We start from the raw sequence: 57671 nt of genomic DNA on the forward strand, positions 1-57671 counted from the left end.
CTCTTACTATAACTCAATTCGCATTCAAACAAAACTAAACAACCAGTCACCGGTTGAATTCCGACGACTGGCTGCTTAAACTTGTAAGGTGTTTTGATCCCTGTCCTACAAACGGGGGTCAGTCCCCCCTTCGCTTGCGGAGGTTTTTTTGTGGATTTACCTGAGAAACGCAAGCTGAAAGTGTCTATTTTGTGTGTTTTAAGTAGAGAATGGAAGATTATTACCTTTACATTCTCCCCTTCATACCAGATAATAAAAGGTAATACGTTTAAGGGAAAGATAGACGGTTTTCATCTTCAGAGTGAAGATTAAGGAAGGGAAATATGACTACGGGCATCGAGGAAATTTTAAGCAAAGCGAATAGCTATATGTCAAGCGAGGACGTTACTATGCTGGAGCGTGCCTATGATTTAGCACGCAAAGCTCACGAGGGCCAAGTGCGTAAATCTGGGGTGCCTTATATTATGCATCCGATTGCGGTTGCAGGCATTTTGACGGATATGCACATGGATGCAGTAACTGTTGCTGCCGGTTTTCTCCATGATGTTGTGGAAGATACCGATATTACGTTGGATGATTTACGTAAGGAATTCGGGTCAGAGGTAGCACATCTGGTAGACGGGGTCACAAAGCTAGAAAAAATTAAATACAAATCCAAAGAAGAGCAGTTAGCGGAAAATCATCGTAAAATGCTTGTAGCCATGGCACAAGATATTCGGGTCATTTTAATTAAATTGGCGGACCGATTGCATAATATGCGTACGTTACGCCATATGTCCGAGGAAAAACAACGTGAAATTTCGGATGAAACGCTAGAAATCTTTGCCCCACTGGCTCATCGTTTGGGGATTGCGTTTGTAAAGTGGGAGCTAGAGGATACAGCTCTACGCTATTTGAATCCGCAGCAATATTATCGGATTGTAAACCTCATGCAGAAGAAACGGACGGAGCGCGAGGAGTACATTTCAGAAGCAAAAGCAATGATTACTGATAAATTACATGAGTTGCATATTGAAGCGGAAATTGCTGGCAGACCTAAGCATATCTATAGCATCTATAAAAAGATGGTGTCACAAAATAAGCAGTTTAACGAAATCTACGACTTGCTGGCTTTACGTATCATTGTGAATGATATTCGTGATTGCTATGCTGTCCTTGGAATTGTGCACACGTTATGGAAGCCTATGCCAGGACGATTTAAAGATTATATTGCTATGCCAAAGGCTAACATGTATCAATCCCTGCATACCACTGTAATCGGGCCAAAGGGTGAACCGTTAGAAGTACAAATTCGTACATGGGATATGCATCGAACAGCAGAGATTGGTATCGCTGCTCACTGGGCCTATAAAGAAGGAAAAGGAGAAGTGCAGGGCTCCTTTGAAGAGAAAATTGGTAATCTCCGTGAGATTATTCAAGGTGGACAAGAAGAGACACCAAATGCCCAGGAATTCATGGAATCCCTCAAGCAGGATTTGTTTTCTGATACGGTATTTGTCTTTACGCCAAAAGGCGATGTGGTGGAGCTTCCAAAAGGCTCGGTTCCTTTGGACTTTGCATATCGCATACATTCGGCTGTCGGCAATCGAACCATTGGTGCTAAAGTGAACGGCAAGATCGTTCCGCTAGATTTTGCGTTGCGTACGGGTGACATTATGGAAATCTTGACTTCCAAGCATTCATATGGTCCAAGTCAAGATTGGCTCAAAATAGCAAAGTCTGCCCATGCCCGCAATAAGATCAAGCAATGGTTTAAGAAAGAAAAGCGCGAAGAAAATGTTGCTAAAGGGCTATCGATGATTGAAGCTGAGGTAAAAGCGCGCGGCTTTGATTTAAAAGAGACCATGACTGCCGAGAATTTAAAAGAAGCAGCAGCTAAGTTTAATTTCCAATCTGACGAAGATATGTTTTCTGCTGTCGGATATGGCGGGCTTACTTCAGCACAAGTAGCCAATCGATTGACGGAAAAAATACGTAGAGATCGAGAAGAACAGCAACAGCAACAACAGCAAACTATTCAGGAATTTAAATCTCATGCACCTACCCAGAAGCAGACGCGAAGCGACACAGGCATCCGCGTAGAAGGCGTAGACAATTTGTTGACTCGTATTTCTCGATGTTGTTCGCCGGTCCCAGGGGATGACATTATTGGTTTTATTACAAGGGGACGAGGGGTCTCCATTCATCGCAAGGATTGCCCGAATGTGACGGTAGAAGAGAGTGATCGACTCATACCTGTACAATGGGAAGGTGACCAGAAACAAAACTACAATGTAGATATAGAAATCACTGGCCATGATCGCACAGGCTTATTAAACGATGTGCTACATGTAGTTGGGGAAACGAAAACCAATATAGCGGCTGTGAGTGGAAAAGCGGACCGCAATCGGGTAGCTACGATCAACATGACAATCTGTATTAACAATATAGATCATTTGCATCGTGTGGTAGAACGGATCAAGCGTATCAAAGATATTTATTCCGTTCGTCGAATTCTAAATACCTAGCATATCTTTATTATTATGTGGCAGACAGTGGTTCCTTGGGGACACTGTCTTTTCTTTACATAACCATAAATGCTGGCATAAATTCAAAACAACAGAACCGGAGTGATAAGTAGTGCGAGTCGTTGTCCAAAAAGCAAAAGCATCTAGTGTATCCGTAAATGGTGAGGTAGTCGGTAAAATTGAGCGAGGGCTGGTTTTATTAGTCGGTATTACTCATGAGGATACGATAAAAGATGTAGAGTTTGTAGCAGATAAGGTAGCCAATTTACGGATTTTTGAAGACGAGGAGGGAAAGATGAATTACTCTGTTCAAGACACAAAGGGGCAAATTTTATCTATTTCCCAATTTACGTTATATGGAGATTGTCGAAAAGGTCGTCGCCCTAATTTCATGGCAGCCGCTCGCCCAGAAGCCGCTGAACCATTATATGAGCAGTTTAATGAGATGCTGCGGAGTAAAGGGCTTCATGTAGAAACAGGGCGGTTTGGCGCAATGATGGATGTGCAGATACATAATCATGGACCGGTGACATTAATTGTTGAAAGTTAATGTCAGGTGAAAAAAAGGGCTAGTTAATTTGCGTAAGCTCGATACCTAGAAAGAAAGCAGCTAGTCTATTTTTTGACTAGCTGCTTTTTGGTGTAAAAAACTAACTTGGATAAACCTGGAAGTAACGTAGTATGCCTCGGAACAACCCTTCCGCCGCATTTTGCTGATGCTGGTCGTCACGTAAGTTAGCTTCTTCCTGTGGATTGGTTATAAAACCGATTTCAGCAAGAATCGCTGGTTTTGGATTCTCGCGAATAACATGAAAATCACCAAATCTGGATGTTAAATCCTTATATTGAGTTGTCGCGATGATCTCTTTTTGAGTCATTTGGGCTAATTCCATCGATTTTCCTTTGTGATAGTAAAAAATGATGGTACCATTGGTAGCTGCGTTAGGATGTGTATTGTGATGGACACTTACAAACATATCCGCATTGTTTTGTACAGCAACCTGAACACGCTGATTCAACGTAAGAGTCGTATCATCGGCACGAGTCATAATGACACGTGCTCCAGAAGCTTCTAGGCGTTGTTTTAGCTTCAGAGCAACCTGTAGGTTAATCTCTTTTTCAAACGTCTTGTACGTCGTCCCTACAGCGCCACTATCTGTTCCGCCGTGTCCAGGATCAATTACAATCAATTTGCCTCCTGCTTCATTACCGGTTAAAGGAGGCAGATTGGCTATATCTGTTGATTCCTTTTGAACGACCCAGCTAGCGATGTAGGCTGTTGAGTTATCTTTTAGGCGAATTTGATACCAATCGCCCTCTGTTTTGATTACCGAATAGCTTTCTCCTGCCTGTACAGTACCTACCGGTTCATATTGGGTGCCAGGGCCAGAACGAATATTTGTGCCTTCGTTTATCACCTTGATTTTCATTTCTGATTGATTATTGCTTGGCACCGAGGGCTGAAGAGAGTTTTGGTTCCTATGTTCATTTGGATCAACTACTCCGAGTGTAGGAGGAGCTTCTGTTGATTTCGTAACTAACCAACTGGCAATCCAACCTGTTTTCCCATCCGGAGTTTTTACCTGAAACCAATTGTTGCTTTGAGACAGTACCGGTAGAACTACTCCGTTATTTACTTGGGTGAGAACTTGGCTTGTTGTATTAGCCTGACTTCGGATGTTTACATTATTTGCCGTTACCTTCACCGTAGAGCCTGATGTAGCTGTAGCAGGGTTTTGCTGTGTCGGAGGAGGTGTTGCTTGTCCGGTTTTAGGAGCTGCTGGATTAGCAATCCAAGCTGTTGTTCCGTTGTACAGGATTTGATCCCATCCATTTGACTCCGAATATTTACTTACCTGATCCCCTGCGCTTAACTGCCCGATAATCATGGCTGAGACATTAGGCTCTGCATACACGTTGGTTACTGCAGAGATTTTAATACTACTGGTAGATGGTGGCTGTACAGTTGGTTCTACAGGTGGCAATACAACAGCAGGTTGATTACTCTGACCCGGTGATGTTGCTCCTGATACGGGTGCTGATGTAGTAGGCGGCGTAGCATGTTTTACAAATTTAGCATTAATCCAGCCTGTTACCTTGTCAGACACCTGAATTTGTGCCCAGATGCCTTCCTTTTTAATCATTTTATAGCTTTTTGTCTTATCCATTACCTGAATGATTTGAGCATCAGTCTTTGGTGCAGTCCGAATGTTTAACATATCAACCGTGCTTTGTAAATAAATCACCTTTGGTGGTTGAGGAGCTGCTTTAATCTCCTGAAGGTATGTATTCAATCCCCAGCCTTGTTTGCCATTCGGTAATTTTACCTGTATCCATTTATCTTTTTTTGATATAACGGTTAGTTTTGTCGACTTAGGCACGGAACTTACGAGTTGATAGTTGGTTCCTGGACCAGAGCGAATGTTTAAATTATCGGCAGTTACCTGCACCTGGCTGGCTGCCCAGACCATTTGGAAGGGGGCGACCAAGCTAGTGAGACACGTTGCAAGTCCGATAATCATCTTCTTGCGAGAAAACACGTTTGTCCCATCCTTTCTGTTTTTCATAATTCCTACGAGCGGAATATCAAATTTTCCACAAAACAATAATCTTCTTCATAGACCTTGGATTTTCCTGCAATTTTCGACATTTTTTTCGAGATGCATGCAAATCTTCCCATGCGGAAACAATAGGGCAAGGAGGGATTAAGCATGCGCCAATCCAATAAAGAACGTTTCGCTCAAGAATTAAACCGTCGTATTTTTTCTGTCGATTTTCATGATTTCTTGCAAAAAGAAGCCATTTTAAACGATGTAGAAATGTCTCAGGAGTTTCATATCAGCATCCGCGAGGTACAAGAACTACGTCGGCGTGCTAAACAATAGCAAAGTAGCGAAAAGCTGTTAACGTGTGCAGGAATCAAGCTAGTTACGTTTGATAGGGGCGTAGCTTCATGTAGCGAAAATCAATGATCCAGTAGGGAATCTCATGTACTTCTTTTTCGCAATGATTGTGCCAAATCGTTCTGATGAAACGAACGGCTTTCTAAATCCGTCCATTTTTGAAGGGAACAGTTGGTGTCTTCTCTGAAATTGACCACCTTATGCTGGTAAGGTAAGATGAGAAGGATTGCGAAAGAAGCAGGTGAAGAACATGTTGCAAATAAAATGCGTGGGTCATCAGTTCGAACGTGAAATCGGCTTTATTGCCGCACTGTTCTATGAAGATCCCGCGATTCATTATGTACAAGATTGGGAGAATTGCTCCCATCAAGATATGAAGATAGAGCTGTGCTGTGAGTCACAAGCCGATGGCGTCCATGCTACTGGATATCTATTGTTTGCCGATCAAAAGCATACATTTGAGTATGATCGTCCCTATAAGGAGCTTTCCGAAAAAGGTATGCGCAAAACAGCTAAGCAAGCCATTAGCTATACGCTATTAACATTGCTGGAGCGTCATACTGGAATGGAGCAGGGATGGGGCATTTTGACCGGTATTCGACCGACTAAATTGCTTCACAAGATGCTACAATCTGGGTTGAGTCGCGAGGAGGCTCATCGCCAATTACGCGAAGACTATATGGTTCGCCCCCACAAACTACAGCTCTTACAAGAGATAGTGGATCGTCAGCTACATGTTGTTCCTGATTTATATAAAATAGATCGGGAAGTCTCTGTCTACATTGGAATCCCATTCTGCCCAACAAAATGTGCGTATTGTACGTTTCCAGCTTATGCGATTGGTGTGCATCGCCGGAATGTAAATCCATTTTTGGCAGGTTTACATGAAGAGATTCGCTTAATAGGTGATTGGTTGACCCGCCAAGACTTGGTAATCACCTCCATTTACTTTGGCGGAGGTACACCTACCAGTATTACTGCTGACGAGTTAGACGAGCTTTTTGTTACACTTTATAAGCATTTTCCTCATATGGATAAAGTGCGTGAACTAACAGTGGAAGCTGGAAGGCCTGATACCATCACTCCTGATAAAATTGAAATCATGAAAAAATGGAAGGTTGACCGTATCAGCATCAATCCGCAGTCGTTTACACAAGAAACCCTTCAAGCGATCGGTCGACACCATACAGTTGAAGAAACCGTGGATAAATATAAATTGGCCATGGAGATGGGTTTAACGAACATTAATATGGATTTGATCATAGGGCTGCCAAATGAAGGGATGCAGGAAATGAAGCATTCTCTTCAGGAGGTTGAAAAGCTAATGCCTACTTCTCTCACAGTCCATACACTTTCATTTAAACGTGCTTCGGAAATGACCCAAAATAAAGAGAGATATCAGGTGGCTAGCCGTGAAGAGATACTAAGCATGATGCAAGAGACTGAAGAGTGGGCCAAGAAACAAGGATATGTTCCATACTATCTGTATCGACAAAAAAACATTTTGGGCAATCTTGAAAATGTTGGCTATGCGCTACAAGGTCAAGACTCTATCTATAACATCGTTATGATGGAGGAAGTGCAAACGGTTCTTGGCTTAGGCTGTGGGGCTGTCTCCAAATTGATGCGGCCTGGTAGCGGTGTATTATCACGTTGGCCGAATCCGAAAGATCCGAAAACCTATAATGATACGTATAAGCAGTTAATTGAGAAAAAGGTGCAGGATTTAGATGCGCTTTACTCTGATAAATAATCGGGTGATTGTATAGTTGACGCTCACTCGCGATTTTGCTATGATCTGTAATATATTTTGATCTGATGACGGGACCAAGTAACCTTTAGACGGATAGCTAGAGAGGAAGCATCGTGGCTGAGAGTGCTTCTCTATTACGTTTAGGCGAATGACCTCCCTGAAGACCCCAGTGAAAGATAGCGTTGCTACGAGTAACTGTAAGGCGCGGCATCGGCGTTACGATGAAAATGAAGTGGGATATGATTACATATATATCCAAGCAGGGTGGCACCACGGGAGAAGAATACAATCTCTCGTCCCTGACATGTACGTAAGTTGGGCATGTCAAGGACGGGAGATTTTTTGTGTTTTCTAACAATTATTTTTCCTGACTTGCCCTGTACGGATTCTTTTTATATAGCACGTAAAAAACAAAAAAGGAGAGACTCACATGGCGAAAATCCAAATTCCACGTGGTACACAAGACATTATGCCTGGCACAGTGGAGCTTTGGCAGCACATTGAAGGAAAGATGCGAGATCTTTGCACACGCTACAATTACCAAGAGATCCGGACGCCCATTTTTGAGCAGACAGAACTGTTTAGACGAGGCGTAGGTGAGACTACGGATGTAGTGGAAAAAGAGATGTACAGCGTTGAATCCCGTGGAGAAGGGGATTTCACCTTACGTCCTGAAGGCACAGCAGGGGTTGTGCGCTCTTATGTGGAGAAAAAATTGTATGGTGTTCCCAATCAACCTACGAAACTGTATTACTTAGGGCCAATGTTCCGACATGAGCGTCCGCAGGCAGGTCGATTCCGCCAGTTCGTTCAATTTGGAGTGGAAGCAATCGGTTCGGCTGATCCTGCAATTGATGCCGAAGTAATTGCTGTGGCAATGCGAATCTATCAGGAATTAGGGCTTACAGGCTTGTCCGTAGAGTTAAACAGTGTAGGAACTCTGGAAGATCGCGCCCGTCACCGTGGAGCATTGCTTGAAGTATTAAATAGTGTACGAGACGAGCTTTGTGAAGATTGCCAATCACGTATTGATCGGAATCCTTTGCGAGTTTTGGATTGCAAAAATAAAAAATGTCAGACCCTTACAAAAGATGCACCTTCTATTTTAGATTATCTAAGTGATGAATCTAAAAAGCATTTTGAAGAGGTGCAGGCATATCTTACTGCAATCAACATTCCGTTCCACATTAACCCGCGTCTGGTGCGTGGTCTTGATTACTACACACTGACTGCTTTTGAAATTAAAATGGCAGAGATTGGTGCAGTTGAAACGTTATGCGGTGGCGGTCGTTATAATGGGTTGGTTGAACAAATTGGCGGCGAAGATATGCCGGGTATTGGTTTTGCGATGAGTATTGAACGCTTGTTAATGGCCTTAGAATCGCAAAATATTCAATTACCAATTGAAACAGGGCTAGATGCTTACATCGTTTTACAATCTGAAACAGCAAAAACGAAGGCATTCCAGTTGTTAGATTCTCTGCGTGCTAAGGGTGTTAAGGCAGAGATGGACTATTTAGGCCGTAAAATGAAGGCACAGTTAAAAGCAGCAGATCGTGTAGAAGCAAAGTATGCTGCTATCATTGGCGAATCAGAACTGGAAAAAGGCGTGGTCATGCTAAAAGAACTAGCGACCGGCGATCAGCAGGAAGTAAGTTTTGCAGAAGTAAGCGATTGGCTATTGGCTAAACGTTAAGGATATAGAAAAAAGAACGAAATATTGACCTATTGGAGGGACCAACGATGAAATTTGATGTACGCACTATCTATTGTGGCGAAGTAACCAAAGAACATGTAGGACAAGAGATAATTTTAAATGGTTGGGTTCAAAAGCGTCGTGACCTTGGTGGTGTTATCTTTATTGATCTGCGCGATCGCTCAGGAATTTGTCAAGTGGTGTTTAACCCAGAAGTAAATAAAGAAGCATGGGAAAAAGCAGATCGTGTGCGTAGCGAGTATGTCTTATCTGTAAAAGGTAAGCTGATCAATCGTGAACCGGAAGCAGTGAACCCGAAAATTAAAACTGGCGAATTCGAATTGCTAGCAACGGAGATTACCATTTTAAACGATGCGAAAACCCCTCCGTTCTTAATTGAAGATGAGATTGATGTAGATGAGCAGGTTCGCCTAAAATATCGCTATTTGGACCTTCGTCGTCCTGAAATGCAAAAAGCATTCTACTTACGTTCAAAAGCTACAAAAGCGTTCCGTGATTTCTTGGATCAAAAGGGCTTCTTAGATATTGAAACGCCAATGCTTACGAAGAGCACTCCAGAGGGAGCTCGTGATTACCTAGTTCCATCTCGTGTACACCCAGGTGAATTCTATGCGTTGCCACAATCTCCTCAGATTTTTAAACAATTATTGATGGTTTCCGGATTCGAGCGCTACTATCAAATTGTACGTTGTTTCCGTGATGAGGACTTGCGCGCTGACCGTCAGCCAGAATTTACTCAAATCGATATTGAAACATCCTTCTTGCCAATGGAACAGCTATTGCCAATGATGGAGGAAATGGTTCAACATGTATTTAAAGAAACAGTTGGTACAGATGTAGGGACATCATTCCCTCGCTTAACGTATGCAGAAGCGATGGATCGCTTTGGCTCTGACAAGCCAGATATTCGTTTTGGCATGGAGTTGACCAACGTATCCGATCTTGTGAAGGATAGCGGCTTTAAAGTATTTGCAAGCACAGTAGAGGCCGGTGGACAAGTAAAAGCGATTAATGCAAAAGGTTGCGGGCATTATTCACGTAAAGATGTTGATGATCTAGGCAAATTCGCTTCACGTTATGGAGCAAAAGGTTTAGCATGGATTGCATTTAAAGATGGCGAAGTAAAAGGGCCAATCGCTAAATTCTTCTCTGAAGAAGAAGTTACAGCAATTAAAGAGCGCTTGCTAGTAGAAGAAGGCGATCTATTGTTGTTCGTAGCTGATAAACCGAAAGTAGTAGCAGATTCTCTAGGTGCTCTACGCAGCAAGCTAGGTGCTGAACTAGGCTTGATTGACCACAGTAAGTTTGCTTTCCTATGGGTAGTAGATTTCCCATTGGTAGAGTGGGATGAGGAGGCTAAACGTTATGTAGCTCTGCACCATCCATTCACTCGTCCAAAAGACGAAGATTTGCATCTGTTTGAAACAGACCCAGGTGCAATTCGCGCACAAGCCTACGACTTAGTTCTAAATGGTTATGAATTGGGCGGCGGCTCCATGCGTATCTACAAACGTGACGTACAAGAGAAAATGTTTACTGCGCTTGGATTCAGTCCAGAAGAAGCAAGAGAGCAATTTGGCTTCTTAATGGATGCGTTTGAATATGGTACACCTCCACATGGTGGTATCGCACTAGGCTTAGACCGTTTGGTAATGTTGCTTGCTGGACGTACGAACTTACGCGAAGTAATTGCTTTCCCGAAAACGGCAAGCGCTAGTGACCTAATGGTTAACGCTCCAAGTCAAGTAGACGAAAGTCAATTGAAACAGTTGTTTATTGCAACTATTGAAGAAGAGAAAAAAGAAGAAGTAACAAACAAATAACAAACAAGTAAATTTACTTGGGCAAATGGGTCCAACCAAGGCAAGGAGTCTTTTGGTTGGACCTGTTTTTTGTTTGCTTTGTAGAATTCAATGTGCTAGCATATGTCTGATTCGACAACCACTTAGAGTCCTAGTGGAATAATAGGAATTGAATATCAGCCTATTGCTAGGTATAATCGGAATGTCACTATTTTTATGATTGTATAAAAAGTATAAATCTGAGAAGATTACTAGGTCATATATGGATGACATGAAACTGTAATTATAGATTAAATGCTACTTGCAAAATAGATGAATGTAGGAAAGGTTGTTAGTGAACATGTTACATCAATTCTCGCGTTGTGAACTGGCATTTGGTCCAGAGGGCTTGGAGAAAATGAGGAACAGTACCGTTGCCGTGCTTGGTGTCGGTGGAGTAGGGTCCTTCACAGTAGAAGCTTTAGCACGTACTGGCGTAGGAAAACTGATCCTAATTGATAAAGATGACGTTGACATCACAAACATTAATAGACAAATTCATGCTACTTTACACACGATTGGTCAACAAAAAACAGAGCTAATGAAAGAGCGTATCCACTCCATTAATCCAGAGTGCGAGGTACTGACGCTTCAGATGTTCTATGACGATGAAACAGCTCCTCGTCTATTCGAGCATAAGCTAGATTATATTGTTGATGCTATGGATACCGTGTCTGCAAAAATTCATGTTATCCTGGAAGCAAAAAAACGTAATATCCCAATCATCTCTAGTATGGGAGCAGCTAATAAGATGGACCCAACGCGTTTTGAAGTGGAGGACATCTCTAAAACCAGCTATGACCCTATTGCTAAGGTAATTCGTCGTGAGCTTAAAAAGGCACGCATTTATAAGGGTGTTAAAGTGGTATATTCTAAGGAAATCCCTGTAACAATTCGTACGGATGTACGGGAACAGATTGTTCAAAATCCGGATTCCCCTATTCGTAAAGTAAAACAACCGCCGGCAAGTAATGCATTTGTGCCATCTGTGGCAGGCTTGATTTTAGCTAGTGTGGTTGTTCAAGATATAGTTGGCTGGGTACCGAAAAAAGGGTAGCAAAAAAGAGTGCCCAGATGTAGTACGCCTTTTACAAATAAGTGATTCACAATGTTGAAATGGATAGCGCAGAGGCCTTCGGGCTTTTCTGCGCTACTTTCTTTACCCGAAGGAAAGCTTTCTTTTATGTCTTGAAGCAATTGTGATCTATAAGATAATGATTTGATTGATGGTAGTAAGCATCAGCTTGCCTTGTTACTTACCTTTTCGAAACTTGGCGTAGCTTGGTTTTCTAAGTAAAATGAACAGGATGATAGTTTAAGGTTATGGTAACAAAAGACAGATTATAGTTGCAAATCGTTTGAAGAAACCAGATTGGGGTTGAGAAGGATGGATTTATTTTCTTTCGCCCATGAACAGGAAGATTCCAAAGGGCGCACCAAGCCGCTTGCGGCACGAATGAGACCAAAAAATCTAGATGAAGTAGTTGGTCAACAACATATATTAGCTAAAGGATCACTGCTTCGAAGAGCTATTGAAGCAGATCAAATCTCTTCTTTAATTTTCTACGGACCCCCGGGCACAGGAAAAACAACCTTAGCAAAAGTCATAGCACGTACAACTAAATCGCACTTCAGTGAATTAAATGCGGTTACTGCAGGAGTAGCAGACATTCGCCGTATCGTAGAGGAAGCGAAGGATCGCTTAGTAATGAATAACCAGCGTACTACGTTATTTATTGATGAGATCCACCGTTTTAATAAATCTCAACAGGATGCGCTGTTGCCTTATGTAGAGGAGGGAACGGTCATTTTGATTGGAGCAACAACAGAAAATCCTTTTTTCGAAGTCAATGCAGCGTTGCTCTCTCGTTCACAAATTTTTTCCTTACAATCCCTAACAGATGAGGATTTGGGGCAAGTTATTGATAGAGCATTAACGGATGAGCTTGAAGGGCTTGGAGAATTACGGGTTAAAATGACACCAGAAGCCAAGGAACATCTTATGCACTATGCAGAAGGAGACGCTCGTCGCTTATTAAATGCATTGGAATTAGCAGCAACGACTACACCACTAAATGAAGCAGGAGAGATTGTCATTACGTTGGATGTGGCCGTAGAATCAATCCAGCGTAGAGCTGTCCGCTATGATAAAAGCGGAGATAATCATTATGATACCGTTTCCGCCTTTATTAAGTCTATTAGAGGGTCCGATCCAGATGGCGCATTGTACTGGTTAGCAAGGATGATTGATGCAGGGGAAGATCCGCGCTTTATAGCACGCCGCTTAATAATCTCTGCATCAGAGGATATCGGTAATGCTGATCCTAAAGCTTTATCCGTTGCTGTATCTTGCTTTCAGGCTCTTGAATTAATTGGTATGCCAGAGGGGCGCATTGTCTTAGGACAAGCCACTACCTATCTTGCAACTGCTCCGAAAAGTAATGCAGCTTACATGGGCATTAACCAAGCGCTTATGCATGTCCAAAAAGAGGGGCATAAGCCCGTACCTGTTCACTTACGGGATCGCCATTATAAAGGGGCTGCTAGGTTAGGGCACGGGGAAGGGTATCTATATCCGCATAATTATCCCGAAGGCTATGTGAAACAGCGCTATTTGCCTGAGGGTGTAGAAGAGAAATTTTATGAGCCTAAGCCGATAGGATATGAGGCAGAAATTCAAAAGCGTCAAGCATCTCGGAACTAACCCCTATTATTCCGATGCCTTTACATTCTTTTGGGAAAAGTTTATATTTATCGTAATAAAAAACAACTAGAGCGTACTGATCATTCTTTGTTTTAAGAAAAAGAAGAACTTCGACCCTCTGAGCAAGAGAAATCGAAGTAATAGCATGCGAGAAGGGTTTCTTACATAGTACATGACTATGGGCGTTAAAATACTACATTACATGTAGGAACGAATATTTTTCCAAAAAAATAATGATAAAGGAATCTGTCGGGAAAGTACAAAGCTTTAGTAAGGCAAAAGAAGGCCAATTCATTCTTATTGTTTTTACGTCCGTACATTTCCGCCCGGTTTATTCGGTAAATCTCCGTTCTCATTTGGTTGCTTGCTAATTTTGCTTGCACCAAATCTTGCTTTGTGAGCAATGGTTCCGGCTGGTACTTCATAAAGAACGTCAGATGGATGGTTTCGTCCACGTTCGGAACGCTTATTGGTTGCCATATAAGCTCACCTCCCTGACCATATTTTGACCGAAAGCAAGCAACTCATGTGCTACAAATTCAGGGAAGTTTGTCAGAGACGTACAGTGAAACATAGAGGAGAGTTGTTAACGTTGAAAATTTCGACTAAGGGACGCTACGGCTTAACGATTATGATGGAGCTAGCCACCCGCCATGGGGACGGCCCTATTTCATTGAAAAGCATTGCTCAGAGGCATGAATTATCTGAGCATTATTTAGAGCAATTAATCGCTCCCCTGCGAAATGCAGGGTTAGTAAAAAGCATCCGAGGGGCTTATGGTGGCTACGTGCTCTCAAAATCACCTGATGATATTACATCGGGAGATATTTTACGAGTGCTAGAAGGTCCAATTAGTCCTGTGGAGTTTGCGGAGGAAGAGGATCCGGCAAAACGTTATCTATGGTTGCGCATTCGAGATAGTATAACGTCTGTAATTGACTCCACTACATTGCGGGACCTCATCAATTATCAAGATGATGGACGCACTGATAATTATATGTTCTACATTTAGGTTGTTAGATTATAAAGTAGGGGATTAGAACATGAACTCACACATTTATTTGGATAATGCAGCAACGACTCCTGTTCATCCGCAAGTGATAACGGCCATGCAACCATATTTCTCTGAGGTATATGGAAATCCATCCAGTATTCATGGATTTGGCCGTGAAGCACGTAAAGCATTGGAAAAAGCACGGGAAACAATCGCAGACTTTCTCGGGGCTGATCCCAGTCAAATCATTTTTACTAGTGGCGGAACAGAAGCTGATAATATGGCATTGATCGGTGGAGCGCTTGCTAATGAACAAAAAGGTAAGCATATTATTACAACTCAGATCGAGCATCATGCGGTATTGCATGCTTGTGAGCATTTAGAGCGAATGGGATTTGAAGTAACGTATTTACCAGTGGATAAAACGGGAATGGTTAGCCTAGACGATGTTAAAAAAGCGATTCGTCCCGATACCATTTTGGTTTCTATTATGTATGGAAACAATGAGGTTGGGACAATTCAACCCATTCAAGAAATCGGGAGCTTTTTACAGGAGCAAGGAATTCTATTTCATTCAGATTGTGTACAAGCCTTTGGTTTATTGCGCATTAAAGCAAATGAGCTACCTGTCGATTTAATTTCGTTATCTGCCCATAAAATCAATGGACCAAAAGGTGTTGGTGCGTTGTGCATGGGACGTAAAACGACAATTACTCCGTATTTACACGGGGGAGCACAGGAACGTAAGCGACGGGCGGGGACTGAAAATCTTGCTGGTATTGTAGGGTTTGCTCAAGCGATCGAGCTAATGCGTTCCGACCGGGAAGAGCGTCGACAAAAATATTTAGATATGCGTGAAGCTATGCTACAGGTTTTTAGGGAAGCAGGTATTGCTTTTGAGCTAAATGGTCATGAGGAACAATTTTTGCCCCATATTTTAAATGTTAGTTTTTTAGGGGTAAATACGGAGACAATGCTGTTTAATCTAGATTTGGTTGGTATCGCAGCAGCAAGTGGTTCTGCGTGTACATCAGGCTCGTTGGAGATATCTCATGTGCTTACAGCTATGAATTTGCCCAAGGAGCGCTCAAATACAGCAATTCGCTTTAGTTTTGGCATGACCAATACAACAGAAGAAGTAATAACAGCAGCTCAAAAAATTGTACAGATCGTAAAGCGCTTAGTAAAATAAAGAATAAATATACGGTTTGTTATCAGCTTAATTAGTTGTGAAAGGTTTGGAACGCTTGTTCGAATCAAGTTGTCAAAACCCTTTTCAGCAAAGTACAATAAAGTAGCACACATCCACTATCACATCGGATAGTGGAATTTTTTTTACGATGAATTTTTACTTATAAAAAGCTTAATAAAGCAGTTCGAGCTAAGGCTTTGCTGGGCCCAGAAGTCTTCCAAAGCCAAGGCTTTATAGAAAAAAGGAGGCGTACTACCGTGCAACAACAGGCGCTCCCGTTGTTTCGTGAGACCTTTATCCGAGGACAAGTAAAACACGAAATTTTTTATAACGAAGAGAACTGGTATGCCATCATTCGTTTTAAAGTGGAAGAGACAACGGAACCGATTAAAGATAAAGAAGTCATTGTTGTAGGGCATTTTCCGCGTCCTCACGAGGATGAGACGTATACCTTTTATGGTGAGTGGAAAGATCATCCTAAATACGGAAAGCAGTATGTGGCTGAACGTTACGAGCGTGAAACACCAAAAACCAAATCGGGTGTTGAAAAGTATTTAGCAAGTGGACTTTTTAGTGGGATTGGTAAAAAGCTAGCAAAGCGGATCGTGGAACATTTAGGAGTCGATGCACTTACCATCATTGCTGAAAATCCTGACGATTTAGCCGCTATTCCAGGGATCTCTCCTAAACGCGCTAAGCAAATCTATGAATCCGTCCTAGAGCATCAATCTTTAGAACGTACCATGGTTTTCTTATACGAATTTGGAATTGGCGTTCATTTAGCTTTACGTATTTATCAAGCCTATAAGCATAATACCATGACTGTATTGACAGAAACTCCATATAAGCTCATTGAGGATGTGCAAGGCATCGGGTTTAAACGTGCAGACGAGATTGCCCTATCCACAGGAATTGCGGCCTCGTCCCAGGAACGAGTGATGGCAGCATGCCTGTATGTTTTACAAGAAGCTGGTTATAGTGAGGGGCATGTATATTTCCCCCATGAAGAATTAATCGCGCGGGCGATTTCGCTATTAACGGAATGCGGCGGACACGTTTTCGAGGCAGAGGATGTAAAGGGCGCGATTGAACAACTAGTAATGGATAACAAAGTACACTGGGAGGAAGAGCGTGTTTATCTTCCGTCCTTGTTTTTTGCAGAGATTGGTCTGGCCAAACGACTTCATTATTTTGCCTCAAGAGAAAATCCTGATAGCTATCCGGCATCTGAGTTTTACCAAGCGATCGGAAAAGTAGAGGAAGAATTGGGGATTAGCTATGCAACTAAACAGAGAGAAGCAGTAGAAAAAGCAATGGATTCGGGACTAATGCTACTGACTGGAGGACCTGGTACGGGTAAAACAACAGTCATTAGGGGAATTTGCCATGTTTTTGCAAATTTGCAGGGAATTAGTTTAGACATGAAGAAATATGACACACAAGATAATCCTTTTCCTATTTTACTGGTAGCCCCTACTGGTAGGGCAGCAAAGCGTATGTCTGAGACAACAGGATTGCCAGCGATGACGATTCATCGTCTTCTTGGTTGGAAAGGTGAGAGCTTTGAGCACGATCAAGATAACCCGGTTCGCGGCAAAATGATTATTATTGATGAAATGTCGATGGTAGACGTTTGGCTAGCCAATCAGTTATTCCGCTGTCTCCCGAAGGATATAAATGTTGTGATGGTAGGAGACCCTGATCAATTGCCTTCTGTAGGTCCAGGAAATGTTTTGTTTGATATGCTGGAGTCCAATGTGATTCCGGTTGTCCAATTGACGGAGATTTATCGGCAGGCAGAGGAATCCTCCATTATTCGATTAGCTCATGACATTCGGGCGGGAAAAGTACCACAAGATTTACTTGCTCCAACCCAGGATCGGAGATTTTTCACAACTTCGCCACAAAATGTTGTTGAAGTTGTGAAACAAATCTGCTCCAGTTCCGTAAATAAAGGATATACAGCAAAAGATATACAGGTTCTTGCCCCCGTGTACAAAGGGGTAGCTGGTGTTAATCATATCAATGAAGAGCTACAGCTTCTATTCAACCCGCCTTCGGATCAGAAGCGGGAGGTAACCTTTGGTGAAACGGTTTTTCGGGTAAAAGACAAGGTACTTCAATTGGTAAATAATGCGGACGAGCAGGTATTCAACGGAGACATGGGTGAAGTCGTTGCTATATTTCGTCCTACAGAAAATGAGGAAAATGAAGAGCAGCTAGTGGTGTCCTTTGAAGGACGAGAGGTTGTATATCGTCGATCACAGTATCACCAGCTTACTCTGGCTTATTGTTGCTCGGTGCACAAATCACAAGGCAGTGAATTTCCAATTGTTATTTTACCTTTAGTGCGTAACTATTATCGTATGTTACGCAGAAAATTAATTTACACGGGTGTAACACGTAGCAAGTCATTTTTGCTAATGTGTGGCGATCCAGATGCTTTTCGCATTGCGGTGCAAAATGATGAGGAAGGAATTCGTTATAGCTACTTGCAAGATCGGCTACGTTTGTACGGATAAAGGAAGGTTTGGTTTAGGTGGAACAGTTTTGGCAGGATATAAGGGCATCTCAACCGCAATACTAACATAACGGGAGGAGATGCCCATGAAGAGAGCATTGGACGTAGTAGGCTTGCCAGTTTTGGCCATGAACACCGGCGAAGAAATTGGGATTGTCCGAGATATCCTCTGTGATCTTCACTTGCAAGTCATTGGTCTGGTTTTGCAAGAAGCAGGCTGGTTCCAGCAGGGACGCTATATTCATTCCAACCATATCGGTACAATCGGGGACGATTTCATCACTGTAGAGGACAAGCACGTTGTGACCTCAATGCGCCATCTAGATACGAATCAAATGTTCTGCCTATTTACAGGTGAGCATGCACTAAAAGGAAAACAAGCTGTAACAGAGACCGGTGCTTGGCTAGGAAAAGTGGAAGATGTTTATTTTTCTGTTGACTGGGAAAGGATGGTAGGGTACGAGTTATCGGACGGTTGGATTGCCGATATTACCGAAGGACGCAAGCGAATTAATGCGGCATCGCCTGTATCAATCGGAAACGAACACCTTATTATCCCCATGCACACCGGATTTAAGGCGCATTAGCGTTTAGGAGGTTATTTTGCATGATGACGTGCCCCAATTGTTCATCAAAAGATATTGGTAAAATTGGAACGAATCAGTACTACTGCTGGAATTGTTATGTTGAGATGAGTATGTCTGGAGACCAGATTTCTTCTATTTATCAGGTAGAAGAAGACGGTTCATTAGAATCGTTAAATGACTTGTTCTTAGATGACCAAGAGCTAAGAGCGCAAGCGTAACACCTCAATCTTACCCCATGAGAATCTGAAGGAGGCTGCTAAATGAGACGCGGAATTTTTCGAACTTTGATCATGAGTGGGATCGTAGCTGCTATTGGATATTTGATGAGGTCTAAGCGGAGTCAAAAATTCTTTAGCGGATGGGGAAAAATGAAGTTTTCCCAGCGAGATATTCAGAGACTAGGTCGTTTTGTGAAGCGTTCGTTCGCACGTTAATCCTCTATTCAAACTGGAATGCATGCAATGTGTGGCAGTAGATTTTTACCCATAGAAAAAAGGAATGAAAAGCAACCTGTTTCCTTAGATGGAGCAGGTTGCTTTATTTTGGATTCAAATAACAGCATTCCCGCATTTTTCCTCTCTATTTCGCACATCCTACCAAAAGGAGTTTTTAGCGAGGATATGGGGGATATGCCATGGACCAACTGACAAAACAGCCAACACCGCAACAAAAACGCTATCGTTTTTATCATATCGCTGTGTCAATTATCTTATTGCTCATTATAGCTAATCTTTTTGTGTTGCTGCGCCCTGCATTGAAGCCTCTGTATTTTTTGATTGAAGAGGTAACTCTTCCATTTTTTGCGGGGCTTATTATAGCTTATTTGCTGCATCCTGTCGTTGCGAGTTTAGAAAAAAGGAAGGTACCGCGCTTAGCGGCTCTTCTTTTAATTTATCTGGGGTTCGTACTGCTAGTAGTCATTACTGTGATGAATGCAATTCCGGTTTTTACGAAACAAATGATAGAACTATCAGACGATCTGCCCCGTTTAACGAGCTGGTATGAGACATGGATACAGGAGTGGGAGGCACATAAATATTTCTTGCCGGATAGTATCCAGCATGGTGTCGATCGGGCTATCATTCAATCGCAGGAAAAAATGTCGCGGGATATCTCTTTGTTTGTGGATGGCGCTAAAAAAACGCTGGGAAAGGTGCTGGGATATGCGGTTGTTCCCTTTATCGCATTTTATCTATTAAAAGATATGAAAGAAATTCATCGGAATCTGATCTTATGGGTCCCGCGGAGGTTCCGTCAACAAACCCAAGTAGCCTTACGAGATATTAACGATTCACTGGGAAAATATATTCATGGACAAATGGTTGTGTCTCTCATAGTAGGAGTGCTGGTTTTTATTGGATACTGGGCAATTAAGATGCCCTATCCATTTGTCTTAGCTTGCTTTGTGGCTTTAACCAACATCATTCCCTTTATTGGTCCCTTGATTGGTGCTGTGCCTGCGTTGCTGATTGCCCTTACGATTTCTACTAAACAAGCCTTATTTGTTATAGGAATAAACTTAGTCATACAAATCATTGAAGGGAATATCATTTCGCCCAATATTGTGGGAAAAACACTTCATCTTCATCCGCTCACGATTATTTTTGCTTTGCTTGCAGGGGAAGCGATCGCGGGAGTGGTCGGGATGATCTTGGCTGTACCCGTACTCGCTGTACTAAAAGTGATCATTCAACGCGTTATTTTGATTCGAACTCAAAGTTGACATGACTTAGAAAAAAACACTATAATGACGTTGAAACGTTATTCACTAAAACCAATTATAAAGCGACTAGATCGTTGATGGAACGAGTAGGTTGCACCCTTTTCCAAGAGAGGACGCTCCCTGGCTGAAAGAGCATCCAAAAGAAGGACAACCGAAGGCTACTCCGAAGACCGGAAAAAACCGGCGGCAGGACCCCGTTATGGTCATGAAAGCGACAGATTCTCTCATAAGAAAAGCGCTGTTTCAGTGTTGGAGAATGAGAGTTCTGTAAGCAGGGTGGTACCGCGAGACAATAGCTCTCGTCCCTGAGGGGATGAGGGCTTTTTTTATTTGTCTTCTAAAGGTAAGCAAATGTATACAAAGACGATGGTGGACCGAATGAAAAAGAAGTTGGTCATTCCCTCGTGTTGAAAAATAAAGGAGGAAAACAGCATGAAGAAGTTGACAGGTAATCAGGTTCGTCAAATGTATTTAGATTTCTTTGTGAGCAAAGGACATCGAATTGAACCAAGTGCATCTTTAGTACCGGTGGATGACCCATCTTTGTTGTGGATTAACAGTGGGGTAGCTACGTTAAAGAAATATTTTGATGGACGAATTATCCCTGAGAATCCACGCATTACGAATGCCCAAAAATCCATTCGTACAAATGACATTGAAAACGTAGGACGTACAGCGCGTCATCATACCTTCTTTGAGATGCTGGGTAACTTCTCTATCGGGGACTATTTTAAAGTGGAATCCATTCATTGGGCATGGGAGTTCTTGACAAGTCCTGAATGGATTGGTTTTGACCCAGAAAAATTGTCGGTTACCATACATCCTGAAGATGATGAAGCATTTGAAATTTGGAATAAGGAAATTGGCATACCAGAAGAGAGAATTATTCGTTTAGAGGGTAACTTCTGGGATATCGGAGAAGGTCCGAGCGGTCCGAACACAGAGATTTTCTATGATCGCGGTGAAGCATTTGGGAATGACCCAAGCGATCCAGAATTATATCCTGGTGGGGAGAATGAACGTTATTTAGAAGTATGGAATCTAGTATTCTCCCAATTTAACCATAATCCTGATGGTACGTATACTCCATTGCCTAAGAAAAATATTGATACAGGTATGGGCTTGGAGCGTATGGTTTCTATTATCCAAAATGTTGATAACAACTATGAAACAGACCTGTTATTCCCGTTAATTGAACAGACGAGCCAAATTTCAGGTGTAGCTTACAAAACCAATGATGAGCTAGATGTAGCACTAAAAGTAATTGCAGATCACGTGCGTACAGTTACGTTTGCTATTGGAGATGGGGCTTTGCCTTCGAATGAAGGCCGCGGTTACGTGCTTCGTCGCTTGCTTCGCCGTGCTGTTCGCATGGGTAAAATGCTTGGAATTCAGAAGCCATTCTTGTACACATTGACCAAAACAGTTGGCGATATGATGGGAGAATTTTACCCAGAAGTGGTTCAAAAGCGTGACTTTATCGAACGTGTAATTCGTGCTGAGGAAGAACGCTTCCATGAAACATTGGAGGAAGGCTTGTCCATTTTAGAGGGTATGGTAACAGCTACAAAGGCTTCTGGTGGAAACCAGCTAAGCGGTCAGGATACCTTTAAATTGTACGACACATACGGCTTCCCGGTTGACTTGACAGAGGATTTCGCAATGGAGCATGGTCTTTCTGTTGACCGCGATGGCTTCGAACAGGCAATGGAAGAGCAACGTGAACGCGCTCGTGCAGCTCGTCAGGATGTAGACAGCATGCAGACGCAGGGCGGGGCATTGTCGGAATTAACAGTAGCAAGTGAATTTATCGGGTATACAACATTGTCTACTGACGCTAAAGTTGAGGCAATTATTATCGACAATCAGCTTGTAAAAGAAGCACAAGAGGGTGTTACCTGCCAAGTGGTACTTGATCGTACACCTTTCTACGCAGAGAGCGGCGGGCAGATTAATGATGAGGGAACTTTGACAGCAGATACGGTTAAAGCACGCGTGATTGACGTACAAAAAGGGCCTCATGGTCAAAACGTTCATCAGGTACTAATTGAAGCCGGTACGTTACATGTAGGAGATCAGATTGCGGCTGAGGTAGACCAACAAGGACGCAACGCTACGATTAAAAACCATACAGCAACGCATTTGTTGCACCAAGCTCTAAAAGATGTTCTAGGAACACATGTCAATCAAGCAGGTTCTTTGGTATCTCCTGAGCGACTTCGCTTTGACTTTACACATATCAGCTCCATTACAGCGGAAGAGCTGGAGCGTATCGAACAAATCGTGAATGAGCAAATTTGGAGTAACTTAGCTGTAAGCATTTCGAACATGAAGATTGCTGAGGCCAAAGAATTGGGTGCGATGGCGCTCTTTGGCGAAAAGTATGGAGACATTGTGCGCGTAGTTAATGTTGAGGGCTTCAGCATTGAGCTGTGCGGTGGTTGCCATGTAGGAAATACAGCAGAGATCGGTCTCTTTAAAATTTTAAGCGAGAGCGGCATTGGGGCTGGCACACGACGTATTGAAGCAGTGACAGGTCGCGGTGCTTATCAATATTTAAATCAACAGCTAACCACACTAAAAGAAGTGGCACAAGCAGTTAAGTCACCACAGTTGCATGAAACTCCTGCTCGCGTAGAAGGCGTGTTAGCTCAATTGAAGGAATCGCAGCGCGAAGCTGAGTCACTACGTACAAAATTGGGCAATATTGAAGCAGGAACTCTCACAGAGCAGGTACAAGAAATTAAGGGCGTAAAGCTTTTGGCTACTCAAGTATCTGCAACGGATATGGACAACCTTCGCGGTATGGTCGATGAGCTTAAAAATAAACTAGGCTCTGCTGTAATTGTCCTTGGTTCGGTTGAAGGAGATAAGGTAAACATTGTAGCTGGTGTGACCAAAGACCTGATGAGTCAAGGATTCCATGCTGGTAAAATCGTCAAGGAAGTTGCTACACGTTGCGGCGGTGGCGGTGGCGGTCGCCCTGATATGGCACAAGCGGGTGGTAAGGAACCTGCTAAGTTAGGCGAAGCACTTTCTATTGTTGCAAGTGTAGTTGAAGGACAGGCGGTTGCAAACCAATAGGTAAAACGTCTACAATATAAAGTAACAAGGTGAACTGGATTCATTCGCTTTGCGGGTGAATCCTTTGCCTTTCCGATAAACACGAAAAGTGAGTTACTCATTATATACTTATAATAGGCTCATTTTTAAATAAAGCGAGGTGTTAGGCTATGTCTATGGACAATACCATGAAGTTTAGCGCTCCAAAGGAAGCAAGTGAAGCTGAAGTACGTGCCACTTTGGAAGAAGTATACAGCGCTCTACAAGAAAAAGGCTATAATCCGATTACACAGATTGTAGGATACCTATTATCAGGAGATCCTGCATTTATTCCTCGCCATAACAATGCTCGCAGTTTGATTGGTAAAATTGAACGCGACAAGCTAATTGAAGAAATGGTGAAAGCTTACTTGTCACCAAAAGGTTCATAACATCATAGGAGATAATTATGCGAATACTTGGATTGGATGTGGGTGAAAAGACCATAGGCGTCGCAATAAGCGATGAGCTAGGTTGGACCGCTCAAGGAATCGAAACGATTAGACGCTCGTCCAAAGAAAATGATTTTGGGCGTATCGAAGAATGGATTGCGACGTACCAAGTACAAGCATTTGTGGTCGGTCTGCCGAAGAATATGAATGGTACGATTGGCCCTAAGGGTGAATACTGTCAAGCTTTTGCTGAGCAACTGAAGGAGCGGACAGGGTTGCCCGTTCATCTCTGGGATGAGCGATTGACGACGATGGCAGCGGAGAAAATGTTAATATCAGCTGATGTGAGTCGCCAAAAGCGCAAGAAAGTGATTGATAAAATGGCAGCCGTACTCATCCTTCAGGGGTATTTGGATGCTAATTCGAGGTGAAAACAATGAGTGAAGACATGCAAAATGACTATGAAGTAGGCGACGTGATCGCATTGGTGGAGGAAGGAGAAGACGATTCAGCTACCCGTGATTTCCGCATTATGTACATCCTAGAAGTGGAAGACCGTAATTATTTAGTTTTAGTTCCGGTTGATCAGGAAGATGACGAGGAATATGAAGTTCATTTCTTGCGCTATGATGGAAGCGATATTCTTGAGCCGATTGAAGATGATGCTGAATGGGATGCTGTAGAAGCTACCTTTGAAACATTGATCGACGAATTGGAAAGCGAAGAGAACTAGGATTTGATCACGTAGTAAAAACTAGCATGGGTCCACTGGAGAAAAGGACGTCACAGGGATGATGACTTTTCTTCAGTAGCTCATGCTTTTTTTAATCAAAGACGAAAGAGGGAGCTTATGGCGACAAAAATGGTAAGTACGATAATTGCACACGAAGATCAATGTTTACTGATTCGAGAAGATAGGGAAGAGCTTGGAAACGTATGGAACATCCCATCAGGAATTGTACAAGCAGGGGAAAAAATTATGGATGCTGCTGTGAAAAGAGTAGCTGAGAAAACGGGTCTACAAGTAGAGTTAACCAGCCTTTCAGGTATTTATCAATTTGTTGATGAAACGAAAGACTCAGTGGTGTGCAATGTTTTTACAGCGACGGTGAACGAAGGCACCATTCAGATAGATGGAACAAAAATTAGGGAAGCAAAATGGTTTCGTTTCACAGAGATTGAGCAGTTGGATGATGATTCTCTTTATCAGGCTCATTTGCTGAGAAGAGTTTTTGCAGATATAAAAAATACGGGTAAAAATTGATAGATAAACGGTAAGACTCTATCAAAACGTGCAAGATATTTGATCTTTTTGTATAATGAATGGCGATGTAATGTGAGGAGGAGTGTGTGAGCTTGGCAAAAGGTAGTGAAGAGAGACAGGAATTATTGAGGAATCAATCCCGATCGCGGAAAAAACGAAGCGGTGGGTTTATCGTAAAAGGATTGCTTTGGTTTACATTGCTTGTCCTTGTTGTGGGCGGAGTGGGAACCTATTATGTATATCAACAGCTACAACCAAATCCAATCACAGCTACAGCCGAAATAGATATCCCTTCAGGTTCTAGTGTTAAGCAGATAGCTGCCTTGCTAGAGCAGAATGGCATTATTAAAAATGCCACTCTATTCTCGTATTATGTGCGCTATCAGGGAGTAGCTGGTGATCTAAAAGCAGGAACCTATCAGTTTGATCAGCAGGTAACCATCGATCAATTGATTAAAATGCTGAGCGAAGGAACTCAAGCAGAAGTGGCGCGCTTTACCATACCAGAGGGGTGGAATGTAGGCCAGATTGCAGATGCGCTTGCTAAAAAAGGACTAATTGAGAAAGATATTTTTATACAGGAAATAAATGAAGGTGATTTTCCAGAATTTCCATTTGTCTCGTCTATTCCGAAGAAAGAAGGGCGAAAATATCGGCTAGAGGGATATTTGTTCCCAGAAACCTATGAGGTTCGTAAGGGAGCAACTGAGCATGAGATTATCGCCAAAATGCTGGGGCAGTTCGAAAAAGAATGGAAGCCAGAATGGAACGAACAAATACAGAAGCACAAGTTAACAATGGATGAAGCAGTTAATTTGGCGGCGATTGTCGAGCGTGAAGTGGTAGTAGACGATGAAAGACCAATTGTAGCCGGAATTTTTTATAATCGCATACGTGATGGCTGGAAATTACAATCATGCGCCACTGTACAATTTGTTTTAGGCAAGCAACGTGACCGCATTACATTTGATGATTTAAAGATAGCAAGTCCATATAACACGTATCTTCATGAGGGCCTGCCACCTGGGCCCATTGCGAGTCCTGGTAGAGCGTCGCTTGAGTCAGTCGTAAATCCGCAAAAAAACGAATACTTCTTCTTTGTGACGAAAAAGGACGGGACACAGGAGCATTATTTCTCTAAAACATTTGCAGAGCATGCTTCCAAAAATGCGAAAAGTCAAGGAAGCTGGTAACAAAACGATAGTGGCTGTTTTGGCGAAATGTGTTATAATAGAACGGTTGTGAATTAGTTTATGACAGATTCTATACCAAAATGTATATTATCTGGTTGAAAGAGAACGGGGGACCTTCCACATGATTACGAACCCTGCTATAGATCATTATTTACAAAATCTCATTCCACAGCGCTCCCCGCTATTAACGCGACTAGAGCAGGAGGCACATGAAGAGAATATCCCTATCATTCAATTGACCGGGGCTCAATTCTTACGTACCTTACTGTTAATCAAAAGACCCAAAAGCATCTTGGAAGTAGGTACAGCCATTGGTTATTCAACAATCTGGCTGGCTGAGGCTGCTCCTACGGCAAAAATAGTAACAATGGAACTTGATGAAGAGAGAATCACCCGCGCGCGCGCTTCCTTTAAGGAAGCTGGCCTAGAAGATCGAATTGAACTAATTGAGGGCGACGCGACAAAGGGTTTGTCTGGGTCATATGAGTTTGATTGTCTGTTTATTGATGCTGCTAAAGGGCAATACCTCACCTTTTTACAATTATACCTTCCTCTGTTAAAAGAAGGAGGATTAGTAATTACGGACAATGTTTTATACCGTGGTCTTGTTACCGATCCGCAAGCGGCGGGAAAACGGCAAAAGAAAATGGTTGAGAAGATTGATGGATTTAATAAGCATCTCATGGGACACCCCCAACTAGAAACGTCAATTGTACCTATAGGGGATGGGATCGCGGTTAGTGTAAAGCAGACGAGAGGAGAGGGCAATGCGTGAAAAAGCCTGAACTATTGGTTACGGTAAAAAAATTAGCTGATGTCCTGCCGCTAATTGAGGCCGGTGCGGATGCTCTAAGCATTGGAGAAGCACGCTACGGACTACGCAATGCAGGAGACTTTACCGTTGAAGAAATAGACGAAGCGATTCGCTTGGCACATAGCAAGGGTGCTAAGGTGTACATCAATATAAATTCGTTATTACACAATGAAGAATTAGATGGATTAGACGATTATCTCATACATTTGGAAACAGTAGGAGCAGATGCGGTGGTGTTCGGTGACCCTGCTGTGATAGTTGCTGCTAAACAAGTGGCTCCGAAGCTAAAGCTACATTGGAGCATGGAAATGTTATCCACAAGCTACGATACCATTAATTATTGGGCAGAAAAAGGGGCAAGCCGTGCTGTATTGGCACGTGAATTAACCATAGATGAGACGATCGAAAATCAGCAGGAAGCAAAATGTGAAATTCAAGCACAAGTACATGGACCAACCTGCATTTTCCAATCCAAACGTGATCTTGTTTCGGCTTATTTTGGTCATCAAGGACGCGATATGGAGCAGGAAGGTACCAGCATGGATCGCGGGATGTATGTGAAGGAAGAAAAACGCCGCAATATTAGCTATCCTGTGTATGAAGATGCCCATGGGACTCATATTATCAGTGCAGAAGATATTTGTATGGTTGATGGTCTTGAGGACTTTGTGAATGGTGAATTGGACAGTTTGAAAATTGAAGGATTGCTGCATACATCTGAGTATGTAATCGCAGTGACGAAGCTATATCGTGAAGCATTAGATTTGTGCGTATCTGATGTAGAACAATATCGTGATAAAGCGGCTGAGTTTCTGCAAAAAATGGAAGCTCTGCAACCAAAAAATCGACCTTTAAACACTGGATTTTATTATAAACCACCGATTCCTTACCATGCTTAAATGGGAAAGAAGACTTGCGTAAATTGAACTTGAGAGGTGAATCATCTTGAGCACGATTATAACTCCAAACCAAGCCGGATTGAAACCGGTGATTGCTAAGCCTGAGCTACTGGCTCCAGCAGGTAACCTAGAAAAATTACAATTTGCGATTCGCTATGGAGCAGACGCCGTATATATCGGTGGTCAAGTATACAGCTTGCGTGCGAATGCTGATAACTTCTCCTATGATGAAATGCGTGAAGGGGTTAAATTTGCCCATGCTCACGGAGCTAAAGTATTTGTAGCGACCAATATTATTGCCCACAACGAAGATTTAGGCGGTATGGCCGAGTATTACCAGGAACTGCAAAATATTGGGATTGATGCGGTTATCGTAGCAGACCCTGCTTTGATTCAGGCATGTAAGAAGGCGGCTCCTAAAATTGAAGTTCATTTGAGCACTCAGGCCTCCACAACGAACTGGCGCTCTGTTCAATTTTGGAAAGATGAAGGAATTTCCCGTGTCGTGCTAGCACGTGAAGTTTCCATGAAAGAAATTTATGATATAAAATCTCATGTTGATGTAGAAATCGAAGCGTTTATTCACGGCGCGATGTGTATTGCTTATTCCGGTCGATGCGTATTGTCTAATCATATGGCGATGCGTGACTCTAACCGAGGCGGCTGCGCACAATCCTGTCGTTGGAAATATGATCTATTCGAAGACGGATTTAACTTTGAAGAGGCAGAGAAAAACGGTGCCAAGACATTGTTTGCTGAAGGAGACGAGCAATATACGATGTCTCCGAAGGATTTAAGCATGCTACCATATATTGCTGATATGATTGAAGCCGGTGTTGATTCCTTAAAAGTGGAAGGCCGAATGAAGTCTATCCATTATGTAGCGACCGTTTCTCGTGCATATCGCATGGCAATTGACTCTTACTTTGAAAATCCGAAAGACTTCAAGATCAAACAAGAGTGGATCGACGAAGTGTATAAGGCTGCGCCGCGTACGCTGTCTACTGGATTCTTTTACGGAAGCCCAAGTACACAAGAACAAATCTTTGGTGAACCAGATCATCCGATCCCTTACGATTTTGCGGGATTGGTTATGGATTACGATCCGGCTACAAGCATTGCAACTGTTCAAGTGCGCAACCACTTTAAAGTGGGCTCGAAGGTAGAATTCTTTGGACCAGATACATTCTTTGCACAACAGGTAGAACAAATTTGGCACCATGTCACCGATGAAGCATTAGATGCAGCACGTCATCCAATGTCATTGGTCAAAATGAAGGTTAACCAACCGGTGAAGCCTTATGACATGATGAGGAAGGAGCTATAGAATGGGTCGCCCCGTACTGATTGGGGTAGCCGGGGGAAGCGGGTCCGGTAAAACCACCGTTGCAAGAGAGTTATACCGCCAGTTTAAAGACGAAAGCGTCTTGATGATTGAGCAGGATTCTTATTACAAGGATCAAAGCTATATGACAATGGATGAGCGTGTAAAAACAAATTACGACCATCCGTTTGCTTTTGATAATGACCTGTTGCTAACACACCTCCATGAGCTACTCAACTATCGAGCAATCGAAAAACCGCAATATGATTTTAAGGAGCATACCAGAGCGGCAACGACAGTCCATGTCCAGCCAGCCGATGTTATTATCCTTGAAGGTATGTTAATCTTAGAAGACCAACGTATTCGCGATATGATGGATATTAAGGTATTTGTTGATACAGATGCCGATGTTCGCATCGTGAGGCGTATTCAGCGCGATATTGAGGAGCGCGGACGTAGTTTAGACAGTGTTGTCCAACAATATTTAAATGTTGTTCGTCCTATGCATTTGCAATTTATCGAACCTACTAAGCGCTATGCAAATATCATTATTCCAGAGGGTGGCTATAACAAGGTAGCACTTGATCTGCTCTCCACAAAGATTCACAACATCCTGCATGATAAGAACCAATGTTTTTTTGAATAAGCATAGCTATTACATGAATGGAGAAAGACTCATGCCATCTTATATGGTGTGAGTCTTTTTGGTTTGAAAAAGTGCCTAGAGGGAGATACTGGTGAGAAAAAAGAGAGGAGGTTAGTTATAGAAAATGGATCTGCAAGTGCTAAATAAACGCAGAAGCTTTCTCATCCTATTAATCATTAGTTTGTTGTTCGGGGGCTTATTGCTTAGGCTTTGGTGGATTCAGGTAGCAGCAACTAATTCGTTTTCCCCTCATAAAATTGATTTGGTTAAAGCGGCGGTTAGGCAAAGACAGCAAGCTATTACATTAAACAGTGGTCGAGGCGAAATCACAGATCGTCATGGAGAACCGCTTACAGGCGTAGAAAAGAATGCGCTCATTATTTTTCCGTTGGCTCGTGGAAATGCGGAGGTAAATGAGAAGATTAGAAAGGTAGCAGAGATTGTGCAAAGCAGGGAGTCTGAAATCATGAAAATGATTCAGAAAGGAAAAAATCCGGCTCCTTTGCGTGACTTCGCTGGAAATATGATTGAGTTAAATGAAAAACAGATGAAGCAAATTAATGATTTAAAAATTCCAGGCATTTTATCCGTAGCAATGACGGAACGCTATGCTCCAAACGGTATCGCTAAACAGGTGATCGGGTATGTAAGTCAAAATCCTGAGCGTTTTGCACAATTATATCCAGATGATTTGCAGAATGGAAAAATGATGCCAGATACCCCAATTGGTTCTTCAGGACTGGAGAGAACGTTCGATCGATTTTTACAAGGAATGCAGCCTTCCATCCTCTCTTATTATGTAGATGGTCAAGGAAATCCATTGAGTGGATTGGATACCAGATTTTCGATAGAGGATAATGCCTTTTACCCGTTGACAGTTAAAACAACAATGGATCGCCAAATCCAGGCATTTATGGAACAAGCAATGGATATGGCAGGAATAGAAGTTGGGGCGATCGTAGTGCTCGATGTGAAAAATAGTGATATCCTGGCAATGGCTTCTCGTCCCAAGTTTGATCCAACAAAGGTGAATGTGGAAGAAGGAAATTGGAAAAACCAAGCATTGATTCAGATTTCTCCAGGGTCGGTTTATAAAACAGTCGTAGCTGCTGCTGCACTAGAAGATGGGGTTGTATCCCCTAGTGAAACCTTTACCTGTGAAGGCAGCTATGGAAAATACGGATTCTCCTGCTGGAAAAAAGAAGGTCACGGACACTTAACGATGCTGGAGGCCTTTGCAGAGTCATGTAATATTACTTTTGCAGAAATCGCCAAGCGTTTAGGCGGAGAACGGCTCCTGAAGCAAGCAGAGAAAATGGGACTTACCAAGCAGGTTGGCTGGCAGATTGATCAGTTATATAAAATGGAGAACTTTACACAGCTAGATGGTGAAGAAAGTGGACAAGTGTTTGCTAAAGAGGTTTCACCAAATGATGAGGGTGTTCTCATTCAGACAGCAATTGGTCAGCGAGATGTACAAATATCTCCTTTGCAAGCAGCAAATATGATGGCGATGATTGCCAGAGGCGGTACAGCAAAAGAAGCTCGCCTTGTCTCGGATATTGAATATCGAAATGGAAGTCGTTTTTATGAGTTTTCACAGAAGGATGTAACTGGAGTAGGAGTGGATAAGGTTACTTCTCAAAAGCTCTCGCGTTTTCTACAGGAGGTTGTCCGGCAAGGTACGGGCAGCTCCTTGAAAGACCTGCCGTTATCTGTTGCTGGTAAAAGCGGAACCGCACAGGTCTTATATAAAGGAGAGCCTAAGGTGCATCAGTGGTTTGCTGGATTTGCTCCTGCTAATAGTCCTCGATACGCTATTGCAGTGGTAGCGAAAAACCAGCAGATATCTGGGGCGAATAAAGCGACTCAAGCATTTAAATTAGCTATTGAGCGGCTTGCGACGTTTGAACTTCGATCTTAGAAAAAGAACGAATCCCTTTTTCTAGGAAGTATCCACGAGCCATTAGCTGTTTCTGTCGGTTATATCCGACAATCAACATGATAGGTGAATTTGATCGATATTCATTTTGATTACTTTTTTGAACAAACGTATTTTTGTCGGTTCGACTGGGCGTAAGACGCGGCATAGTATGACTGTGCCAGTCACCAATGTACTGTATTTTACTATTTGGTCGTGTTTTACGCTTAATGATTCGGTGAAGATAATTATCATCAAATAAAATGGAATGCTGCATGCGTAGTGCATTAGGACCAGGTTCACTAGCAAATGTAATAATCCAACTATTGGCATCTTGTTTATAGCCTAAAAGAATCCCACCTGTTTCTAATTCTGGATAATGTCCAACCGCCCTTCGTATCTGTGACCATGCGGTTTCTGTAAGGTATAAGGTTGTCATTCCAAGACCTCCTTTCCAAAATGACGGAACTGCTAACTATCTTGCCAGTATATGTGAGAGGCTAGGAGGACGTGTATTGGTCAAGTGGTTATAACCAAAAATAAAAAAAGAAGAATAACAGGACAAAATACCCTGTTCTTTTGTGTAAAAAGCTATAATCTCGAATTTTTTACAAATAGTATGTAATTAGGCCTAAATTTTTTGATGTATATTGACGATATAGATAATGCATAGGTCTGTTCAAATCACTGAAAAATGTGGGGGGCGATACCATTTGAATCACAAAAGCCTTTCGTTTCGTGCGATAGCTTTCATCTCAGTCATCATTTTATTATTTGCCTCGGTTTCTATTGTTTTATCGTACGATCGTCAGAAACAGATGTTTATTCAAGTAATTTCAGCAATTTCAAAAACAGTCGATACCCAGCTTGAAACCTTATCTTCAGAAATAGATGCCGTGAAGCGTCTACTCACTGACGATTCAAGCACCTATTCGGGGTACACCAACGTGTTTATAAGTCTGTCCAATAAGTTGGATAATTCTTTAAAAGCGGAATATATAACAGATGGTTATCTATTTGCTCCAGACCTTATTGAAACAGATCAAAAGAGCCAGCTTAAGGTTATTTTAGCAAGTGATAAGCTTGTCGAGGCGGGAGTTAAGCCTAATACTGTGGTCGAGCTTAATCCGTCACAGCTTACCGCTTATCAAACAGCATTGGAAAAGGGAGAAAGTATTTCAAAACCCTTTTTTATGGAAAACAGAGAGATTTTAACGGTATTTACCACGATTAAGAACCGTTCTGATCAGGTCTCGGCTGTACTCGCTATTCACTTTGATTATGATTTGATGCAAAAAGATCTTTTGCAAAGCTTACAAATACCTGTATTAATAAGTTTATGCATGGGTGGTCTTTTACTTGGTGGCAGTATCTTTGCCATTCGTCATACGTTGAAGCGCATCAAAGATATATCTGACCTATCTTTACAGACTGCACAAGGAGATCTTACTGTTCGTGTGCCAGTTACTTCTAAGGATGAGATAGGGGTACTAGCAGAGAACTTTAATGCGATGTTATGTAGCATTGAAGAGGTGGTGAAGGGGATTGATCGAACAACAGCAAGTATGGTCGACTCTTCAGAAAATCTCTTTGTTCACGCGGAACAGACAACACAAGCCACGACACAAATTTCCGCCGATATTCAACAGGTAGCAGCCGGTTCGGAAACCCAGATGCAAGGGGCTATGGAAAGTGTACGTTCCATGGAAGAAATGGCTACAGGAATTCAGCGTATTGCCCAGTCTGCTTCTCAAGTAGCAGAAGTAGCTGTTGAAGCAACAAAAGAAGCCGAGCAAGGAAATATAGTGGTCCAAAATACGATTGAACAGATGAAAGCATTAAGTCAAACCGTGAATGAAGCTGTAATGGTTATTAATATCTTAAATGAGGTTTCTACTGAAATCGGACATATTACTGGAGCCATTACTACAATCTCTAATCAAACCAACTTACTTGCATTAAATGCAGCGATTGAAGCGGCACGTGCAGGTGATGAAGGAAAAGGCTTTGCTGTTGTAGCTAATGAAGTGCGTAAACTAGCTGAACAATCGAAAGAATCATCAGATCAAATCCGATTGCTGGTACAAGGCATTCAGGAGGGCACGCAACAAGCAATGGACTCCATGACAAGAGGAGAAAAAGAGGTAGTAGAAACGGTAGAAGCTGTCGAGCAGGCTGGACAGGCTTTTGAGAAAATTGTTTCGTCCATTCAAAATATTACCGGACAAATTGAAGAGGTGTCCGCTTCCTCCGAACAGATGTCAGCTAGTTCAGAGGAGGTCACGGCGACGATAGAGCAATTATCACAAATTGCTCAAGGTGCTACACAATATACACAAAACGTAGCCTCCTCCTCTCAGCAGCAGTTAGTTGCCATTGAAGAAGTTGCCGCTTCCGCAAGTGAAGTGAATCGAACGGCAAAAGCGTTACAGACTGCGGTTGAACATTTTACAGTGAGAAAAGAATAGTAAAATTCACAAGTACAGCCTGATACTTTTTTAATAAGGAAGATACCTACACAGGAACAGACTAGAGAATTGTAGGGAACGAATCATTGTAGGCAGATAGATACATGTAGGTTCGAAATCATGTGGAAAGACGGCAGGGAAGCAAGCATCCTGTCGTCTTTTTTAGAACGGATACGTCTATTCTCTTTGTTAGAAAAGAAGGTTTCATAAAGCACTTTGGAATTGGACAAAAATCAGGTATAATATAAAGTTTAGGGGCCTTTAGAGGGGCCAATGAAAGTAGCAGAGAAAAGTCAGGAGCGGAGTATAGTATGAGTCATCAGTCAGAACAATGGACTTCACGAATTGGATTTATTTTGGCAGCAGCCGGATCAGCAATTGGATTAGGCGCCATTTGGAAATTTCCATATGTAGCGGGAACCAGTGGGGGAGGAATCTTCTTTCTATTATTTCTATTCTTTACTCTACTGATTGGGTTGCCGCTGTTACTATGTGAATTTGTTATTGGCCGTAGTACAGGAAAGGAAGCGGTGTCTGCCTACCGAGAATTAGCTCCCGGAACGAAATGGTACTTCTTGGGTATCATGGGAGTCATCACGTGCTTTTTACTATTCTCCTTTTATAGTGTAGTAGGAGGCTGGATTTTACTATATTTGGGCATGGCAGTCACAGGAAATTTAAGCCATCCCAATATGAATTATGAGCAATTATTTGGGCAAGTCATTTCCGAGCCTTATCTAGCGTTATTTGCTCAATTTATTTTTATCGTGCTAACAATTATCATCATTTCGCGCGGCGTTCAAAATGGCATTGAAAAGGCCAATAAGTATATGTTTCCTGCTTTATTTATTTTGTTTATTGTGCTTATGGGACGAGCCTTAACGTTACCTGGCGCATGGGAAGGAATCGTTTTCTTCTTAAAGCCTGATGTGAGCAAAATCGAATCTTCCACGATTTTAGCTGCGATGGGACAATCATTTTTTGCACTAAGTCTTGGGGCATCTGCGATGGCTACTTATACATCCTATTTGGATAAATCAGTAAGCTTAACTCGATCAGCCGTTTCCATTGTAAGTCTAAATTTACTCATATCCTTGCTCGCAGGGTTAGCGATTTTTCCAGCCGTATTTGCACTTGGATTTACACCTACACAAGGACCGGGATTACTCTTTCACGTGTTACCCGCTGTATTTAGTCAGATACCATTTGGGGGACTCTTTTTAGCTTGTTTCCTGGCCCTTTTCTTTTTTGCCACGATTACATCTGCTTTCTCCCTTTTAGAGATAACGGTAGCTTCTCTGACGCGAAAAGATCCAAGCAAACGTAGACGCTATTCTTGGATAGCTGGAATGGGGGTATTTGTACTAGGAATACCATCCTGTTTGTCTTTTGGAATTTGGTCAGATAAACTTATTTTTGGCAAAAGTATTTTCGAAGCAGCAGATTATCTAGTTAGTAACCTGTTGCTACCATTAGGAGCCTTGCTTATTGCCCTGTTTGTTTCTACAAAAATGAAACGAGAGCTACTACAGGCCGAATTCGTACGCGGTTCCAAACTGGCAACAAGATTCTTTGGGATTTGGTTTCTACTAGTCAGATATGTGTTACCTGTTCTCATTATTCTTGTGTTCTTAAATACGTTGGGAATTGTTACGTTTTCCTAAAATCTAGATTACATTCGTATTAGCCAGCTAATTAGCTGGCTTTTTTTGATAGTAGCAAGCTTATATGTTCATTTTATTGATAGATAATACTATTTTAGGTTATTTATTTTATTTCGAGATTTAATTCGTTTTGTTCCTGTACAGGCACGTATAGGCAATTGCCTACATATGGATAGGGAGAGGAGCAGACTGAAGGGGAGGTGGCAGATTTGTCAAGTGTCTTCGTGGCGCTTTCGCTACTGTTTAAGGAATTGGTTATGTTTGTTGCGTATGTAAAAAACAATGCGTTTCCGCAACCGCTGCCCGAGGTAGAAGAAGAGAAATATCTTAAATTAATGGCAACGGGAGACCCCATCGCTCGAAATAAATTAATTGAGCATAATTTGCGATTGGTGGCGCACATCGTCAAAAAATTCGAAAACACCGGCGAGGACAGCGAGGATTTAATCTCTATTGGTACCATCGGACTGATTAAAGCCATTGAGAGTTACCAGGTGAATAAAGGAACGAAGCTTGCTACCTATGCAGCAAGATGTATTGAAAATGATATTCTAATGTCATTAGTCATGCGTTTCCTTTTTGATCAGGCTAAACGTGGTTGTGTGTGAATTGTGCTACTATTGTTGTCAAAAAAAGAAGCAACCGCGCTGAGCAAGATATCAGCTCCTACGGTTACTTCTTCTTCAAAGGTGGACTCTCCAGTGTGGGAGAGACTATGTATAGTTTGGAAAGCACCCACGGGTGTTTCGTGTATAAAGTAGCTATTGCAGTTTGGTGGCATGAAGCAATAATTAGGCCTTTTTAACAAATTGAGATTTTAATTTCATAGCCCCAAAACCATCAATTTTGCAATCAATATCATGATCCCCATCAACTAAGCGGATATTTTTTACTTTTGTACCAATTTTAATGACGGAAGAGCTTCCTGTTACTTTAAGGTCTTTGATTACTGTTACAGTATCCCCATCGTTTAAGACATTTCCATTTGCATCCTTAATAATTCTTTTATCCTCACTATGTTCAGCTTCTGCTGCTAAAGTCCACTCGTGAGCACATTCAGGGCAAATAAACAGACTTCCATCCTGATACGTGTATGCTGAATTACACTTTGGGCAATTTGGCAAATCTACCATTCTTTCATTTCCTCCATTCGTTTCATGCTAATGAATATATAAGAATAATTTTCAATTTCTGTTTTACAACTTCGAAAAAAGCAACCAACTCGAAATCCACAAAAATATAGGTAGTTTCTTATATCCTTATATACTGCCATAGTCTTCTCTTATTGACAACCTTTCCCTTTATGATCCTCATAAAAAAAGCAGGTAATACCTGATACAATATTGCTTGTTTTCCATGTGAATGGGATATAACTATTTTCCTATGTACATGTACCCCTGAGGCAAGATAAGAAAGGATACCGCCCGTTTATCAGGGGGACGGTATCGGAGTAAGATCTAACAGAAGAAGCGACGACGACAGCAGCAACGACGACGTCTTCTGAAACAGCAACGACGGCGTCTGCGGAAGCAACAAGACATGTACGCCACCTCCTTATCGTTTAATACTTTATAATAAGCAAAAATAGTGACAAATGATTGGACGAACCTTCAGGGAAATGCGTTTGTTTATTCGGATTAGCTATTTGGGAAAGTATAGGGTTACAAAAACAGTAGGTGCTGGAAAGTATGGACGGGCCGGTAAAAAGATAAGAGGCAGTAAGTCAAATCATCTGCCGCTCTCTATGATCAACTCAGCATCAGTCATGTGAAAATGATGGCTAGTCCAACTTTTTTTCCAAGCTATAAAAAACTTTATCCTGGTAGGTTCTCCCATCAAAATGTTTATAGCCATGAGAGGTCCAGAAACGTCACTTACTATACAACGAAACTGTTGGCTGATAAATAAAGAAGCTTTTTTCGAAAGCAGACAAGCACAACCCGCATAACCTTTATGGGGGGGATGCCTAGATGCATATCAAAGTGATCGAAGGTGATTCTACTAGCGAGATACGTCTATCCTGCTATGCTTATCTGGAAGAAAAGTACAGAAGGGAGAGGTTAGATGGTCGGGGTATATGCGAGGGTAAGCACCGAGGAGCAAGCCAGGAAGGGGTTCAGCCTGAAAGACCAGATAGCCGAATGCCGAAGAAAGGCCAAAACGGATAATGTTTTAGAATATGTGGATGAAGGAGTTTCAGGGGAATTTCTAGATCGGCCTGCATTAACAAAAATGCGTCAGGATGCTCAGAACGGACTTATCAAAAAGATCATATGTTTAGACCCGGATCGACTTTCGCGTAAACTGATGAATCAACTTATTATTACTGATGAGCTAGATAAGCGCGGTGTTGAATTGGTCTTTGTTAATGGCGAATATGCGAAGACTCCAGAGGGTAATCTGTTTTACAGTATGCGCGGTGCCATTGCCGAATTCGAGAAAGCAAAAATTACAGAACGTATGAGCAGAGGGCGCAGACAAAAAGCACGGCAGGGTAAAGTTCTGCGAGATTTTCAAGTCTACGGATACAACTTCGATAAAGAGCATGACCGAATGATTGTCAATGAAAACGAAGCGGAAATTGTGAGACTTATATTCGATTTATTTACAAAACCGAACAATCTCGTAAAGGGGATTAATGGAATTGCTCATTATCTTACAAAAAAAAATATACCGACAAAACGCGGAGCAAATGTCTGGCATCGTCAAGTAGTTCGACAGATCCTTCTAAATCGTGCATACATCGGTGAGTTTTATCAAAATCGTTGGAACACGGAGGGGATGCTAGGCAATAAGCATAGGGCTCCAGAGGAACGTATCCCAATGAGACAACGCCCGAAAGAGGAGTGGATACAAATACAGTGTCCAGCCATTATCAGGAAAGAAACGTATGAACACGCACAACAGTTAATGGAAGAGTCACGGCGTAGATGGGCGAAGGAGAGCAACCACAGATATCTTTTAAGTGGGCTGGTACGCTGTGGAAATTGCGAGAATACGATGACAGGTAGAAAATCAAGTAACTGGGGAAAGCCCATACTTGAATATACGGATGTAAAAAATTTCTCTGGTGCGAAACATTTTGGTTGCGGTAGGAAAATAAAAGCGAAGGAGCTGGAGAATGAGGTATGGAGAACAATTAGGACCTGGCTGAATCAACCGAACGAAATTGCGGCAGCAAGTGAGATAGCGCAGCTTGATCAAAATTCTTCTTTGGAGGAAGCTGAGATATCTCGATTGGAAAAAGAGATCGTAAAGGCGAAGTCGGGTAGAAAACGGCTACTTATGTTATTTTCTCAAGGACTTGATATATCCCAAGAAGAGATTCAACAATCTATTCGTGAGCTTAAAGAAAGAGAAGCAGAATTAACAAAGGAATTAACTGCTCTTACAGCTTCAGTTTTGCATCAGGAAAGGAACAGGTATAGTAAGAGCCAGCTTCTGGAGGCTGTCGAATATTACCTAAATAAAGGACGAGAGGAGCTTACCTTTGAAGAGAAACAGAAAATGATTCGTCACATCGTCCGTGAAGTAAGAGTTTTTGAGGACAGTGTAGAAATTTACACATTCTAACCATGCATCACTATTGACTGTAAAATGGAAATTCTGATGCACCTACGTAGTTTGAAAAAAACCAAAAAGGATGTATCTCTGCATGATCCGATTGGAATGGATAAAGAAGGAAATGAAATTACCTTGATAGATGTTCTGGGCACAGAAACAGATGAGGTAGTAGATGCGGTCCAGCTTAAACTGGAAAGCAATAAGATTTATCAGCATATTCATATTTTAGATGAACGTGAGAAAGAGGTCATCATCGGTCGTTTTGGCCTAGATCAAGACAAGGAAAAAACACAGCGGGAAATAGCGCGTGAATTGGGGATTTCTCGCTCATATGTATCTCGTATTGAAAAAAGAGCATTGATGAAGCTGTTTCACGAGTTTTATCGAACGAAACAGACGCAGGGCGGGAGATGATTTGATCGTGGGGGAGTACAAGAGAAACGTCAATCGAACACTCCCCCAAAAATTTCATCATTGATCCGTACCTTTGTTATTTACATGCTTAGAACCAATACATAGAAAAGTTCAAGTATTGAAACTTTTTTTATTGATGGTTTACTTAACGTATAAGGAAAAGAACATAAGGGATGTGGCATATGATTACGAATCTTCATGTAAGCGACGAAGAAATAGCTAAAAAAATTCTTAACGTACAAATTCCTGCATATAAAATAGAGGCAGAGATCATTCATTTTTACGGAATTCCTCAGTTAAAAGACACAGTTGAAACCATTCGTACATGCAATGAAAATTTTTTAGGCTATCTGTTAGAAGAAGAATTAGCAGGGGTTATTTCTTATACAGTGGATCAAAATCATTTGGAAATCTGTCGATTAGTGGTTCATCCTAACCATTTTCGAAAAGGCATAGCCAGAAGCTTGGTGGGTTATGTAATAGAGAATGTGGCCAAAGGAAAGAAAACAACGGTTAGTACTGGTGCAAAGAATATTCCGGCGAAAAAGCTCTATTCGATGTTTGGATTTATAGAAGTGCAAGACATTGAAGTTGCACCTAATGTTTTTATTACATTATTAGAAAAATAGACAAATAAGTATGGTTCATGATGAACGAATGAAATCTCGTTCGAGAGGAATCCAAAAATATTACATGTATGCTAGTCTTGGTCAGTCTGGAAATCTTGTAATTGTGATGTGTAGATAAAGGTGTTAAAGGTCATTAAATTTACATTAGGATGATCAGAGAAAAAGTGATATAATTTGATTATTCAGTCATTTATTCGATGATAAGGAAGTGTTCAGAATGCCTATTCAAACATTCAAAGCAACTTCACATTTGCAAGATGGAATGGTCGTTAAAGCCCGCTCCAGAAATTTTGAGTTGACGATTGATGAACCAAAAAGCTTAGGTGGGACTGATACTGGAATGAATCCTGTAGAAGTGGTGCTTTCCGCATTAGGTGCCTGCCAATCTATCGTTGCTAGAGTATATGCCAAAAAATTTGACATTCATCTTGATGATTTTTGGGTAGAGGTAGAAGGTGATCTCGATACAGATGGTTTCATGAATAAATCTGATGTTCGTCGTGGATATTCTGAGATCAGATACACCTTTCATGTCAAAACAGATGCTCCAAAAGAACGAGTAGAATCATTTGTAGAATTTTTAGAGCGAACTTGTCCAGTTGGAGACACAATTGCTAATCCGGTGAACCTAAAATTAAACGGAATTATTATTGAAGCCTGATCTATAAAATACGTAAATGATACTAGCGGTTGTAAAGGCACCTCTTACAGGTGCTTTTTCATTTTTATACATATAACGTTAAGATGATAGCTATACAGGAATCGACTCAGTTAGATTACTAGTCTCCTGATAGTAAGAAGATCTTCCATGTAACAAAAGAAATTACAATTAGGTTTACTTTTGGTAGTAGATTAAAATAAAATAAGATATAACTTCTTTTAATTAAATACTTCGATGAGGAGTGTGGTTACTAATGAATGTCTACACCGAACCTCCTAAAAGATGCCCAGTTTGTAAGAACCAAAAGCTTCACAAAACCGAAAGCCGCATTCAGGTATTCGACGATCTTGTAGACGGAGAGCCAAGAAAAATAGAGGTAAAACGCCAAAGATACAGATGTCCGAATTGTCTGACTAAGTTGTGGGACAAGGTTCACGGAGCATGTTCATATCGAAGGAAAACGTACACATTTATGGAAAGAGAGCAAAATATCCGCAAAGAAAAAAACATTCGATAACAGAATCGTATGTTGAGAAAGAAGAGATTCTGAAATATTCAATGGCTTTATGATCACTCTCTACGTATATAGACAGGTGTTCCGATTGGCACTAGTTTGGCAAGGGTCTCTACGTCACGATTATACATACGAATACAGCCGTGTGATACATATTTTCCGATGGAGGCTGGATTGTTGGTACCGTGGATTCCGTAGTGAGGTTTGCTCAGACCCATCCAATATGTACCAAACGCACTTAAGGGACCGCCTGGGTAAGAATATGGATAAGGGACTTTGCTAATAATGGTAAAATTCCCGTACGGTGTTGATGTAGCGATTTTACCTAAAGCTACTGGGTATGATCGAACGAGCTTGTTTCCATTGAATAAATATAATTTTCGCTTAGATATGGAAACATGGATGTGATAAGACAAAAGATATCACCCCCTTCCTTTAGCGTTATACATTTTATGCGTAAGAAGTGAAAGGGTAACAAATCTTTGTGTATGATTCTAAGGATAGCTTGAACAAAGAAAAGATCGAAAAACTCCCTACCAGGATTGATTTAGATTCGGAATATGAACGAGAAATAGGGTAAGCTTATGGGAGCTTACCCTATTTCAGACCTTATTTATGAGGAATGACTAGTTTTTTCCGATGTATCTAGCTGTGTTACATAAGCATCTTTACCTGCACCTAGACCCACGAGTAGCTGTAGGAAAATAACCACAATAATCCCAAGCAGAGAAGGATTCCAATCATTCATGATATCGTGTAAAAATCCAAACAAAATAGGACCACAAGCTGCTAGTGTATACCCTATTGACTGGGCCATACCAGATAACTCTGCTGATACCATAACGTTGGGAGCGCGCAGGGCAAACATAGTGAGAGCCAGACTGATACTTCCACCCTGCCCTAATCCAATAAACATAATCCATAGAAACAACAAAGCGTCATTACCTAAAAGAAGCCCAGTAAAGCCAATCATGCCAAGCAGCGAAACGAGAGCGGCTAGTCCACTCTGATTCCTACTGCGACCAGCTATCATTGGAACAATAAAACTAACTGGTAAACTGACAAATTGCATGAGAGACAAAATCCACCCTGCTGATTCGGCACTATAGCCACGATCGATTAAGATAGCCGGTAACCATGAAATACTTACGTAAAAAGCTAATGACTGCAAGCCCATAAAGAGTGTGACCTGCCAAGCAAGAGGACAACGCCAAATGCTTTTTCCAGACACCTTATTTATTGATGATTTTTGCGGAATATGTAGAGAGTGAAGCTGAGGAATCCATATCAATGTAGCCACAATGCTCAGAAAGACCACACTGAATAGCGAGCCCCTCCACCCAACCTGTAATCCGTGTGCAATCGGTACACTAAGTCCAGATGCTAGTGCGGCAAAGATCCCCATTGATAGAGAATAAGCGCCCGTCATAATTCCAATGTTATGGGCAAAATCACGTTTGATCAGGCTGGGTAACAAGACGTTTCCGACTGCGATTGCTGACCCAATCAAAGCGGTACCAACAAATAGAAAAACAGTTGAAGGAAAGTAGCGTAAGAGAATACCTAGGCTAAGTACAAGTAGCCCAATAAATAAAGTTTTTTCCATACCAAATTGACGGGCTAGTTTTGGGGTAATGGGAGATAGGATTGCAAAAGCAATTAAAGGCAGGGTAGTTAACATTCCAGCAGTAGTGCCAGATAGACCTGTTGTATGAAGAATATCACCAATCAGAGGTCCAACTGCTGTTATGGCAGCACGGAGATTGGCGGCAATTAAAATAATTCCGAGAACGGTAAGGATTGTCCGGATTTTGGACTGATGTGCATGGATACGATTCGACTTATATGGCTGCGTATTCATTTAATCCTGTCTCCTTCCCAAGCATATAGGATCTGCTGTGGTCTAGTTATAGATGAGCAGGCGATTGCCTCCATGGTGTCTGCATCTGGGATGATAATATAATGTAGATGGTACCATATAATGGATATTGACTCAAAGAGAAAGGTTCATACATGTCTAAGCGTTTTTTTAGTGCTTCAAAAAAATATAAAAAAATTTTATTTCACTCTTGCTAAATAAATTTACATCAGTTATAATAGATTTTGTTGAGAGGTTGTTACCAACATTTACTACACGGAGGGATACCGAAGTGGTCATAACGGGGCGGTCTTGAAAACCGTTAGGCGGCAACGTCACGGGGGTTCGAATCCCTCTCCCTCCGCCATACTTTATAGAAAAGCCGATGAAGATAATTCATCGGTTTTTTTGTGTTTTATAAGATAGGCGTCTAAGATAACAATATAGATGATGACGACCGTTCCTACTAGAATTACTAGAGCGCTTAGATTTGAAGAAAGGAGAATAAAAAGCTACTTACGATATCAGAAATGCCTCCTAAAACAAATACTCGCCCATCTACATAGCATGATGAGCATAAAGACAAGAAAAAGGCATAGCTAAAGTTTTTGATCAGTACTCTTTACCTTAGTATATGTTTCCTGACACAGATCAAGAATGTAGCGTCTGATTGGATCTGCTATCATCTGAAGGCGAAATAGAAAAATTGAGGATAATACCAGCTTTGTATATAGCAAAACGCTCCCTTTCTAAATAAAAGGGAGCGTTTCATTGGACATATGCTGCTGATAACATGTTGTGGATCACCTGCCATATCTATTGCAAAGAAGATAGCTTCTTATACTGCTCGAACGTGGTAAAAGGAGAACATAATTTTGGTCGCTAGGGCTTTTGATTTTTCAATAGCCAATACCTTTGCTTTGCGAGCGGCGTCCAACATGCTGTTCGCTTCTACACGTTCTTCCCATCTGTTCGTTTTTGTTTCGAACAAAAATGTGTACGTCCTCATCACTCTTTCAACTCCTATTTATATTCTTACTTGTTTATACGATGCAGAAACAAATAAGTTTCAAAAAGTTTGGTAATACAAGAGGCTTTCTACTTCCTATTATGATCCAAAATAAGGAAAAAGATAGGAGGTAATTGTTAATTATTTTTGAACATTTAGAAAAAATATCATGATTGGTAAAAGGGAGATAGCTAGTGTGATACTAAAAACAGCACGAACTATTCTATTCCAAAAAAAGAAAAAAGATACCATTTACGCCCTGTTTTTTTTAAAAAGGCAAAAAAGACAATCGAACCTCACCATCTGCCGTTTCGCTTCATGTACATTGAAATAAGATAAGGTAGGAGGTGAAATCAATGAGTCACGAACTTATTGTTGACCCGCGGGTCTTTCCTCCGACTTCGCAACCGTCTTATAAAAGTTATAGTGATTGGGCGATAGAATGGTGGCAATGGGCTTTTTCCATTCCAAAGGCTATTCATCCATTATTGGACCTAACTGGCGACTACTCAGAAGTGTATCAAATGAAACAACACGAAAGACCCGTTTGGTTTTTGGCTGGAAGTTACAGTGGACGCCCAGCGAATCGTACATGTACGATTCCACATACAAAGCCGATCTTTTTCCCCGTATGTAGTGCAGTCAGTAATGACCTTCTTTTACCAAAAATAACAGGAATGCCCCTAGATTTATCCGGTGGTGCAAAATATCTAGCAGACCATATTGTAGAAGCAAACGTTATTTTGGATGGATATCCAATTAAAACGGAAGTGTATCGTGTTTCTTCTCCAATTTTCCCCATTCAGCTACCTTATGATAATCTTCTTGACATAGAGGTTCCTGTTGGTACATGTAAAAAGGCGAATGCAGCTACCGATGGCTTTTGGCTCATGCTAAAACCATTAAGCATTGGAGTTCATCAATTACAGATACGTGGTAAAATGAAGCTTCCTGATACGCCAGACCCATATGTGACAGAGGTAACATACGAATTGCTAGTTCAATAGGGAGAATAACAACAGTAAAAATGGGTGAGAAAGTGACCCATTTTTGTCTTACATAAATGAACAATCAAAAGCAACGAAAGATGCTCCAAACTGTCAGTGAAGTTTTATTGGCTGGATTATCCTATGCTATACTAGCGAAAAGCATGCGTAACGCTGGAGATATCGCTAACTTGAGACAATCACTTATCATGAAAAAAAGGGGGAGTTGAGCTAATGAAAATTCGCTCCATTGAACCAACACCAAGTCCTAATACCATGAAGCTGACGTTAGATGAACAGCTTCCGAATGGTGTTCAACATAATTTTACCCAAAAAACAAAAGGACAGGCCCCGCAGTATATCCAAAAGCTGTTAGGTATTGAAGGAGTGAAAGGGGTTTTTCAGGTTGTAGACTTTATTGCATTAGAACGATTGTCAAATGCAGCTTGGCAACCAATACTAGCAGAAGCGAAAGAGATATTGGGTGCCGAAGAAATGAGTAGCAATGATTGGGCTCATAATCAGGAAGAAGCACCTGCCTTTGGCGAATTACAAGTATATGTACAAATGTTTAGAGATATTCCTATGCAGGTAAAGGTTATTGCAAATGGAGAAGAAACCCGTACGGGACTTCCAGAACGGTTTGCAAAAATGGCTATGCAGGCTGGAGTTAGTTCCCCGAACTTAATTACAGAGCGTCAGTGGGTTGAGCAAGGCGCACGTTATGGAAATGCAAAGGAAGTCGGTGAGGAAGTAGCACAGGAATTAGATGCTGCTTATGACGAGGCGCGTTTACAAGCGTTACTGCAAGTAGCATTAGCTCAAGGGGGACAACAGGAGCTGCCAAAACCCCAGCCACCGCTAAAGGTGACGATAGAAATGTTTACCGATCCTGATTGGCGTAAACGCTATGCTGTATTAGAGCGAATGGAGCCAACCGAAGAAGACCTTTCACTGATGAAAAAAGCATTGGAGGATGAGAAAGCGTCTATACGTCGCTTGGCTGTTGTTTATTTGGGGATGATTGGGACAGAAGAAGTTCTTCCTTTGTTGTATCTAGCCTTACGGGATGCTTCACCTTCCGTTAGAAGAACAGCAGGTGACACCTTATCTGACTTAGGGAACCCTAAAGCGATCCCAGCGATGATCGAAGCTTTGCGTGATTCCAATAAATTGGTTCGTTGGCGTGCTGCTCGTTTTCTATATGAAGTAGGCGATGAATCAGCCTTGCCAGCTCTACACCAAGCTGAAGAGGATAGGGAGTTTGAAATTAGCTTGCAAATTAAATTAGCTATTGAGCGAATCGAGGGTGGAGAAGAAGCAAGCGGGACAGTGTGGCAACAAATGACGAACCGCTCAAGAGAGTAGAGGGGGGAGATCATATGGGGAAAAAAGGTTTAGCAATCGGGCATAAAGCTCCAGATTTTGCACTGGAATCCACCAAAGGAACGATCAGGCTAGATCAATATGCGGGTAAGCCTTTGCTTCTTTTATTTATTCGGGGAACCTGGTGTCCGAATTGTCGTAGACAGTTGGAAGCCTTACAGACGGCCTGTACTCGTTTTGACAAGCTAGGTGTACCTATTGTTATTATTGCGGGTCAAAAATTACAAAATCTCATGCAGTATGCCGATAGCACCAAGCTGCCATTTCCCATGCTCTCAGATTCAACTCGTGAAGTAATAAAAGCGTATGAGGTGTTTACTCCTATCAAATGGGATTCTGTTCGGATTGCTGTTCCGAGCGCGTATTTATTGGACAAGGAACAGGTTATCCGCTATGCCTATATCGGCAGTTCTCAGTTTGACAGACCAGGCGTAGAGGAATTGCTAGAGGAAGTGCAAAGACTCATAGCGGAGCCATAGCAAGCCCTAAGCATAAGTAGAAAAAACGGTAGTAGTAAAAGGCGTTCGTGTTGTTACGGGCGTCTTTTTGTGTTGAAATCAGATTATTTCTTTTACAACATGGATTAGAGAAGTACATCGCTAAACAAACTATTGGTAAGCTAGGTAAAATGGTCTTTGATTGATTCAAGACTAGCTGAATAGAAAAGATTGTTTTCTTTATGCATAAAATATTCACCCGTAGAAAGATACTCTATATAGATTTCTCATTGGCCACCAGGCTTTTCCGTCATTTCCAGCATCTGTGCTCCAAGTGATCTTATCATGAAAATATCACCATCGTTTGATTACATTTGTATATACATGAATAAACGAATCCACTATAATAATAAAAAGTTTTCACTGAGGGCATGAGCCGAAAAGCGCATTAGGACAAGAAAATATACCGTTGATGGTATGAATGATTATGCAAAAATTCGATTTCTTACTCTAATGGTAAAGTGCTTTTCCTTGTGAACCTCGTGAAGAAAGATCGAAAAGATTTTTTGCTATTTGAAAAATGAGGAGTGTAAACCGATGAAGCGATTTCCCATCCGTTCCCTCTGTACTATCCTGCTTCTGTCTTCCGTGCTAGCGGGGTGTGGTGTAGTTAGTACAAACAGTTCCGATTCAACTTCTAAACCTGAAAAGACAGCAAATGCTGGGACGAAGGAACAGAAATTACGCCTCAATATTAAAACCGAACCGCCAACTGCTGACCCAGGTTTAGCACAGGACGCCATTTCCATGGCTGTTGCCCGCTCCGCCTTTGATGGCTTGTTCCGTTTGGGCGAGGATGGCAAGCTGCATGAATCAGTAGCAGAGAGCTATACGATTTCAGACGATTTGAAAACATATACTTTCAAATTACGTAACTCTACATGGTCAAATGGTGATGCGGTTACCGCTAAGGATTTTGAATATGCTTGGAAACGTGTCTTAGATCCCAAAACAGGCTCTGAGTATGCCTACCAGCTTTATTATATTAAGAATGGTCAAAAGGCCAATGCCAAAGAGGTAACATTAGATCAAGTAGGTGTAAAAGCGCTTGATGATAAGACACTGGAGGTAAAGCTAGAAAATCCAACTCCTTTCTTCCTGGAGTTACTGTCCTCCGTGACCTACTATCCAGTGAACCAGAAGGTGGTAGAGGCTAATGAGAAATGGGCAAATAATGCGTCCACACTAGTTGGAAACGGCCCATTTATTATGAAAGAATGGCAGCATAAATCTAAGATTACATTTGAGAAGAATCCGACGTATTGGGATAAAACGAATGTAAAATTGGAAAAGTTAGAGTTTAACATGATTGAGGATTCTACAACAGAATTGAGCATGTATGATAACAACGAGCTAGATTGGTCTGGTTCTCCCCTAGGAGATATTCCGTCAGATGCGATTGGTGCATTAAAAGATAAATTGCATACGCAAGCGACAGCGGGAACGTACTGGTATGTATTTAACACCAAAAAAGCTCCATTCAACAATAAAAAAATACGTCAAGCATTTGCCTATGCGATCAATCGTCAGGCACTGATTGATAACATTGTGCAAACGGGGGGAACAGCGGCACTTGGAATCCTACCTCCATCCATGTCATTAAACCCTAGTGGTTATTTTACAGATAATAATATTCCGAAAGCGAAACAACTGTTAGCAGAGGGCTTAAAAGAAGAGAAGCTGACAAAATTACCGGAAATCGAGCTTTTGTATAATACGGATGAGTTACATGCAAAGCTTGCGCAAGCTATACAGGATCAATGGCGCAAAACCTTGAACGTAGAAGTGAAACTGAAAAACATGGAGTTAAAAGTAGTACGTGAAGCGATGAAGGAAGGCTCCTTCCAAATTGCACGTGCTAGTTGGATTGGTGATTTTAATGATCCAATTAATTTTTTGGAGGTATTTAAAGCAGAAGGTGGTAGCAACAAATCTGGATGGTCTAACCCAACATATACCGAGCTTTTAGCCAAGTCTTCAGCAGAAGGTAATCAGGAGAAACGTAGGGAGCTATTAAAACAAGCTGATACGATGCTCATGAATGAGATGCCAGTCACTCCGATCTACTATTACACATATAAATGGTTACAAAAGGATGATGTGAAAGGCGTAGTCATCGACGCACTAGGCTTCGTCGATTATAAATACGCCCGTCGCGAGTAGAAAGGGAGCGAGAGGCTTGCGTCCGGTTATCGGGATCGCTAGTTCCAAAATGTATGTTTCAGACAATCGTGTGGATCATTTTTTCTACACGAGTCATTGTTACGTGGAAGGCATTATCAGAAGCGGAGGAATACCGCTTCTTTTGCCGTTAATACACGAGGAATTCTATCCAATTGCTGAGATGCTTGAGGCTGTGGACGCTGTGCTTTTGACTGGTGGCGTTGATCCTGCCCCTCATCTCTACGGAGAAGCTCCTCATCAACGGCTTGGTGAAGTGGACTACGAACGTGATCAAGCCGAGCTCCGACTAATCCGTGCTCTATTACGTGCACGTAAGCCAATGCTTGGAATATGCAGAGGGGCACAAATGATAGCTGTAACAGTCGGGGGTAGCCTGATTCAGGATATCGAGAGTGCATATCCAAACGCGTTGCAACATCAGCAAATTGGTTCAAAGCAGTACGGCTCTCACTACATTCAGGTGTCAGATGGCTTTTTAAAGAGGGCTTTACGATCTGAAACAGTTTTAGTCAATAGCTCTCACCATCAGGCTGTTAAAACATTGCCTACAGGTTACCGTGTGACGGCTGTGGCTCCTGATGGGGTCATTGAAGGCTTTGAAAGCGAAGATGGTCGGACAATTGCAGTCCAATGGCATCCTGAACGTATGTGGATGCATGACGAACAAATGCTTGGGATTTGTATGGCGTTTGTACAGCTAGTGAACCAGCAAACAGAAGCATAAGGAAAACGAAAGCGCGTGAACAAGGAACGAGGGATTCCTTTGTTTACGCGCTTTTTTGCTAGATATAAAGCGTAACATAAGGGAAAAGTTTGTTAGATTCTATGCACAAATCGGCTAATTTTGGGCAATCTAAAAAAAACATTTGACAAAAGGTTTAGTTGTAACTAAAATAGTTACAAGAAGAGCGGTTGTCCAATGACTTGATCTGATCTGATTTATTCAAATGAGCACCGTGTTTGATATTTGATTCCTAAATAAGGAGGCCTATACGATGAAAATCGCTATTATTGGAGCAACAGGAAGAGCAGGAAAATTGATCATGCAAGAGGCATTGCAAAGAGGTCATGAAGTGACAGCTATTGTCCGCGATGCATCTAAGCTTGATCAAAACCAAAAGGTAGCCGTACTACAAAAAGACATATTTGACCTAACTACTCAGGATTTAAATAAATTTGATGTTGTTGTTAATTCCTTTGGTGCAAAACCAGGCGAAGAACATTTACATGTGGAAGCAGGAAATGTTTTGATTGAAGCGCTAAAAAATGCTCCACAAACAAAGTTATTTGTAGTTGGAGGAGCGGGAAGCTTGTTTGTAGATGAAACGAAAACGGTTCGTCTATTTGAAACACCAGAATTCCCTAAAGAATATTTGGCTACAGCGACAAATCAAGGCAAAAATCTAGAGATTCTAAAGCAATCCAATCTACCTCAATGGACTTTCTTGAGCCCATCAGCCATGTTTGAACCAGGTGAGCGCACAGGGCGTTATCAAAAAGGGGAAGACAATTTATTGGTAAATGCAAAAGGTGAAAGCTCTATCAGCATGGAGGATTATGCGATTGCAGTACTAGACGAGCTTGAAAATCCACAATTTGTAAACAAACGTTTCACTGTTGCGTCTGTATAATTTGACGCCAATAGGGCAATGTTTTGAGTAGCATTATTTTTTCTAACAACAGGGAGGCATCTACCATGGCAAAAGATTTCTATACAGCAGTTGAAGGAAGACGTTCTATTTATGGTATCAGCAAAGAAGTAAGCATCTCAGACGATAAAATCAAAGAAATCATCGAATTTGCCCTAAAGCATACGCCATCTTCATTTAATTCCCAAACAGCTCGCATTGTGCTTCTATTAGGAGAACAACATGATAAATTGTGGAATTTGACAGAAGCAGCATTGCGTAAGGTAGTTGGGGATAACAACTTTGCTCCAACTGAAGAAAAAATGAAATCTTTCCGTAATGGTTACGGAACAGTGCTTTTCTTTGAAGACCAACAAGTTGTAGAGCAATTGCAAAAGGATTTTGCGCTTTATAAAGATAACTTCCCTATTTGGTCTCAACAATCTTCTGGTATGCATCAATTTGTTATCTGGACTGCTCTTGAAATGGAAGGCTTAGGAGCTACCTTGCAGCATTACAATCCATTAATTGATGAAGACGTGAGAAAAGAGTGGAATACTCCAGCTCATTGGAAACTAATTGCTCAAATGCCATTTGGTCAACCAACAATGGCTCCTAACGAAAAAGAATTCAAACCACTAGATGAGCGTTTTAAAACATTTAAATAAGCAACACAGTAACATACAAGACATGTAAGATTTCCTTGATCGTAATGAACAGTGTAGTGGAGAAAACCTAAAAAAAGATAAATGGGAGCTACCTAACCTTGTGGGTAGCTCATTTTTTTGTCTGCATGTTTATCTCTATTCCCATCCACCTAACATCGCGTTATAATGAACAAATCTTTGAGAATGAATCGATGTCAATGGAGTAAAGAAGGGTGAATGTGAACACAGAAACAAATAAATATCAGCGTCAAACTCTATTTCAAATTACGTGGCCGATCTTCTTTGAATTAGCGCTACATATGGGGATGGGGATTATTGCAACTCTGATGCTGAGTCATTATTCCGATGACGCAGCTACAGGTGTAGGCGTGGCAAATCAGCTCTTAAATATTTTTATTTTAATTTTTAACGTGACGTCAATTGGTGCGACTATTTTGATTGGTCAAAGACTAGGAGCTAATCAATTAGATCAGGCAAGACAGCTAGCACGATCTGCTTTTGGCTTAAATTTTTGGTTTGGAATGGTTGTTGCTGCAATTGTAGTAATATTTGGTAAACAATTCCTTGGTCTTTTTGAGCTTGAAGGAGATGTTCTTACCTATGGACTTTTGTTTGTACAAATTTGTGGGGCGTCCTTGTTTCTAGAATCAATTGCCTTAGCTTTAAGTGCTGTACTTCGCAGTCATGGATATACGAAGGACTCCTTGATGGTTACCCTGTTGATGGACATGATTAGTGTTGGTGGTAATGTTATCGCGATTACCGGTATTTTTGGATTGCCTATTACGGGAGTGACTGGCGTAGCTTGGGCAATGGTGGTCGCACGTGCCTTTGCAGTGGGTGCTTTGATCTATTTGGTTGTTCGTCAGCTTGCTTTACGTATTCGATTTAAAGATATCTTTATTGTAAGAAAAAAGGACATCCAAGGCCTTTTAGCGATTGGGATTCCTTCGGCTGGTGAAAATTTGTCCTATCAGCTATCACAAGTAATCATTACAGGATTTATTGCGATGATGGGAACTGCATCGCTGGCAGCACGTGTCTATGTATTGAATATTTCTATGATCTGCTATCTATTTACATTAGCGATTGCACAAGGTACACAGTTGCTGGTGGCCCGTTATATTGGCGGGAAACAATACGATCAGGCATTACGTCGAGGGATGCGCACCTTAAAAATTTCAATGTGTGCCTCGTTTGCCACGACACTGATTATCGCATTGTTAGGCTCACCGATCTTACAAATGTTTACGACTGACCCAGCTATTATTGCTGTAGCCCTCCCTGTTTTGTGGATTATGGTTCTTACCGAAACAGGTAGAGCGATGAACATTGTTTTAATGGGTTCGTTAAAGTCTGCTGGTGATGTTCGATTCCCAGTAATCATCGGCATTTTTGCGATGTGGGGGATTGCGGTAGTCTTTAGTTATACGCTTGGTATCTATTTTGGACTTGGTTTGCTTGGGGTATGGATTGCACAAGGAATGGATGAATGGTTCCGCGGGTGCTTTGCCATGCGTAGATGGGTAAACAAACCCTGGGATACTACTCAAAATGCAAATAGCCCAACGAAGTGAATTGAATCGTTACACCCAGTGTTCTATAATAACAATAGATTCGGATGAGAATATATGTTTGGGTGAAGCGGCTATGAAAAAATTTATTCATGTGGACATCGATGCATTTTATGCTAGCGTAGAACAACTGGATCATCCAGAATGGCGGAATCAGCCTGTCATTGTGGGAGGCACCGGCAATCGGGGCGTAGTAGCTACCTGCAGCTACGAGGCACGTTCGTTTGGTGTGCGTTCTGCTATGCCAGTTGCTCTTGCACGAAAAAAATGTCCACAGGGTATTTTTGTTCCATGTCGCTTCGCTCGTTATCATGAAAAATCCGAGGAAATTAGACGGATTTATACCGAGTATGCGGAATTGTATCAGCCCATCGGACTAGATGAAGCTTACTTAGATGTGTCCCATTACGAAAACGCAGTTCCCATTGCCAAAGAGTTGAAAAGACGTATTAAACAAGAAACGGGTCTTACCTGTAGTATCGGGTTATCCTACAATATGTCTCTAGCCAAAATCGCCAGTGATTTGAAAAAACCAGATGCTTTTGTCATTATCCGTGCGGAAAATGCTTTGGATGTTCTGGCTCCGTTACCAATTAGTGTTTTACATGGTGTAGGTAAAAAATCGCAGGAGGTTTTATCTAAAAAGGGGATTGAGTCAGTTCGAGATTTGTGGGAACTGTCTGTAGAGGAAATGGTTCAACTATTTGGCAAGTGGGGACATGCGCTATACGGGCGTGCACGCGGAATTGATCAACGAGAAATTGAAATGGATCGCCCTGTTAAATCCATTAGCCGCGAAACCACCCTAGTGTACGATTTGCAGGAGCGTGACCGAATCGCTGAAATTGCCCGTGAATTACTTGCTCATATAAAAGAAGAAGCGGAGCAGGAGGGGGTACATCCTCAAACCCTCACGCTGAAAGTAAGATTTACTGACTTCACAACAAAAAGCAAACAGCGTAAAGTAATGTCAGGAACATCCTGGGAGGAATGGTTAGAATTTTTATTGGACGAATTTGATTTCTCAAGCGGTGTTAGATTGATTGGTGTCGGCTTTTCTAATTTTCTGCGGGAAGAGGAACAGAAGGAAAGATTTGAACAGCTTAGTATTTTTTCACTCCCCGCTTGGAAAGAAGGAATGTAACATGAGTAAGACTATTGTTTATTATGATGAGCATTGCAAGATGTGCTGCTTTATTCGTGAACGGCTAACTAGTTTATTGTTACCCGGGAAAAAGCATCAGATAGAGTGGCGTCATTACGAGGATGCGCCTGCTTGTGATTTACAGGATAAAGCATGCGGAGAAGCAATGGAGGTCCTTCTTCCCTCAGGAGAACGTCTACGAGCATTTTATGCAGTGAGACAATTGCTTGCCCTTACTTATTTTTGCTGGTTATCCCCGTTCTTTTATTTGCCCGGTGCTGCTTATTTTGGTGAAAAAGCATATGCTTGGGTTGCCCGAAATCGATATCATTGGTTTGGAAGAACAGAGGAATAAACGAGATGGCTGATACGAATCGGTTTCATTGCTGTGCGACATGTCAGCATTTTTGTGTGCACAAGGGCGGTCAGGGTGATAAAACCACGTACTCCTGTGGAAGGCTCGGGTATGAGACGAAGCCTTCTTATCGTTTTGATTGTTGGCGGCCAACAGAGCGGGTTTGCAAATTAATTGAAAAAGAGAACCTTTCTTTATAGCAGATTTGATTTTGTTTTGCAACAAGCCTTCCAAATATGGTATAGTTAGTCCCGATATCTCGTTCGTGGTGCATGCAAGACCAGTGAACGGTGAGCGGGAGGTACGGCATTTGCTTTTACAGAAGTTAACCCCAAATGAGTATGTGGAATCCATCTTTTCCATTAATATAGATGAACTCCGAAAACGTAACATCAAAGCGGTAATCACTGATTTGGATAACACGTTAGTTGGATGGGATACACCTGATGCTACTCCAGAAGTAATGAATTGGTTTAAGCGTTTGGATGAAGCAGGAATTCAAGTGACGGTTGTATCCAATAATAATAAGGCAAGGGTTTTACACTTTTGTGAACCCTTACAATGCCACTATATTCCAGCTGCGCGAAAGCCTACCAATCAGGCGTTTAAACGTGCGATTGAAATTATGAATGTTCGCATTGAGGAGACAGTCGTTATTGGAGATCAATTGTTTACAGATGTGCTGGGCGGCAACCTTTTAGGGTTTCATACCATTTTGGTTGTTCCAGTTAAAAATTCGGATGGTTTTTTTACGCGATTTAACCGGAAAATGGAACGACTTGCCCTGCACTGGATGAGCAAGAAAGGAATGATTTCGTGGTACAACAACAAGAAGTAAATCAGGACTTCGAGGGCCCAGTTAGCTGTGCGGGCTGTGGAGTTGAAATACAGACAGAAAATAAAGCGAAGCCAGGCTATGCACCAGCTTCTGCATTGAAGCGTGAAGTAGTGATTTGTCAGCGTTGTTTTCGCATTAAACACTATAATGAAGTAGCGCCTGTAGAAATGCATGATGATGATTTTCTCCGTATTTTAAATGGAATTGGTTCCACAAAATGCTTAGTGGTTATGGTAGTTGATTTATTTGATTTCCAAGGTTCCTGGCTACGGGGATTGCCACGCTTTGTTGGACAAAATCCAATCTTGTTGGTCGGAAATAAAGTAGATTTATTACCGCGCAATATTAATCTTAATCGTGTGAAAAACTGGATTCAGCATGAAGCGAAAGAACGTGGTTTAAAGCCGAATGAAGTGGTTCTCGTGAGTGCGGAAAAAGGAACAGGGATTGATGAGCTGCTTGCTCGGATTGGTGAATTCCGCAAAGGACGCGATGTTTATATTGTAGGGGTAACGAATGTTGGTAAATCCACGCTGATTAATCGGATTTTACACGATTACGGTGCAGCGGACATGGAAATCACCACATCGCCTTTCCCAGGAACTACCTTAGATAAGATCGAAATTCCTCTAGAGGATGGACGTTCTATATTTGATACACCTGGTATTATTAATCGTGATCAGATTGGTCATCTTGTGTCACCTGAGGATTTACGCAAACTTACTCCGAAATCACGGATTAATCCGCGCGTCTTCCAATTAAACGATAAACAGACGTTGTTCTTCGGTGGATTGGCTCGCGTTGACTATGTAAGGGGAGAACGTCAGCCATTTGCTTGCTATTTGGCTAATGACCTGTACATTCACCGTACAAAATTAGATAATGCGGAAGAAGTGCTGGAGAAGCATCATGGGGAGATGCTTGCCCCACCTTCAGGAGAAGCGGCTAAAGCGTTATTGCCATTTACCCGCTATACGCTAAAAATTGATACAAATGGACCAACTGATATTGTTATTGCTGGGCTTGGCTGGATTGCGCTTCAGGGAAAAGTAAAAGGGGTCGTAGAAGTACATGTGCCAAAGGGTGTAAGTGTCGGATTACGAAAAGGCTTAATTTAATCAAGTCTGTGTCGATCACTTGAACAACAAGCAAGCCCCTTCTTTGCGGAGGGGCTTTTCTAACTTTACTTGGGGGAGGGGTCTTCCTGTTACATAGTAAAACGACAATGGTTGGGCTGTTTGGACGTCCTGTAGGACATTCCTTATCTCCAGTGATGCATAATACGGCTTTTGAACAAAAACAATTGCCATTTGCTTATGCAGCTTTCGAAGTTAATGATGATCAGATTAAAGAAGCGGTCGAGGCTATTCGTGCTTTAGGCATGCGAGGCGCTAACGTCACCATACCGCATAAGGTAGCCGTTATTCCGTATTTGGATAAAATTGATCCCTTGGCAGAACGGATTGGAGCCGTTAATACTATTGTAAATGAAGATGGCACCCTGATTGGATATAATACGGATGGAACAGGGTATGTTCGCTCGTTATTAGAAGAAACAGGGATTGATTTAACAGGGCAGACTGTTACGCTATTAGGTGCTGGTGGTGCCGCTCGCGCAGTTGCATGTACATTG

51 protein-coding genes, 1 tRNA gene and 2 pseudogenes (1 of these 54 running past the window's edge) are annotated in these 57671 nt (G+C 41.7%); 47 read left to right on the forward strand and 7 right to left on the reverse strand.

Annotated features, from left to right (window positions below):
* The first annotated feature begins 323 nt into the window (after positions 1-323).
* Positions 324-2507, forward strand: coding sequence for a RelA/SpoT family protein (locus O0550_RS17965; protein WP_003338337.1), 2184 nt, complete (start codon positions 324-326; stop codon positions 2505-2507).
* Between the two features lie 112 nt (positions 2508-2619).
* Positions 2620-3057 carry a D-aminoacyl-tRNA deacylase gene (gene dtd, locus O0550_RS17970; protein WP_003338336.1) on the forward strand — a complete coding sequence of 146 codons (438 nt, stop codon included), beginning with the start codon at positions 2620-2622 and terminating at the stop codon, positions 3055-3057.
* A gap of 100 nt (positions 3058-3157) precedes the next feature.
* On the opposite strand, the gene O0550_RS17975 is transcribed toward dtd, so the two are convergent.
* A complete protein-coding gene (locus tag O0550_RS17975; protein WP_258426988.1) occupies positions 3158-5047 on the reverse strand; it encodes an SH3 domain-containing protein in 1890 nt (629 codons plus the stop codon).
* A 171-nt stretch (positions 5048-5218) separates the two neighbouring features.
* Between O0550_RS17975 and O0550_RS17980 the strand changes: the two genes are divergently transcribed.
* From O0550_RS17980 to O0550_RS18005, 6 genes are all read left to right on the forward strand, one after another.
* Entirely contained in the window at positions 5219-5392 is a 174-nt protein-coding gene (locus O0550_RS17980) for a hypothetical protein (RefSeq protein ID WP_003338334.1), read from the forward strand.
* Between the two features lie 268 nt (positions 5393-5660).
* Positions 5661-7163: a coproporphyrinogen III oxidase gene (locus O0550_RS17985; protein WP_258426989.1), complete on the forward strand. Its 1503-nt coding sequence runs from the start codon at positions 5661-5663 to the stop codon at positions 7161-7163.
* 430 nt (positions 7164-7593) lie between these two features.
* Entirely contained in the window at positions 7594-8859 is a 1266-nt protein-coding gene (gene hisS, locus O0550_RS17990; protein WP_003345352.1) for a histidine--tRNA ligase, read from the forward strand.
* A 47-nt stretch (positions 8860-8906) separates the two neighbouring features.
* Positions 8907-10703: an aspartate--tRNA ligase gene (gene aspS / locus O0550_RS17995; RefSeq protein ID WP_003338331.1), complete on the forward strand. Its 1797-nt coding sequence runs from the start codon at positions 8907-8909 to the stop codon at positions 10701-10703.
* Between the two features lie 319 nt (positions 10704-11022).
* Complete coding sequence (locus O0550_RS18000; protein WP_258426990.1) at positions 11023-11778, forward strand: tRNA threonylcarbamoyladenosine dehydratase; 756 nt, start codon at positions 11023-11025, stop codon at positions 11776-11778.
* A gap of 330 nt (positions 11779-12108) precedes the next feature.
* Positions 12109-13425 (forward strand): replication-associated recombination protein A, encoded by a 1317-nt coding sequence (locus O0550_RS18005; protein ID WP_258426991.1) that lies wholly within the window; start codon positions 12109-12111, stop codon positions 13423-13425.
* 306 nt (positions 13426-13731) lie between these two features.
* On the opposite strand, the gene O0550_RS18010 is transcribed toward O0550_RS18005, so the two are convergent.
* Positions 13732-13905 (reverse strand): hypothetical protein, encoded by a 174-nt coding sequence (locus O0550_RS18010; protein WP_003338327.1) that lies wholly within the window; start codon positions 13903-13905, stop codon positions 13732-13734.
* Positions 13906-14017: 112 nt separating this feature from the next.
* On the opposite strand from O0550_RS18010, the gene cymR reads away from it, so the two are divergent.
* The 18 genes from cymR (at position 14018) to O0550_RS18100 (ending at position 32000) form a co-directional block, all read left to right on the forward strand.
* Complete coding sequence (gene cymR / locus O0550_RS18015; RefSeq protein ID WP_003338326.1) at positions 14018-14437, forward strand: cysteine metabolism transcriptional regulator CymR; 420 nt, start codon at positions 14018-14020, stop codon at positions 14435-14437.
* A 31-nt stretch (positions 14438-14468) separates the two neighbouring features.
* Entirely contained in the window at positions 14469-15611 is a 1143-nt protein-coding gene (locus tag O0550_RS18020) for a cysteine desulfurase family protein (protein ID WP_258426992.1), read from the forward strand.
* A 257-nt stretch (positions 15612-15868) separates the two neighbouring features.
* Positions 15869-18133: an SF1B family DNA helicase RecD2 gene (gene recD2 / locus O0550_RS18025; RefSeq protein WP_003345357.1), complete on the forward strand. Its 2265-nt coding sequence runs from the start codon at positions 15869-15871 to the stop codon at positions 18131-18133.
* 85 nt (positions 18134-18218) lie between these two features.
* Entirely contained in the window at positions 18219-18719 is a 501-nt protein-coding gene (locus O0550_RS18030) for a PRC-barrel domain-containing protein (protein ID WP_003345359.1), read from the forward strand.
* A gap of 20 nt (positions 18720-18739) precedes the next feature.
* A complete protein-coding gene (locus tag O0550_RS18035) occupies positions 18740-18937 on the forward strand; it encodes a hypothetical protein (protein ID WP_003345362.1) in 198 nt (65 codons plus the stop codon).
* Between the two features lie 42 nt (positions 18938-18979).
* Positions 18980-19153, forward strand: coding sequence for a hypothetical protein (locus tag O0550_RS18040; RefSeq protein ID WP_162988319.1), 174 nt, complete (start codon positions 18980-18982; stop codon positions 19151-19153).
* 200 nt (positions 19154-19353) lie between these two features.
* Complete coding sequence (locus O0550_RS18045; protein ID WP_003345367.1) at positions 19354-20442, forward strand: AI-2E family transporter; 1089 nt, start codon at positions 19354-19356, stop codon at positions 20440-20442.
* Positions 20443-20874: 432 nt separating this feature from the next.
* Positions 20875-23526, forward strand: coding sequence for an alanine--tRNA ligase (gene alaS, locus O0550_RS18050; RefSeq protein WP_163246677.1), 2652 nt, complete (start codon positions 20875-20877; stop codon positions 23524-23526).
* Positions 23527-23675: 149 nt separating this feature from the next.
* Positions 23676-23936 (forward strand): IreB family regulatory phosphoprotein, encoded by a 261-nt coding sequence (locus tag O0550_RS18055; RefSeq protein WP_003338316.1) that lies wholly within the window; start codon positions 23676-23678, stop codon positions 23934-23936.
* A gap of 17 nt (positions 23937-23953) precedes the next feature.
* Positions 23954-24367, forward strand: a complete 414-nt coding sequence (gene ruvX / locus O0550_RS18060; RefSeq protein WP_003338315.1) for a Holliday junction resolvase RuvX — start codon at positions 23954-23956, stop codon at positions 24365-24367.
* 5 nt (positions 24368-24372) lie between these two features.
* Positions 24373-24669 (forward strand): DUF1292 domain-containing protein, encoded by a 297-nt coding sequence (locus O0550_RS18065; protein ID WP_003338314.1) that lies wholly within the window; start codon positions 24373-24375, stop codon positions 24667-24669.
* A 117-nt stretch (positions 24670-24786) separates the two neighbouring features.
* Positions 24787-25200, forward strand: coding sequence for an NUDIX hydrolase (locus O0550_RS18070; RefSeq protein ID WP_003345372.1), 414 nt, complete (start codon positions 24787-24789; stop codon positions 25198-25200).
* Between the two features lie 86 nt (positions 25201-25286).
* A complete protein-coding gene (gene mltG / locus O0550_RS18075; RefSeq protein WP_003345374.1) occupies positions 25287-26393 on the forward strand; it encodes an endolytic transglycosylase MltG in 1107 nt (368 codons plus the stop codon).
* 121 nt (positions 26394-26514) lie between these two features.
* Positions 26515-27168: an O-methyltransferase gene (locus O0550_RS18080; RefSeq protein WP_096886995.1), complete on the forward strand. Its 654-nt coding sequence runs from the start codon at positions 26515-26517 to the stop codon at positions 27166-27168.
* Positions 27165-28106, forward strand: a complete 942-nt coding sequence (locus O0550_RS18085) for a peptidase U32 family protein (protein WP_258426993.1) — start codon at positions 27165-27167, stop codon at positions 28104-28106. The genes O0550_RS18080 and O0550_RS18085 overlap by 4 nt, the downstream gene beginning before the upstream one ends.
* Positions 28107-28152: 46 nt before the next feature.
* Positions 28153-29433, forward strand: coding sequence for a peptidase U32 family protein (locus O0550_RS18090; RefSeq protein WP_003345380.1), 1281 nt, complete (start codon positions 28153-28155; stop codon positions 29431-29433).
* Position 29434: 1 nt separating this feature from the next.
* Positions 29435-30076, forward strand: coding sequence for a uridine kinase (udk, locus tag O0550_RS18095; RefSeq protein ID WP_003338307.1), 642 nt, complete (start codon positions 29435-29437; stop codon positions 30074-30076).
* A gap of 124 nt (positions 30077-30200) precedes the next feature.
* On the forward strand, positions 30201-32000 hold the full coding sequence (locus O0550_RS18100) for a peptidoglycan D,D-transpeptidase FtsI family protein (RefSeq protein ID WP_258426994.1): 1800 nt from the start codon (positions 30201-30203) through the stop codon (positions 31998-32000).
* Here O0550_RS18100 and O0550_RS18105 read toward each other — a convergent pair.
* Positions 31963-32436: a Mov34/MPN/PAD-1 family protein gene (locus O0550_RS18105; RefSeq protein ID WP_003338305.1), complete on the reverse strand. Its 474-nt coding sequence runs from the start codon at positions 32434-32436 to the stop codon at positions 31963-31965. The genes O0550_RS18100 and O0550_RS18105 overlap by 38 nt on opposite strands.
* A 274-nt stretch (positions 32437-32710) precedes the next feature.
* Between O0550_RS18105 and O0550_RS18110 the strand changes: the two genes are divergently transcribed.
* The 3 genes and pseudogenes from O0550_RS18110 to O0550_RS18120 all read left to right on the forward strand — a co-directional run.
* A complete protein-coding gene (locus O0550_RS18110; protein WP_258426995.1) occupies positions 32711-34465 on the forward strand; it encodes a methyl-accepting chemotaxis protein in 1755 nt (584 codons plus the stop codon).
* 311 nt (positions 34466-34776) lie between these two features.
* Entirely contained in the window at positions 34777-36129 is a 1353-nt protein-coding gene (locus O0550_RS18115; RefSeq protein ID WP_003338302.1) for a sodium-dependent transporter, read from the forward strand.
* Between the two features lie 209 nt (positions 36130-36338).
* A pseudogene (locus O0550_RS18120) lies at positions 36339-36692 on the forward strand (sigma-70 family RNA polymerase sigma factor); the annotation flags it as partial.
* Positions 36693-36920: 228 nt separating this feature from the next.
* Here the strand turns inward: O0550_RS18120 and O0550_RS18125 are convergent.
* Complete coding sequence (locus O0550_RS18125) at positions 36921-37262, reverse strand: zinc ribbon domain-containing protein YjdM (RefSeq protein WP_003346350.1); 342 nt, start codon at positions 37260-37262, stop codon at positions 36921-36923.
* A 931-nt stretch (positions 37263-38193) separates the two neighbouring features.
* On the opposite strand from O0550_RS18125, the gene O0550_RS18130 reads away from it, so the two are divergent.
* The 4 genes and pseudogenes from O0550_RS18130 to O0550_RS18145 all read left to right on the forward strand — a co-directional run bounded on the left by O0550_RS18130 (position 38194) and on the right by O0550_RS18145 (position 41397).
* Complete coding sequence (locus O0550_RS18130) at positions 38194-39702, forward strand: recombinase family protein (RefSeq protein WP_258426996.1); 1509 nt, start codon at positions 38194-38196, stop codon at positions 39700-39702.
* A 27-nt stretch (positions 39703-39729) separates the two neighbouring features.
* A pseudogene (locus tag O0550_RS18135) lies at positions 39730-40107 on the forward strand (sigma-70 family RNA polymerase sigma factor); the annotation flags it as partial.
* A gap of 182 nt (positions 40108-40289) precedes the next feature.
* Positions 40290-40736: a GNAT family N-acetyltransferase gene (locus tag O0550_RS18140; RefSeq protein WP_096886986.1), complete on the forward strand. Its 447-nt coding sequence runs from the start codon at positions 40290-40292 to the stop codon at positions 40734-40736.
* Between the two features lie 217 nt (positions 40737-40953).
* Complete coding sequence (locus O0550_RS18145; protein WP_003343160.1) at positions 40954-41397, forward strand: OsmC family protein; 444 nt, start codon at positions 40954-40956, stop codon at positions 41395-41397.
* A 570-nt stretch (positions 41398-41967) separates the two neighbouring features.
* Here the strand turns inward: O0550_RS18145 and O0550_RS18150 are convergent.
* On the reverse strand, positions 41968-42327 hold the full coding sequence (locus tag O0550_RS18150; protein WP_003338287.1) for a L,D-transpeptidase: 360 nt from the start codon (positions 42325-42327) through the stop codon (positions 41968-41970).
* A gap of 197 nt (positions 42328-42524) precedes the next feature.
* On the reverse strand, positions 42525-43772 hold the full coding sequence (locus tag O0550_RS18155) for a CynX/NimT family MFS transporter (protein ID WP_096886985.1): 1248 nt from the start codon (positions 43770-43772) through the stop codon (positions 42525-42527).
* A gap of 275 nt (positions 43773-44047) precedes the next feature.
* Here O0550_RS18155 and O0550_RS18160 point away from each other — a divergent pair.
* Positions 44048-44136: transfer RNA gene (locus tag O0550_RS18160), tRNA-Ser, on the forward strand.
* A 471-nt stretch (positions 44137-44607) separates the two neighbouring features.
* On the opposite strand, the gene O0550_RS18165 is transcribed toward O0550_RS18160, so the two are convergent.
* Entirely contained in the window at positions 44608-44778 is a 171-nt protein-coding gene (locus tag O0550_RS18165) for a hypothetical protein (RefSeq protein WP_003343153.1), read from the reverse strand.
* A gap of 356 nt (positions 44779-45134) precedes the next feature.
* Here O0550_RS18165 and O0550_RS18170 point away from each other — a divergent pair, with 356 nt between their 5' ends.
* The 13 genes from O0550_RS18170 to O0550_RS18235 all read left to right on the forward strand — a co-directional run.
* The gene (locus O0550_RS18170; protein ID WP_003343151.1) at positions 45135-45785 is read left to right on the forward strand and encodes a hypothetical protein; all 651 of its coding nucleotides are present in this window, start codon (positions 45135-45137) and stop codon (positions 45783-45785) included.
* Between the two features lie 213 nt (positions 45786-45998).
* On the forward strand, positions 45999-47132 hold the full coding sequence (locus O0550_RS18175) for a conserved virulence factor C family protein (protein ID WP_003338281.1): 1134 nt from the start codon (positions 45999-46001) through the stop codon (positions 47130-47132).
* A 14-nt stretch (positions 47133-47146) separates the two neighbouring features.
* Complete coding sequence (locus tag O0550_RS18180) at positions 47147-47629, forward strand: peroxiredoxin family protein (protein WP_258426997.1); 483 nt, start codon at positions 47147-47149, stop codon at positions 47627-47629.
* Positions 47630-48184: 555 nt separating this feature from the next.
* The gene (locus O0550_RS18185; protein WP_003343144.1) at positions 48185-49810 is read left to right on the forward strand and encodes a peptide ABC transporter substrate-binding protein; all 1626 of its coding nucleotides are present in this window, start codon (positions 48185-48187) and stop codon (positions 49808-49810) included.
* Between the two features lie 16 nt (positions 49811-49826).
* A complete protein-coding gene (locus O0550_RS18190) occupies positions 49827-50555 on the forward strand; it encodes a gamma-glutamyl-gamma-aminobutyrate hydrolase family protein (protein WP_258426998.1) in 729 nt (242 codons plus the stop codon).
* A 271-nt stretch (positions 50556-50826) separates the two neighbouring features.
* Positions 50827-51462 carry an NAD(P)-dependent oxidoreductase gene (locus tag O0550_RS18195; protein ID WP_258426999.1) on the forward strand — a complete coding sequence of 212 codons (636 nt, stop codon included), beginning with the start codon at positions 50827-50829 and terminating at the stop codon, positions 51460-51462.
* Positions 51463-51527: 65 nt separating this feature from the next.
* On the forward strand, positions 51528-52127 hold the full coding sequence (locus tag O0550_RS18200) for a nitroreductase family protein (protein ID WP_003338276.1): 600 nt from the start codon (positions 51528-51530) through the stop codon (positions 52125-52127).
* Between the two features lie 218 nt (positions 52128-52345).
* On the forward strand, positions 52346-53704 hold the full coding sequence (locus tag O0550_RS18205) for an MATE family efflux transporter (protein WP_258427038.1): 1359 nt from the start codon (positions 52346-52348) through the stop codon (positions 53702-53704).
* Positions 53705-53777: 73 nt separating this feature from the next.
* The gene (dinB, locus tag O0550_RS18210; protein ID WP_258427000.1) at positions 53778-54845 is read left to right on the forward strand and encodes a DNA polymerase IV; all 1068 of its coding nucleotides are present in this window, start codon (positions 53778-53780) and stop codon (positions 54843-54845) included.
* A gap of 1 nt (position 54846) precedes the next feature.
* Positions 54847-55200, forward strand: coding sequence for a thiol-disulfide oxidoreductase DCC family protein (locus O0550_RS18215; protein WP_258427001.1), 354 nt, complete (start codon positions 54847-54849; stop codon positions 55198-55200).
* 310 nt (positions 55201-55510) lie between these two features.
* Positions 55511-56038 (forward strand): YqeG family HAD IIIA-type phosphatase, encoded by a 528-nt coding sequence (locus O0550_RS18225; protein WP_003338270.1) that lies wholly within the window; start codon positions 55511-55513, stop codon positions 56036-56038.
* Complete coding sequence (gene yqeH, locus O0550_RS18230; protein ID WP_121473696.1) at positions 56017-57156, forward strand: ribosome biogenesis GTPase YqeH; 1140 nt, start codon at positions 56017-56019, stop codon at positions 57154-57156. The genes O0550_RS18225 and yqeH overlap by 22 nt, the downstream gene beginning before the upstream one ends.
* Positions 57157-57242: 86 nt before the next feature.
* Positions 57243-57671 carry the 5' portion of a shikimate dehydrogenase gene (locus O0550_RS18235; RefSeq protein ID WP_258427039.1) on the forward strand. 426 nt of this gene lie beyond the right edge of the window, so the window shows 429 of its 855 coding nt (coding positions 1-429); it begins with the start codon at positions 57243-57245; the stop codon falls past the right edge of the window.

This window comes from Brevibacillus halotolerans (genome assembly GCF_026891775.1).
Lineage (GTDB): Bacteria > Bacillota > Bacilli > Brevibacillales > Brevibacillaceae > Brevibacillus_B > Brevibacillus_B halotolerans.

Coding starts and splice junctions, on each gene's coding strand:
- O0550_RS18170 (WP_003343151.1), top strand. CDS start 45,135: ATGAGTCACGAACTTATTGTTGACCCGCGGGTCTTTCCTCCGACTTCG.
- O0550_RS18175 (WP_003338281.1), top strand. CDS start 45,999: ATGAAAATTCGCTCCATTGAACCAACACCAAGTCCTAATACCATGAAG.
- O0550_RS17965 (WP_003338337.1), top strand. CDS start 324: ATGACTACGGGCATCGAGGAAATTTTAAGCAAAGCGAATAGCTATATG.
- udk (WP_003338307.1), top strand. CDS start 29,435: ATGGGTCGCCCCGTACTGATTGGGGTAGCCGGGGGAAGCGGGTCCGGT.
- alaS (WP_163246677.1), top strand. CDS start 20,875: ATGAAGAAGTTGACAGGTAATCAGGTTCGTCAAATGTATTTAGATTTC.
- O0550_RS18005 (WP_258426991.1), top strand. CDS start 12,109: ATGGATTTATTTTCTTTCGCCCATGAACAGGAAGATTCCAAAGGGCGC.
- O0550_RS17985 (WP_258426989.1), top strand. CDS start 5,661: ATGTTGCAAATAAAATGCGTGGGTCATCAGTTCGAACGTGAAATCGGC.
- O0550_RS18040 (WP_162988319.1), top strand. CDS start 18,980: ATGAGACGCGGAATTTTTCGAACTTTGATCATGAGTGGGATCGTAGCT.
- O0550_RS18055 (WP_003338316.1), top strand. CDS start 23,676: ATGTCTATGGACAATACCATGAAGTTTAGCGCTCCAAAGGAAGCAAGT.
- O0550_RS18185 (WP_003343144.1), top strand. CDS start 48,185: ATGAAGCGATTTCCCATCCGTTCCCTCTGTACTATCCTGCTTCTGTCT.
- O0550_RS18070 (WP_003345372.1), top strand. CDS start 24,787: ATGGCGACAAAAATGGTAAGTACGATAATTGCACACGAAGATCAATGT.
- O0550_RS18200 (WP_003338276.1), top strand. CDS start 51,528: ATGGCAAAAGATTTCTATACAGCAGTTGAAGGAAGACGTTCTATTTAT.
- aspS (WP_003338331.1), top strand. CDS start 8,907: ATGAAATTTGATGTACGCACTATCTATTGTGGCGAAGTAACCAAAGAA.
- hisS (WP_003345352.1), top strand. CDS start 7,594: ATGGCGAAAATCCAAATTCCACGTGGTACACAAGACATTATGCCTGGC.
- O0550_RS18010 (WP_003338327.1), bottom strand. CDS start 13,905: ATGGCAACCAATAAGCGTTCCGAACGTGGACGAAACCATCCATCTGAC.
- ruvX (WP_003338315.1), top strand. CDS start 23,954: ATGCGAATACTTGGATTGGATGTGGGTGAAAAGACCATAGGCGTCGCA.
- O0550_RS18165 (WP_003343153.1), bottom strand. CDS start 44,778: ATGAGGACGTACACATTTTTGTTCGAAACAAAAACGAACAGATGGGAA.
- O0550_RS18145 (WP_003343160.1), top strand. CDS start 40,954: ATGCCTATTCAAACATTCAAAGCAACTTCACATTTGCAAGATGGAATG.
- O0550_RS18100 (WP_258426994.1), top strand. CDS start 30,201: ATGGATCTGCAAGTGCTAAATAAACGCAGAAGCTTTCTCATCCTATTA.
- O0550_RS18105 (WP_003338305.1), bottom strand. CDS start 32,436: ATGACAACCTTATACCTTACAGAAACCGCATGGTCACAGATACGAAGG.
- O0550_RS18195 (WP_258426999.1), top strand. CDS start 50,827: ATGAAAATCGCTATTATTGGAGCAACAGGAAGAGCAGGAAAATTGATC.
- O0550_RS18215 (WP_258427001.1), top strand. CDS start 54,847: ATGAGTAAGACTATTGTTTATTATGATGAGCATTGCAAGATGTGCTGC.
- O0550_RS18045 (WP_003345367.1), top strand. CDS start 19,354: ATGGACCAACTGACAAAACAGCCAACACCGCAACAAAAACGCTATCGT.
- O0550_RS18035 (WP_003345362.1), top strand. CDS start 18,740: ATGATGACGTGCCCCAATTGTTCATCAAAAGATATTGGTAAAATTGGA.
- O0550_RS18140 (WP_096886986.1), top strand. CDS start 40,290: ATGATTACGAATCTTCATGTAAGCGACGAAGAAATAGCTAAAAAAATT.
- O0550_RS18125 (WP_003346350.1), bottom strand. CDS start 37,262: ATGGTAGATTTGCCAAATTGCCCAAAGTGTAATTCAGCATACACGTAT.
- O0550_RS18030 (WP_003345359.1), top strand. CDS start 18,219: ATGAAGAGAGCATTGGACGTAGTAGGCTTGCCAGTTTTGGCCATGAAC.
- O0550_RS18080 (WP_096886995.1), top strand. CDS start 26,515: ATGATTACGAACCCTGCTATAGATCATTATTTACAAAATCTCATTCCA.
- O0550_RS18130 (WP_258426996.1), top strand. CDS start 38,194: ATGGTCGGGGTATATGCGAGGGTAAGCACCGAGGAGCAAGCCAGGAAG.
- O0550_RS18155 (WP_096886985.1), bottom strand. CDS start 43,772: ATGAATACGCAGCCATATAAGTCGAATCGTATCCATGCACATCAGTCC.
- O0550_RS18180 (WP_258426997.1), top strand. CDS start 47,147: ATGGGGAAAAAAGGTTTAGCAATCGGGCATAAAGCTCCAGATTTTGCA.
- dinB (WP_258427000.1), top strand. CDS start 53,778: ATGAAAAAATTTATTCATGTGGACATCGATGCATTTTATGCTAGCGTA.
- O0550_RS17980 (WP_003338334.1), top strand. CDS start 5,219: ATGCGCCAATCCAATAAAGAACGTTTCGCTCAAGAATTAAACCGTCGT.
- O0550_RS18000 (WP_258426990.1), top strand. CDS start 11,023: ATGTTACATCAATTCTCGCGTTGTGAACTGGCATTTGGTCCAGAGGGC.
- O0550_RS18115 (WP_003338302.1), top strand. CDS start 34,777: ATGAGTCATCAGTCAGAACAATGGACTTCACGAATTGGATTTATTTTG.
- O0550_RS18065 (WP_003338314.1), top strand. CDS start 24,373: ATGAGTGAAGACATGCAAAATGACTATGAAGTAGGCGACGTGATCGCA.
- O0550_RS18020 (WP_258426992.1), top strand. CDS start 14,469: ATGAACTCACACATTTATTTGGATAATGCAGCAACGACTCCTGTTCAT.